At 72.8% G+C, this 55869-nt stretch carries 52 protein-coding genes, 1 tRNA gene and 1 riboswitch (1 of these 54 only partly in view); of the genes, 17 read left to right on the top strand and 36 right to left on the bottom strand.

Going from position 1 to position 55869, the window contains the following annotated elements; genetic code table 11:
- Positions 1-3, bottom strand: the 5' portion of a protein-coding gene (locus ACFC1R_RS07235; protein ID WP_375934108.1) for a type IV toxin-antitoxin system AbiEi family antitoxin domain-containing protein. It extends 1026 nt beyond the left edge of the window; only the first 3 of its 1029 coding nucleotides appear in the window; its start codon is at positions 1-3; the stop codon falls past the left edge of the window.
- A gap of 316 nt (positions 4-319) precedes the next feature.
- On the opposite strand from ACFC1R_RS07235, the gene ACFC1R_RS07230 reads away from it, so the two are divergent.
- Positions 320-895, top strand: a complete 576-nt coding sequence (locus tag ACFC1R_RS07230) for a hypothetical protein (RefSeq protein WP_375934105.1) — start codon at positions 320-322, stop codon at positions 893-895.
- Here ACFC1R_RS07230 and ACFC1R_RS07225 read toward each other — a convergent pair.
- Positions 864-1718, bottom strand: a complete 855-nt coding sequence (locus tag ACFC1R_RS07225; protein ID WP_375934102.1) for a hypothetical protein — start codon at positions 1716-1718, stop codon at positions 864-866. The genes ACFC1R_RS07230 and ACFC1R_RS07225 overlap by 32 nt on opposite strands.
- Positions 1719-1800: 82 nt before the next feature.
- Positions 1801-3009 carry a cation diffusion facilitator family transporter gene (locus ACFC1R_RS07220; protein WP_375934099.1) on the bottom strand — a complete coding sequence of 403 codons (1209 nt, stop codon included), beginning with the start codon at positions 3007-3009 and terminating at the stop codon, positions 1801-1803.
- A gap of 238 nt (positions 3010-3247) precedes the next feature.
- On the opposite strand from ACFC1R_RS07220, the gene ACFC1R_RS07215 reads away from it, so the two are divergent.
- Together ACFC1R_RS07215 and ACFC1R_RS07210 are read left to right on the top strand one after the other, a co-directional pair.
- On the top strand, positions 3248-3754 hold the full coding sequence (locus tag ACFC1R_RS07215) for a hypothetical protein (protein ID WP_375934096.1): 507 nt from the start codon (positions 3248-3250) through the stop codon (positions 3752-3754).
- A 226-nt stretch (positions 3755-3980) separates the two neighbouring features.
- Positions 3981-5054, top strand: coding sequence for a DUF2332 domain-containing protein (locus ACFC1R_RS07210; protein WP_375934093.1), 1074 nt, complete (start codon positions 3981-3983; stop codon positions 5052-5054).
- Between the two features lie 7 nt (positions 5055-5061).
- Here the strand turns inward: ACFC1R_RS07210 and ACFC1R_RS07205 are convergent, their stop codons facing one another.
- From ACFC1R_RS07205 to ACFC1R_RS07195, 3 genes are all read right to left on the bottom strand, one after another.
- Positions 5062-5595 carry a DinB family protein gene (locus tag ACFC1R_RS07205; protein WP_375934090.1) on the bottom strand — a complete coding sequence of 178 codons (534 nt, stop codon included), beginning with the start codon at positions 5593-5595 and terminating at the stop codon, positions 5062-5064.
- Positions 5596-5806: 211 nt separating this feature from the next.
- Positions 5807-6346, bottom strand: a complete 540-nt coding sequence (locus tag ACFC1R_RS07200) for a GNAT family N-acetyltransferase (RefSeq protein WP_375934088.1) — start codon at positions 6344-6346, stop codon at positions 5807-5809.
- A gap of 4 nt (positions 6347-6350) precedes the next feature.
- Positions 6351-7277 (bottom strand): DUF402 domain-containing protein, encoded by a 927-nt coding sequence (locus ACFC1R_RS07195; RefSeq protein WP_375934085.1) that lies wholly within the window; start codon positions 7275-7277, stop codon positions 6351-6353.
- A 72-nt stretch (positions 7278-7349) separates the two neighbouring features.
- Between ACFC1R_RS07195 and ACFC1R_RS07190 the strand changes: the two genes are divergently transcribed.
- The gene (locus ACFC1R_RS07190; protein WP_375934082.1) at positions 7350-7913 is read left to right on the top strand and encodes a GNAT family N-acetyltransferase; all 564 of its coding nucleotides are present in this window, start codon (positions 7350-7352) and stop codon (positions 7911-7913) included.
- A gap of 25 nt (positions 7914-7938) precedes the next feature.
- Here ACFC1R_RS07190 and ACFC1R_RS07185 read toward each other — a convergent pair whose 3' ends face one another.
- The 5 genes from ACFC1R_RS07185 to ACFC1R_RS07165 form a co-directional block, all read right to left on the bottom strand.
- Positions 7939-8181, bottom strand: coding sequence for a hypothetical protein (locus tag ACFC1R_RS07185; protein ID WP_375934079.1), 243 nt, complete (start codon positions 8179-8181; stop codon positions 7939-7941).
- Between the two features lie 86 nt (positions 8182-8267).
- Complete coding sequence (gene mycP / locus ACFC1R_RS07180) at positions 8268-9683, bottom strand: type VII secretion-associated serine protease mycosin (RefSeq protein ID WP_375934076.1); 1416 nt, start codon at positions 9681-9683, stop codon at positions 8268-8270.
- 89 nt (positions 9684-9772) lie between these two features.
- Positions 9773-11143 (bottom strand): WXG100 family type VII secretion target, encoded by a 1371-nt coding sequence (locus tag ACFC1R_RS07175; protein WP_375934073.1) that lies wholly within the window; start codon positions 11141-11143, stop codon positions 9773-9775.
- A 73-nt stretch (positions 11144-11216) separates the two neighbouring features.
- Positions 11217-11651 carry a hypothetical protein gene (locus tag ACFC1R_RS07170; protein ID WP_375934070.1) on the bottom strand — a complete coding sequence of 145 codons (435 nt, stop codon included), beginning with the start codon at positions 11649-11651 and terminating at the stop codon, positions 11217-11219.
- Between the two features lie 326 nt (positions 11652-11977).
- Entirely contained in the window at positions 11978-12685 is a 708-nt protein-coding gene (locus ACFC1R_RS07165; RefSeq protein WP_375934067.1) for an endonuclease V, read from the bottom strand.
- Between the two features lie 243 nt (positions 12686-12928).
- Between ACFC1R_RS07165 and ACFC1R_RS07160 the strand changes: the two genes are divergently transcribed.
- The 4 genes from ACFC1R_RS07160 to ACFC1R_RS07145 all read left to right on the top strand — a co-directional run bounded on the left by ACFC1R_RS07160 (position 12929) and on the right by ACFC1R_RS07145 (position 16025).
- The gene (locus tag ACFC1R_RS07160) at positions 12929-13249 is read left to right on the top strand and encodes a hypothetical protein (RefSeq protein WP_375934064.1); all 321 of its coding nucleotides are present in this window, start codon (positions 12929-12931) and stop codon (positions 13247-13249) included.
- Positions 13249-14964 carry an alpha/beta hydrolase gene (locus ACFC1R_RS07155; protein ID WP_375934061.1) on the top strand — a complete coding sequence of 572 codons (1716 nt, stop codon included), beginning with the start codon at positions 13249-13251 and terminating at the stop codon, positions 14962-14964. The genes ACFC1R_RS07160 and ACFC1R_RS07155 overlap by 1 nt, the downstream gene beginning before the upstream one ends.
- Positions 14965-15086: 122 nt before the next feature.
- Positions 15087-15569 carry a hypothetical protein gene (locus tag ACFC1R_RS07150; RefSeq protein WP_375934058.1) on the top strand — a complete coding sequence of 161 codons (483 nt, stop codon included), beginning with the start codon at positions 15087-15089 and terminating at the stop codon, positions 15567-15569.
- 183 nt (positions 15570-15752) lie between these two features.
- Positions 15753-16025, top strand: a complete 273-nt coding sequence (locus ACFC1R_RS07145; RefSeq protein WP_375934055.1) for a hypothetical protein — start codon at positions 15753-15755, stop codon at positions 16023-16025.
- 95 nt (positions 16026-16120) lie between these two features.
- Here the strand turns inward: ACFC1R_RS07145 and ACFC1R_RS07140 are convergent, their stop codons facing one another.
- Both ACFC1R_RS07140 and ACFC1R_RS07135 read right to left on the bottom strand, forming a co-directional pair.
- Positions 16121-16852, bottom strand: a complete 732-nt coding sequence (locus ACFC1R_RS07140) for an RDD family protein (RefSeq protein WP_375934052.1) — start codon at positions 16850-16852, stop codon at positions 16121-16123.
- Positions 16853-16935: 83 nt separating this feature from the next.
- A complete protein-coding gene (locus ACFC1R_RS07135) occupies positions 16936-18351 on the bottom strand; it encodes an RDD family protein (RefSeq protein ID WP_375934049.1) in 1416 nt (471 codons plus the stop codon).
- A gap of 338 nt (positions 18352-18689) precedes the next feature.
- Between ACFC1R_RS07135 and ACFC1R_RS07130 the strand changes: the two genes are divergently transcribed.
- Positions 18690-19106 carry an SsgA family sporulation/cell division regulator gene (locus tag ACFC1R_RS07130; RefSeq protein WP_375934046.1) on the top strand — a complete coding sequence of 139 codons (417 nt, stop codon included), beginning with the start codon at positions 18690-18692 and terminating at the stop codon, positions 19104-19106.
- 270 nt (positions 19107-19376) lie between these two features.
- Here the strand turns inward: ACFC1R_RS07130 and ACFC1R_RS07125 are convergent, their stop codons facing one another.
- The 4 genes from ACFC1R_RS07125 to ACFC1R_RS07110 all read right to left on the bottom strand — a co-directional run bounded on the left by ACFC1R_RS07125 (position 19377) and on the right by ACFC1R_RS07110 (position 24868).
- Positions 19377-20783, bottom strand: a complete 1407-nt coding sequence (locus ACFC1R_RS07125; protein WP_375934043.1) for a glycosyltransferase 87 family protein — start codon at positions 20781-20783, stop codon at positions 19377-19379.
- Positions 20784-20925: 142 nt separating this feature from the next.
- A complete protein-coding gene (locus ACFC1R_RS07120; protein ID WP_375934040.1) occupies positions 20926-22479 on the bottom strand; it encodes a cellulose binding domain-containing protein in 1554 nt (517 codons plus the stop codon).
- A 206-nt stretch (positions 22480-22685) separates the two neighbouring features.
- A complete protein-coding gene (locus ACFC1R_RS07115) occupies positions 22686-24101 on the bottom strand; it encodes a sensor histidine kinase (protein ID WP_375934392.1) in 1416 nt (471 codons plus the stop codon).
- Positions 24102-24172: 71 nt separating this feature from the next.
- The gene (locus ACFC1R_RS07110; RefSeq protein WP_082119538.1) at positions 24173-24868 is read right to left on the bottom strand and encodes a response regulator transcription factor; all 696 of its coding nucleotides are present in this window, start codon (positions 24866-24868) and stop codon (positions 24173-24175) included.
- Between the two features lie 146 nt (positions 24869-25014).
- On the opposite strand from ACFC1R_RS07110, the gene ACFC1R_RS07105 reads away from it, so the two are divergent.
- On the top strand, positions 25015-25569 hold the full coding sequence (locus ACFC1R_RS07105; RefSeq protein WP_375934036.1) for a hypothetical protein: 555 nt from the start codon (positions 25015-25017) through the stop codon (positions 25567-25569).
- Here ACFC1R_RS07105 and ACFC1R_RS07100 read toward each other — a convergent pair.
- The gene (locus ACFC1R_RS07100; protein ID WP_375934033.1) at positions 25566-26090 is read right to left on the bottom strand and encodes a VOC family protein; all 525 of its coding nucleotides are present in this window, start codon (positions 26088-26090) and stop codon (positions 25566-25568) included. The two genes, ACFC1R_RS07105 and ACFC1R_RS07100, sit on opposite strands and share 4 nt — an antisense overlap.
- Positions 26091-26277: 187 nt before the next feature.
- Between ACFC1R_RS07100 and ACFC1R_RS07095 the strand changes: the two genes are divergently transcribed.
- Complete coding sequence (locus ACFC1R_RS07095) at positions 26278-26760, top strand: Lrp/AsnC family transcriptional regulator (RefSeq protein ID WP_045302766.1); 483 nt, start codon at positions 26278-26280, stop codon at positions 26758-26760.
- An 83-nt stretch (positions 26761-26843) separates the two neighbouring features.
- Here ACFC1R_RS07095 and ACFC1R_RS07090 read toward each other — a convergent pair whose 3' ends face one another.
- The 4 genes from ACFC1R_RS07090 to ACFC1R_RS07075 form a co-directional block, all read right to left on the bottom strand.
- Positions 26844-27650 carry a S16 family serine protease gene (locus ACFC1R_RS07090; protein ID WP_375934030.1) on the bottom strand — a complete coding sequence of 269 codons (807 nt, stop codon included), beginning with the start codon at positions 27648-27650 and terminating at the stop codon, positions 26844-26846.
- A gap of 94 nt (positions 27651-27744) precedes the next feature.
- Entirely contained in the window at positions 27745-28395 is a 651-nt protein-coding gene (locus ACFC1R_RS07085; protein WP_375934027.1) for an IclR family transcriptional regulator, read from the bottom strand.
- A 360-nt stretch (positions 28396-28755) separates the two neighbouring features.
- The gene (locus tag ACFC1R_RS07080; protein WP_375934023.1) at positions 28756-29409 is read right to left on the bottom strand and encodes a response regulator; all 654 of its coding nucleotides are present in this window, start codon (positions 29407-29409) and stop codon (positions 28756-28758) included.
- A gap of 107 nt (positions 29410-29516) precedes the next feature.
- Positions 29517-30416 (bottom strand): sensor histidine kinase, encoded by a 900-nt coding sequence (locus tag ACFC1R_RS07075; RefSeq protein ID WP_375934020.1) that lies wholly within the window; start codon positions 30414-30416, stop codon positions 29517-29519.
- Positions 30417-30602: 186 nt separating this feature from the next.
- Between ACFC1R_RS07075 and ACFC1R_RS07070 the strand changes: the two genes are divergently transcribed.
- Positions 30603-31067: an SsgA family sporulation/cell division regulator gene (locus ACFC1R_RS07070; RefSeq protein ID WP_375934017.1), complete on the top strand. Its 465-nt coding sequence runs from the start codon at positions 30603-30605 to the stop codon at positions 31065-31067.
- An 18-nt stretch (positions 31068-31085) separates the two neighbouring features.
- On the opposite strand, the gene ACFC1R_RS07065 is transcribed toward ACFC1R_RS07070, so the two are convergent.
- A complete protein-coding gene (locus tag ACFC1R_RS07065) occupies positions 31086-32906 on the bottom strand; it encodes a DEAD/DEAH box helicase (RefSeq protein ID WP_375934014.1) in 1821 nt (606 codons plus the stop codon).
- 529 nt (positions 32907-33435) lie between these two features.
- Between ACFC1R_RS07065 and ACFC1R_RS07060 the strand changes: the two genes are divergently transcribed.
- Positions 33436-33900 carry an SsgA family sporulation/cell division regulator gene (locus ACFC1R_RS07060; RefSeq protein ID WP_375934011.1) on the top strand — a complete coding sequence of 155 codons (465 nt, stop codon included), beginning with the start codon at positions 33436-33438 and terminating at the stop codon, positions 33898-33900.
- A gap of 234 nt (positions 33901-34134) precedes the next feature.
- Here ACFC1R_RS07060 and ACFC1R_RS07055 read toward each other — a convergent pair whose 3' ends face one another.
- Together ACFC1R_RS07055 and ACFC1R_RS07050 are read right to left on the bottom strand one after the other, a co-directional pair.
- Positions 34135-34773: a class F sortase gene (locus ACFC1R_RS07055; protein WP_375934009.1), complete on the bottom strand. Its 639-nt coding sequence runs from the start codon at positions 34771-34773 to the stop codon at positions 34135-34137.
- A gap of 184 nt (positions 34774-34957) precedes the next feature.
- Positions 34958-37558 (bottom strand): phosphatidylglycerol lysyltransferase domain-containing protein, encoded by a 2601-nt coding sequence (locus tag ACFC1R_RS07050; RefSeq protein ID WP_375934006.1) that lies wholly within the window; start codon positions 37556-37558, stop codon positions 34958-34960.
- 376 nt (positions 37559-37934) lie between these two features.
- Here ACFC1R_RS07050 and ACFC1R_RS07045 point away from each other — a divergent pair, with 376 nt between their 5' ends.
- Complete coding sequence (locus ACFC1R_RS07045) at positions 37935-39212, top strand: hypothetical protein (protein ID WP_375934389.1); 1278 nt, start codon at positions 37935-37937, stop codon at positions 39210-39212.
- A 76-nt stretch (positions 39213-39288) separates the two neighbouring features.
- On the opposite strand, the gene ACFC1R_RS07040 is transcribed toward ACFC1R_RS07045, so the two are convergent.
- Together ACFC1R_RS07040 and ACFC1R_RS07035 are read right to left on the bottom strand one after the other, a co-directional pair.
- Positions 39289-40734 carry an MFS transporter gene (locus ACFC1R_RS07040; RefSeq protein WP_375934003.1) on the bottom strand — a complete coding sequence of 482 codons (1446 nt, stop codon included), beginning with the start codon at positions 40732-40734 and terminating at the stop codon, positions 39289-39291.
- 97 nt (positions 40735-40831) lie between these two features.
- Positions 40832-41146, bottom strand: a complete 315-nt coding sequence (locus ACFC1R_RS07035; RefSeq protein ID WP_375934001.1) for a DMT family transporter — start codon at positions 41144-41146, stop codon at positions 40832-40834.
- Positions 41147-41203: 57 nt separating this feature from the next.
- A riboswitch (guanidine-III (ykkC-III) riboswitch) is annotated at positions 41204-41270 on the bottom strand.
- A gap of 280 nt (positions 41271-41550) precedes the next feature.
- On the opposite strand from ACFC1R_RS07035, the gene ACFC1R_RS07030 reads away from it, so the two are divergent.
- Positions 41551-41625, top strand: a tRNA-Cys gene (locus tag ACFC1R_RS07030).
- Positions 41626-41777: 152 nt separating this feature from the next.
- Here ACFC1R_RS07030 and ACFC1R_RS07025 read toward each other — a convergent pair.
- The 6 genes from ACFC1R_RS07025 to ACFC1R_RS07000 form a co-directional block, all read right to left on the bottom strand.
- Entirely contained in the window at positions 41778-43418 is a 1641-nt protein-coding gene (locus ACFC1R_RS07025; RefSeq protein ID WP_375933998.1) for a WXG100 family type VII secretion target, read from the bottom strand.
- Positions 43418-43744: a hypothetical protein gene (locus tag ACFC1R_RS07020; protein WP_375933995.1), complete on the bottom strand. Its 327-nt coding sequence runs from the start codon at positions 43742-43744 to the stop codon at positions 43418-43420. Before ACFC1R_RS07020 ends, ACFC1R_RS07025 begins: the two co-directional genes overlap by 1 nt.
- Before the next feature lie 143 nt (positions 43745-43887).
- A complete protein-coding gene (locus ACFC1R_RS07015; RefSeq protein ID WP_375933992.1) occupies positions 43888-45306 on the bottom strand; it encodes a S8 family serine peptidase in 1419 nt (472 codons plus the stop codon).
- Between the two features lie 226 nt (positions 45307-45532).
- Positions 45533-47851: a xanthine dehydrogenase family protein molybdopterin-binding subunit gene (locus ACFC1R_RS07010; protein ID WP_375934386.1), complete on the bottom strand. Its 2319-nt coding sequence runs from the start codon at positions 47849-47851 to the stop codon at positions 45533-45535.
- A 76-nt stretch (positions 47852-47927) separates the two neighbouring features.
- Entirely contained in the window at positions 47928-49370 is a 1443-nt protein-coding gene (locus tag ACFC1R_RS07005) for a 2Fe-2S iron-sulfur cluster-binding protein (RefSeq protein ID WP_375933989.1), read from the bottom strand.
- Positions 49367-50236 carry an FAD binding domain-containing protein gene (locus ACFC1R_RS07000; protein ID WP_375934383.1) on the bottom strand — a complete coding sequence of 290 codons (870 nt, stop codon included), beginning with the start codon at positions 50234-50236 and terminating at the stop codon, positions 49367-49369. The genes ACFC1R_RS07005 and ACFC1R_RS07000 overlap by 4 nt, the downstream gene beginning before the upstream one ends.
- 476 nt (positions 50237-50712) lie before the next feature.
- Between ACFC1R_RS07000 and ACFC1R_RS06995 the strand changes: the two genes are divergently transcribed.
- Positions 50713-51234, top strand: a complete 522-nt coding sequence (locus tag ACFC1R_RS06995) for a DUF6624 domain-containing protein (RefSeq protein ID WP_375933986.1) — start codon at positions 50713-50715, stop codon at positions 51232-51234.
- A 247-nt stretch (positions 51235-51481) separates the two neighbouring features.
- Here ACFC1R_RS06995 and ACFC1R_RS06990 read toward each other — a convergent pair whose 3' ends face one another.
- From ACFC1R_RS06990 to ACFC1R_RS06980, 3 genes are all read right to left on the bottom strand, one after another.
- Positions 51482-53212 carry a beta-N-acetylhexosaminidase gene (locus tag ACFC1R_RS06990; protein ID WP_375933984.1) on the bottom strand — a complete coding sequence of 577 codons (1731 nt, stop codon included), beginning with the start codon at positions 53210-53212 and terminating at the stop codon, positions 51482-51484.
- A 78-nt stretch (positions 53213-53290) separates the two neighbouring features.
- The gene (locus ACFC1R_RS06985; RefSeq protein WP_375933981.1) at positions 53291-53566 is read right to left on the bottom strand and encodes a DUF3039 domain-containing protein; all 276 of its coding nucleotides are present in this window, start codon (positions 53564-53566) and stop codon (positions 53291-53293) included.
- 63 nt (positions 53567-53629) lie between these two features.
- Positions 53630-54199 (bottom strand): YqgE/AlgH family protein, encoded by a 570-nt coding sequence (locus tag ACFC1R_RS06980; RefSeq protein WP_375933978.1) that lies wholly within the window; start codon positions 54197-54199, stop codon positions 53630-53632.
- A gap of 280 nt (positions 54200-54479) precedes the next feature.
- Here ACFC1R_RS06980 and murA point away from each other — a divergent pair, with 280 nt between their 5' ends.
- Positions 54480-55820 carry a UDP-N-acetylglucosamine 1-carboxyvinyltransferase gene (gene murA / locus ACFC1R_RS06975; RefSeq protein WP_375933975.1) on the top strand — a complete coding sequence of 447 codons (1341 nt, stop codon included), beginning with the start codon at positions 54480-54482 and terminating at the stop codon, positions 55818-55820.
- Positions 55821-55869 lie beyond the last annotated feature (49 nt).

Here is a 55869-nt window from a genome sequence, read left to right as displayed (position 1 = left end):
CATGCCGACACCTTCCCCATCAGCTCGGTCGCCGCATTCGCGACCTGACGCACTGTTACTCAACCGTCGCGAAATCGGGACTGCCCTGCACTAAAGTCCCCATACCCTCACTCATTCGGCGTAACGGACGTTCATCCCCTTGCCGCTTTCGACCGCAGTTGGCCTGTGCCATCCGGTTTTCCGCCATCTGCAACGCTCGCTGACGCCTGGTCGATCCACCGTGTTGAGCTGCGGGGTCTGACCGACAGTGACGAATGACATACGGTGAAGCACCACCCCGAGGTCACGACCGACCTTCGGAATTGCCTACCATCACCTCATGCCACGCGATGAGTCCGCCGGCCTGCGTGCCGCCCAACTTCGTCTCGGCCGCCTGCCCGGTTACGTCCGCCAGCCAGACCTGGCCCGCCGCAACGGCGAGGACGGCCGCACGTACAAGAAGGGCTGGGAGGTCCGCTTCACCGCGCGCACCGAGGAGGAGATAGCCGAGATCCGCGACCTGGTGGTGGCGGCGGGCTTCGCCCCCGCCCGGCCCTTCTTCAAAGGGCACCAGCTGATCCAGCCCGTGTACGGCATCGCGGCCGTACAGGCCTACCTCGCGGCGCGCGAGGCGGTCGAGGGCCTGGCCCGCGGTAGAGACGACGGGCCACGCCTCCCCGACCAGTGCCGCGCCGAACCCGCCCAGCGCACCCCGGCCCAACGGGGCCGCACCGAACGCGGCCGCGGTGACCGTGGCCGCGCCGAACGCGAGCACCGCAGCGCGGCCGCTCCGGCCGCCGCGGCTGCGGCCTCGGCGGCGGCAGCGGCGGCGGCACTGCGGGCGCGCCAGGCGGCGGAACCCACCGGGAGAGCGGACGCGCAGGTCAACGGGTCGGCAGCTGGTCGTACGTCTTGAAGGTGTACTCGGCGTCGTAGGTCATCAGGTTGCCGCTCGCCGAGGGCAGACCGAGGCGACGGTTCAGCATGCCGGACAGCGGGCCGCAGTTCTTCGCGGCGGGGACGGCGAACTCGTCGGCGTACGCGGCGAACTTGATCAGCGGCGGGTTCTGGGAGAGCCAGACCGACTTGCCCGAACGCTTCAACTGGAAGTTCACGGGAGCGTCCACGGCGATGCCGCACCCCTTGGGCAGCAGCGGGCCGGCGAGCCGGAACCCCAGGCTGATCTGCCCGGTGTAGAAGTCCGAACGGCCGCCGTAGCGGGGCTCGACGGTCATGCCGAGCAGCGGGGAGCGGTCGCCCGCCACGGTGCCGGTCAGACCGCCCGGCACGGCGGTCGGCACGGTGTGCATGGCGCCCCAGACCTGGGCCGTCGTGCCGTCCGCGAGCGGGCCCTCGGCGTGCGTCATGACGATCGGCGCGAGCTTCACCTGCTTGACACCGCCCATCGTCAGCTCCGGTGCGGCAGCCGACACCTCGCAACGCCAGCGCGCCGGGTCGACGCCGGAGGGGAGCTCGGGGCAGTCGCTGTAGTCGGTGTGCTCGGGGTCGATGAGGGAGCCCTGGGGCGCGGCGGTCGGGGTAGCGGCGGTCGGGAGGGCTGCGGTCGGAGCGGCGGGTGCCGGGGTCGCGGGCGCCGTCTCGGCGTGGGCGAAGCCCGGTGCGTACGCGGCCACCAGCACGGCTGCGGCGGCGGTCCCGGCGAGGGTCGTCCCGACCCGGCGGCCGAAGGAGCGGCGGGAAGCGGCGGAGGTGGGGGTGGGGGTGCTGGTGTTCTCCATGGCCGTCAGCCTGCCGTCCGGCGCACCCCCGCGGCCATCGGTGACGCCCCCGTCCCGCCCCTGAGAGAACCATGATCCATCGTCAGGGTCCCACCCCGAGAGGCGGATGGTCGATGTGCACGGTGGCCGCCAGCAGTCGGGGCACCGCCCTGATCAGCGCCCGCTCGGCCGCCTCCGCCACCTGGTGCCCGGCGACCACCGTCAGCCCGCCGTCCACCACCACCTCGGCCTCCGCCCGCAACGAGTGGCCGATCCAGCGCATCCGCAGCGCCCCGACCCCCTGCACGCCCGCGACCGTACGGAGTTCCCGCTCCGCCGCCTCCACCAGTGCGGGATCGACCGCGTCCATCAGCCGTCGGCCGACCTCGCGCACCGAGGTGCGCAGCACCAGCAGTATCGCGCCGGTGATCAGCAGGCCGACGATCGGGTCGGCCAGGCTCCAGCCGAGCGCGCTGCCCGCCGCGCCGAGCAGTACGGCCAGCGAGGTCAGCCCGTCCGTACGGGCGTGCACACCGTCCGCGACCAGGGCGGCCGAGCCGATCGCCCGCCCGGTGCGGATCCGGTAGCGGGCCACCCACTCGTTGCCCAGGCAGCCGACCAGCGCCGCCCCGGCGACCGCCCACAGGTGGGTGACCGGCTGCGGGTGGAGCAGCCGGTCCACGGCGGTCGCCGCCGCCAGCACCGAGGAGGCCAGCACGGCGAGCACCACGGCCACCCCGGCGAGGTCCTCCGCCCGGCCGTAACCGTAGGTGTACCGGCGGTTGGCGGCCCGGCGGCCCAGCAGGAAGGCCAGCCCGATCGGCACCGCGGTGAGGGCGTCGGCGAGGTTGTGCACGGTGTCGCCGAGCAGGGCGACCGAGCCGGACAGTACGACGATCACCGCCTGCACGGCGGCCGTCAGGCCGAGGACGACCAGCGAGATCCAGAGCGTGCGCAGGCCCCGGGCGGAGGCCTCCAGGGCGCTGTCGATCCGGTCGGCGGCCTCGTGCGAGTGCGGCGTGACCAGGTGCGAGAGGCGGTGGGCCAGGCCCCGCCACGAGCGCTTCCGCCCGGAGCCGTGGACGTGGCCGCCGTGGCCATGGCCGTGGAGGTGATCACTGCCGTGACTGCCGTGACTGCCGTGGCTGCCGCGTTCGTGCTCGTGGGGGTGATCACTGCTGTGACTGCCGTGCTCGTGGGGGTGATCGTGACCGTGCTCGTCGGCATGCCCGCCGGTGTGCGGATCGGCGGGTCGGCGGGTGTGGCTGCGGCCGGTGCCAGGGCCGTGATGGTGGTCCGCGTATGCCTCCATGAGAACTACGGTGGCACACCAACTCCCTTGCAGCCACTACCGTTGTACCTACCCTGACCAGCTGCGACAACCTCGCAGCTGCACCGGTCGAGCACTATGACTGACACATCGTCAAATAGCGGCTCAATCAAGTCCATTCCGAGAATCTGATGAGACTTGTCACTCAAAGCAGCCACTCAAGGGCCTAGAGTGAGCATAGGGTGCTCCCTTGCCGCCGCGACCAGATCGAGAGGCCGATGTGACCGACCGTCATGTCCCGTCCGCCGGCCTGGGCAGCTCGGACAGCAATCCCACGGGCCGCGCCGACTTCCTCGAACTGTCCTCCATGCCACTGGAGTTCACTGCGTTCCGGGAACTGCACCACCCGCGCTACCTGAGCTACGCCCGGGTCTGGTTCCACGAACCGGTACGGTCCGCGGAGATCGTCGAACTCGCCTTCCGCGCCCTGGCCGGCGTCTGGCCCGAGGTCCTGGGCAGTTCCAATCCGGCCGCTGCGGCCTGGCAGATCCTCCGCACCACCGTCTCGGAGCAGATCGAACACCGGGACGGCGCCACCGACCACGTCCTTCCCGGCCAGCAGCGCCTTCCCGAGCAGCGGAGCGCGGCCATGGACGAGGACCTCGCCATCCTGCACTACGTGGTCGGCCTGGCCACCCCCGAGATCGCCGACGTGGTGGGCGCCGACACCGCGAGCATCGCCAGCCAGCTGCGACACGCGCTCCGGCACGAACCGGCCGAGTGGTGAACCTGCTCTCGCGCCCGTCCGTCCGCCCGCCCGCCCGCCACGAGCCGACACCGGGTGCTCCCCACGTGCCACCCGGTGTCCGCTCGTGCCCCCTCGCGCCCCACACCCGCCCTTGCCCCCGCGTCCGCTCCCGTGATCGCAATCACCCGCTGCGCCACTACTCAGCGGCGGCCGTCAGGCGAAGGATGATCTCTGTCCACAGCACGACGAGACAGGAGTCCTTCGTATGCCGGTCGAACATGCCATCGCGATGATCGGACTGCAGGCCGACGCCTGCGAGGAACTGGGTTCACCGCTGTACGCCGCGCTGCTCCGACGGGTCGCCCAGGACGTCCGGGACGGCGGCCCGTGCGCCGACGCCGTCGCCGGGTACGAGGACGCCCCCGGTCCCGACGCGATCGCGCTGCGCCTGCTCGGCGGCGTCCACGCGCTCGTGCTCACCGGCCGGGCCCCGGAGCTCGCCGTGCACTACCCGAGCGTCGGCGGCTCCTTCGCCCCGGAGACGCTCGACCAGGCCTGGGCCGCGTTCCGCACCACCGTGGCGGCCGAACTCCCCCGGATCAGGGAGTGGATGACCCGCCCCCCGCAGACCAACGAGGTCGGCCGCGCCAACCTGCTGATCACCGGCCTGCTCCACACCCTCGCCCAACACCCGCTCCCGGTCAGGCTGTTCGAACTCGGGTCGAGTGCCGGTCTCAACCTCCTGGCCGACCGGTTCCACTACCGGTCCACCGGTTTCGCGTACGGCCCCGAGGACTCGCCCGTCCTGCTCCCGGACGCCTGGCGCGGCGCCCCGCCGGCCTGGCTCGCCGGTCCGCAACCCACCGTCGCCTTCACCGAGCGGCGGGGCTGCGACCTCACCCCGATCGACCCCGTCTCCACCGAGGGCTCGCTGGCCCTGCGCGCGTACCTCTGGGCCGACCAGCCCGCCCGCACCGCCCGCCTCGACGGAGCCCTCCGGCTCGCCGCCGGCACTCCCGCACCGGTCGATCCGGTCGGGGCCGCCGAGTTCCTCGCGGGCGTCGAACCCGCGTCGGGCGCACTGACGGTGGTCTGGCACTCCGTCATGCGTCAGTACGTCCCGGCCGAGGAATGGGCCGGGGTGGAGGCCGAGTTGCAGCGACTGGCCTCGGCGAGCACGGCGGATGCGCCGTTCGCCCACATCGCGTTCGAGCCGCGCCGGGTCGGCGACCGGCACCGGTTCCAGCTCACCGTGCGGACCGGTGCCGACTTCACGGTGGAGCAGGTGCTCGCCGAGGCCATGCCGCACGGGCTCCCCGCCTGGGCGCCCGTGGTGTGATCCAACGTCAGACCACGATCCCGGTGACGTCGTAGAGGTGGTGCACCGGGTCGTGGATCAGGTAGCGCGCGAAGGACTCCACGGTGAAGCGCGCGCCGTCGGTGCGGTCCCCGGTGCGCTGCCACTGCTCACCGGAGACCACCTCGAAGGACGCGGCCAGCTGCTCCGCCGCGTCCGCCAGCTCCACCGCGACGACCGCCGGATCCTGGGAGTCGTACCGCTCGGCGACGGCGGTCCCGTCCTGGTCCCAGTTCGCGAAGAGCGGGCCGTCCTGGGTGAGCATCAGGTTCAGCCGGACGTCGAACAGCCGGAAGACGTCGCGGACGTGGCAGGCGTACTCCAGGTCCGACCAGATCTCCGGGCGCGGGCGGCGGCGCAGCCGCTCCTCGGGGAGCTCGGCGAGCCGGGCCACCCAGGCGGCGGCGTTGACGCGCACCATCGCGGCGACGTCCTCGCGGACGACCGACGGCGTGTCCAGTCCGCAGTCCGCGCAGGGGCGCTGGAGGACCCAGGTCCAGTCCTTGGTGTCAGGAGTGATCATGCGTCCAGGATGGCCCGACCGCCCTCGGCCCCACCAGCGGCCGGACCGCCAGTCGGCGCCAAGATCCTGCCACCGGCTACCGGCTACTGGCTACCGGACCCAGCTTGGCGTTCACGCCTCAGGACCGGCCACCGCGTCGCTGCGTGCGGTGCCTACTTCCGCCGGCCGTCCGGCCCCGGTCAGCCGGCCGCCCGGTCAGCCACCCGTCCGATCAGCCACCCGTCCGGTCGGGTGCCGCCGACTCCCCGGTCGGACCGGACCCCGCCAGCACCCTGGCCATCCAGACCTCCGCGTAGGGGTCGTCCCCGTACGGCTCGGTCGGCCGGTACCCGAGCCGCCCGTACAGGGCGATCGCCTCGACCAGGTCCTTGCGGGTGTTGAGCAGTATCCGCGAGACACCCCTGGCCCGCGCCACCTCCTCCGCCGCACCGACCAGCCGGGCCCCGGCACCGCCGCGCCGGGCCTCCGCCCGGACGAACACCCGGGTCAACTCCCCCGTCCCGCCGCCGAGCCAGCGCACCCCCACACAGCCGACCGGCGTCGCACCGTCCCGCGCCACCAGGAACACCCCGCTCGGCTCGCTGACGTCGACACCGTCCCCCGTCACCTCGACGATCTCTGACTCGGTGGCCGGGCGGTCGTGGTAGCGCCTGATCAACTCCTCGGAGTACGCGCGTCGCAGCAGCAGGGCGTCCGGGTGGCCGACCTCCGTGACGGAGACGGTCCAGCCGAGCGGGGCAGAGATGTCCATGCCCTCATTCTCCGGACACCGACAACTCCTTTTCCTCCGCCGGGCCTTCCCCTCCGTTCGGTCCGGCGCCGTGCCCGTCCCCACTCGTCGCCGGCTCCGGGACACCGATCTGTGCGGGCACTTCCCCCAGCCGGACTGCGGGCCGGACTCCGGGCTGAACGGGCCGGGCTGTGGGCGGGACTCCGGGCTGAACGGGCCGGGCTGCGGGCCGAGCGGGCCGAGCCGTGGCCTGATCAGGCACGGACGGCGTGGGCGGCGCGGGAGGCGTGAGCGGCGCGGGAGGCGTGGGCGGGACAGGAGGCATGAGCGGCGCGGGAGGCAGCGGCGGCCTGCCCCACTCCGCCGACGGCCGGTAGTCGCACCGGCTCCCGTCGAACGGGAACCGGCGTGCCTCGGCCAACCGTGCCACCCGCTCCCCCTCCGCCCGCGCCTCGGCGGCCTGCTCCACCGTCCAGTACGCGGGGTGGCCGGTCTTCGCCGCGAAGGACTCCTCGTCCTTCCACTGCCAGCTGCCGTCCGCCGCGACGGTGAGGTCCAGTTCGAGGTCGGCGACGTCGATGTCGTCGCCCCGGTGCGTACGGCGCTCCAGGTTCACGTACCAGCCCTGGAAGGCGGACCCGGGCTCCGGAGCGAAGTGCCACCACACCGCGCACCCGGCCCCGCTCGGCTCGAAGATCAGCGACCCGTTCTCGTACCACCGCCCCGGCACCAGCCGATAGCCACCGGCCGCCCACTCCGCCGGATCGATGTCCCGGATGTGCCGGCCCTCGGGCAACTCCGCCTCCCACACCGGGGATCCGCCCGCCATCCACAGCCACAGGCCGTCGGCCCCGTGCGCCACCACCCGCACCGGGACCACCGCGAGCAGCTGCCCGCCGAAGGAGAAGTTCCACCGCACGATCCGACCGGCGTCGAAGTACATGAACGGCATGGTGCCACGCTCCGCCGACAACCGCCGGAAGACGGGTTGGCCCGCCGACGGCCCGCCGAGTAGAACTACCGAGTGATCAACGACCACGCCCTGAACGACAAACCCACCGTGATCGGCGAACGAGTACGCCTGGTACCCCTGGGCCCCCAGCACGCGGAACCCTTCTGGCAGGCCACCCTGGACCCGGAGAACCGCCGCCTCACCGGCACCCGCCGGGAGTTCACCCTGGAGTTCGTCCGCGCATGGTGCGCCGACCGCGCCACCCAGCCCCACCGGCTCGACCTCGCCATCGAGGACCGCACCACCGGCGACTACCTCGGCGAACTCGCCCTGATCGACATCGACCACGACAGCGAGTCCGCCGCCTTCCGGATCGCCCTCGGCCCCGGCCTCCCTGGCCGGGGCTACGGCACCGAGGCGGCCCGCCTGCTCCTCGGCTACGCCTTCGAGCAGGTCCGGCTGCACCGCGTCCAGCTGGAGGTCTACTCCTTCAACTCACGTGCGATCAGGGCCTACCAGAAGGCCGGCTTCGCCCTCGAGGGCCGCCTGCGCGACGCCCACATGTGGGAGGGCCGCCGCTACGACGTGCTCTGTATGGCCGCCCTGCGCAGCGAATGGCGGGCACCCGCTCAATGAGCGCGGCCCGCCATCCGGCAATCCGTCAACTGCCGCTGCTGCCAGCACTCTGCTGAACCGCGCAGAGCGCATCGATGTTCTGCTGGCCCAACCGCTCCGACCCTCCGAACAGGTTGGTCATCAGGCCCTTGCAGACTGCGGCCTCCTGCGGCGTCCTGGGCCCGTCGGCAGCCGCCGGCTGCGCCGCCAGCAGCGGTGCCGCCAGCAGCACCGCAGAGCACATCGCGCGGGCGGCGAACTTCTTCAATCTCGACGTCGTGGAGAACATGTCGGCCCTTCGGATAGGCGATGGACGAGCCATCCCTATCCGAAGGGCCGTTCACATCCGTGGACGCTCCGCCATCCGTGAGCGTGTCAGCGGTACGGGTTCTCCGAGGCCGACGGCGGCTGCGGCTGCGGCTGGTAGTACTGCGGCGGCTGCCCACCACCCGCAGCCGGCGGCCCCTGCTGGTACTGCGGATACTGCTGCCCCCCGGCCCCGTACGGCGGCTGCCCACCAGGCGGCACGTAACCCCCGGGCCCACCAGGTCCCCCCGGCCCCCCGGGCCCGCCAGACCCGCGCCCACGGCGCACCAGGAGCAGCACCACACCACCGATCACCAGCAGAGCGACAACCCCGATGGCCGCGTAGACAGCCGTCGAGCCACTGCCGCTGTCCTTCTTCTCGGGAGCGGCCTGCTCCTGCCCGCCGCCCTTGCTCGCCCCGGCCGAGGGCGCTGCGGTCGATGCCGTGTCATCCCCGCCCTGCGACTCGGCTCGCCCGAGCAACGGGTTCTCCTTCGGCCCGTTGTCCACCGCCGGGTTGGGAGCCAACGCCTTCGAGGGCGACGCGATCCCGTACCCATAGCTGTTGTTGGGCACCTTGGAACCGTCGGGCGGCGCGACCGCAGTCTTGATCATCCGATTGATCACCTGGCCGGCCGAGAGATTCGGGTACTTCGAGCGGACGAGCGCGGCGATGGCGGAGACGTACGCGGTGGAGTCAGATGTCCCCGAGGCTTTACCGTAGCTGGTGCTTGACTTGGCCAGCGCTCGATAGATATCGACGCCAGGAGCAGCCAAGGTGACCTCTGGACCACTATCAGAATCCGGCCAAAATTTACCTTGATTGTCGATCGCAGTTACCGCAACAACCCCCGGGAAAGCCGCTGGATATTCAACCGGAGTACCGTGATTCCCCAGGTTTCCGGTGGCCGCAACAAGGACAACATCCTTGGAGATGGCATAGTTGACGGCATCACGGACATCTTTACTCGCGCCAGCCGCACCTCCGATGGAGAGATTGATAACCTTTGCTCCACCATCGGCAGCGTATCGAATAGCTTTGGCTAGACCGCCATGATCATTGCCAACAGTCTCAAGAGTGCCCGTGTCAGTCATCGCAATGCGCACTGGCAGAATTTTCGCCTTGGGAGCCAGGCCGATAATTCCTGCATTATCATCATGGCCGTGCCCGGCAATGAGACTGGACATGCCGGTTCCATGTCCGATGGAATCCTTATGGGCGCCACCGTCGGTCCCCGAGAAATCGGCACCTTCGAGAACTTGTCCACTCAGATCCTGGTGGTCCGCAACTCCACTGTCGATGACAGCGACCACTACACCCTCACCCTGGCTGATGGGCCAGACCTTGGTTGCGGCGGCATAATTTACAATTGCCCACTGTCCGTCACGAATACTATCTGCACTGGCAGGAGCAGCACTTAGACCCCAGAGAAGGGTTCCTGCTGCAAGCGCGGCCACACCGCGCATCGGTCGGCTGGTCGTCAAGCCACTTCACCCCACTCATCGAAGCGGCCGTCCCACAGAACCGATCTGCGGGACGGCCGGTCAGGTCCGACTGCCCTGCTGGCAGGGACTCATTCCACCACGTTCGGGTTGGCCTTCTCCCCCGACATCCAGGTCTCCTCGTCCTCCACCAGGTAGTCGGGGCGCTCCTTACCCTTCTTCTCCTTCTTGCCGCCCTTCCCAGCGGCACCGGGCATTCCCCCATGCGCACCGCCCCCGGTGCCGGACTGCCCAGCCTGCGCACGGCTCCGACCGATGCCCGAGCCGCCCTCGGTAAACGAGCGACGCCCAGCCCCGCCGGATCCGGCCTCACCCACTACACCACCAGGACGCTGCCCCAGCCCCCGGCCCGAACGGCTTCCGCCCCCGACACCGCCCGCTTCGCCTTCGGCACCGCCCATGCCGCCGGCGCCGAACGCACCGCCTCCACGGACTGCACCTCGACTACCACCGGAACCAAGGCCACCTCGGCCCGATGCAAGTCCGCTGCTGGCCGAGCCGCCCTTGGCGCCGCCGGCAAGGCCGCCGCCGCCAACCGCACCCGAGCAGCCTCCGGTACCCGGGAGAGCTCCGGTACCGGTGCTTCCGGAACCGCCTCCGGCAGTGATCGGCCCGCTCCCGACACCTCCCGTTTTGGGGACAGTCACACCGCCGTCAATCCCGGTACCAGGTCCCACGCTTCCAGGATTTTGCGGGCGGGGAGCCGGGCTGGCCGTGCCTCCCCAGACGCCAGGATCGGTTGGCGCGACAGCAACTGCCTTTGGAGAGGGCGCGGCTTGACCGGACCAGGACGCCGGCGATCGACTGCTTGTATGCCCGGTTTCGGTGCTACTGCCAGCACTTGCAAGGCCCATGCCAGCCCCGACAATCAGACCACTGATGGCCTCTGCGCCAGAGGAATCCGGCGGTGGAATCTCCTGCACGTCTTTGTCGTAGTTACCTACCGATGGCGGCTTCAAAGCTGCACTACTTGCCCGGTACTTGACTGCCAGCGTATCCATAACGGCGACAGCCTGCGCCTTCCGCTCATCTGCGATGGGCGTAGTCTTCTCACCCACCAGCGACTTGGCAGCATCGCCGATGGAGTCACCGACCTTGTCCAGGAGGTCAGGCTCCTCGGGCATATCACGCTTAGCCTCGTCGATGGCCTCGGAGATCCCCTGAAGCTGTACCGCAGCATCGTTGGCGTAGGCGGCAACGTTGTTGACGCTGTTCGCCAGCGTGGTCATCTTGCTGTAGAAGGCATTACTGGTGGCACCCTCCCAGGAGTCGGTAGCATCACCCGCGGCGGTGTTGAGAGCAGCACGGATTTGCTTAAGGGTAGTAGCGGCCTTGCGCCAGGGATCACTGGCGGCCATGACCCCGCCAGAGTCCATGGACTGAACCATCTGCCGCAACTCGCCGTGGCTGTATCCGCTGAAGTTCGTGTTCGCGTCACTCATACTCGGACGCCTCCCGTCCCCGTCCTGATCCCCATCGCTGTGCCACTCACGCCCCCCTCAACGACGCACCCGCCTACCACGTCGGGTGCGGTTCACCTGTGCCCGCGGGAGCCTTGGAGACACCCGCCGAGCCGCCCGAGGCTGGAGCAGCCGAACGGGAGCTGTACCCGGCCTGGCTGACATTCGTGGAGACACTGTCAACCGACCAGCCGTCACCGCTCACCCTGAGACTGTGGGCGGTCTCCTGCTCCTGCTCCTCGTAGTTGCTGGCGGTGAGGTCGGCCTTCCGCTGTGCCTCGTCAATCCAATCCTGGAGGAGGTTAAGCACATCACGCAGGCCATTGCGCATCTCCTCGTACTTGGTATGCAGCGCCTGTGCCTCCGCGAAGTTGCCGAACGCCCCAGCGCCCACTCCGCTCTGCCCATGCGTCCGGTTACCGTCCGCGCTCGCCTGGAACTCGCCCAGCAGCCCTCGCACCTGCGTGGCGAAGGCCCGCAGGCTGTCCACCTCTACGCGGTAACCGGCCCCGGCGCCCCCGCTCGAACCGCTCCCCGTGCTCACGACCCCGCACCTCCCCCGTACACCTTCTGCACCTTCAGCAACTCCCGTAGCCCGCCAGGACCACCATCACCGGCACCGGCCGGACAGTCCGTCACGCGCCATGCCGCGGCGCCGACCCTCATGTCTAACACATGCCGGAGACCGTCAGAACGCCACCGGGCAGCCGAGGACCGAGAGCTGCGCCGCCGGCCGGCCCCGGCAGTCGAGGCGCTGTCCACCCCATACCCCAGCAGGGCTGACGGAATGCCACCAACGAATCGTCGGCGAGTCCGTCAACAGCGCTCCACGGCGGCGGCGAGCGCCTGCCGACACAGCGAGTCAGCCTTCCGGGTGGTTTCCGGCAGGCGGTAGGCCGGGGTCAACTCCAGGGTCAGTTCGACGGCTTCGGCCAGGCCGATGCGGTGGCCCACCGAGACGAAGACCGGCTTCACCCCGGGCCGGGTACGGAGCGCCCGGCCCACCTCCTCGCCGTTCCCGGCGTCGTGCAGCGGCGCCCATGCGCCGCGTTCGGGCCCGGGCTGCTCGTAGGTGAAGGTGAACGGGGTCTTGGCGACGCCGATGGTGCGCAGACCGCTCAGGACCCCGAGGTGGCTGGCGAGACCCAGGCGGCGCGGATGCGCGAGACCGTACCCGTCGCAGACGACCAGGTCGGGGGTCCGCCCGAGGCCCGCCAAGGCCGCCAGCACGGTGGGCAGTTCGCGGAAGGCCAGCAGCCCCGGCAGGTACGGGAAGCTGATCCGCCCGACCGCCGTCGACTGCTCCACCACCTCCAGACCGGTGCGGTCGAGCAGGACGGCGGCGGCAGCCACCACGTCCCGCTCGTCGTCGTACGCGACGTCGACGCCGGCCACCAGCGAGACATCGGCGAGCCCGGGCCCGCAGGGCCCGACGTCGACCAACCCTCGCAGGCGTTCCTGCTCGGCAAGCGCCTCGGCCTCGGTACCGGGCCACCCGGCAGGCAGATCAACACTGTTGGGCACGGCTCGGCTCCCCCGACACGACAGACACGACAGACGCGACACATACGGCAGATACGACGGTCACGGCCAGGCCCCCACCGTACCGAAGCACCGTCACACCACCGTGCCCCGACCGGACCACCCCGGAACCACCCCGGAACCAGACACCCAAAGTAGCCAATCATGAGCAGCGGGTAAGGTTGTGGACCAATGACCCAACTGCGGCCCGCCCGACCGAGGACAGGCCGGGAGGGAGGGGGAACGATGACCGACTCCATCAGCGTGGATCCGCACGGCCTGGCGAAGGTCGGCCGGCAGAGCCGGGAGGTCGCGGCCGCCATGCCCACCGAGATCGCCCGGATCCAGGGGCCGTCCGACGAGGCGGCCGCCGCGCTGCGCGGGTGGCGCACCCGGGAGGCACTCACCCGCTGCACCCAGGCCTGGACGGACTGCCTGCGCGCGCTGGCCGCCGAAGTCGACGCCAACGGCGCCAACATGATCGCCACGGCCGACAACTACGCCGCTGCCGACAGCTCGGTGCACAGCAGCATGTCGTACGCGGGCGCCGACGGCGGGGGACGCTGATGGTGGACTTCGCCGCGCTGCACGACGCCCGGCCGGCCGGGCTCGGAGCGGCGGCCGACGCCTACGACGCACTCGGGCGGGCCAACTCGGCCCACCACGAGGCCGTCAGGGACGGCGTCCGCTGGATCGTCCACGGCGGCAACTGGACCGGGTCGGCGGCCGAGGCGGCGACCCGGGCGCTGGAGCGGACCGACGGCCGCCTCGACGGCTCCCACACCGCGATGCAGGGGATGGGGATCCTGCTCCGCGACGCCGCCGAGGCCTTCGAACTGGCCCAGGCCAAACTCCTGGAGGCCGTCGAGGAGGCGACCCGCGCCGGGTTCCCGGTCGGGGCCGACGGTGCGGTCGACTGCCCGCCGCCGGGCGAAGCCGACCGGCACGACCCCGACTACGCCGCGCTCGGCGCCCCTCGGCAGGCCCGGGCGCGGGCGCTGGCGGTCCGCATCGACGGCGCCCTCGCCGAGGCCGACGCCGCCGACCGGCAGGTCGCCTCGCTGCTGGACCGGCTGGCGGAGGGCGCACGCTCCGGCTTCGGCATCAACCGGGACGCGGCCGCCACCCGGCTCGACAGCATCAACGGCCTCGGCCGGAAACTCATCGGCGCCGGATGGCCCGCCGACGACGCCCCGGCCGACCAGGTGCACAGCTGGTGGCAGAGCCTCACCCCGGCCGAGCAGCAGAAGCTGATCGCCGACCACCCCGACCTGCTCGGCAACCGCGACGGCATCCCGAGCGCCGTCCGCGACCAGGCCAACCGCATCGTGCTGCCCCGGCTCCTCGACGCGTACCGGCACAAGCCGCAACCGCTCTCCCCCGCGGACCAGCAGAAGCTCGACGGCTTCGAGGCCATCCGCAAGCGCCTGGCCGGCGAACTCCCCGACGGCGGCGGCCCGGGCAGCGACCCACCGCTGCTGCTGATCGGTCTCGGTGAGCAGGGCCAGGGGCGTGCCGTCCTCAGCTGGGGAGATCCCGACACCGCGCGGCACGTCTCCGCTCTCGTCCCGGGCCTCAACAGCACGCTCGCCGGTGCGGCCGGCGGCGACACCGCGACCGCGCTGCGGATCCGCCAGGCCGCGGGCAGCGAGGCCAGCGCGACCGCCTCGATGATCTGGCTCGGCTACGACGCACCGCTGCTGGACGGTGCCTCCGTCCTCACCAAGGACCGGGCGGTGGACGGAGCAGCCTCGTACGACCGGTTCCTGTCCGGTCTGCGCAGCACCCACCAGGGGGCTCCGGCCCACGTCACGGCGGTCGGGCACAGTTACGGCTCCCTCCTGGTCGGCCAGGCGGCGCAGCGCCCCGGCGGCATCGCGGCCGACGACGTGGTCCTGGTCGGCAGTCCCGGCGTCGGTGCCGACCACGCCTCGCAGCTGAGCGTCGGCGCCGACCACGTCTACGTCGGGTCGGCGATGGCGGACCCGGTGAGCCGCCTGCCCTCGAAGGCGGACGCGGTCGCCACCGGTCTGGGCGCGGGCGTGCTCGGACCGGTCGGCGCCGGGGCCGGGCACCGGGTCGACCCGCGCGGCCTGTGGTTCGGCCAGGACCCGGCCGGAGCGGGGTTCGGCGCCCGCCGGTTCAAGGTCGACGACGGCACACCGACCGACTCCCACGACAACTACTTCGGCAAGAACGGCAAGGGCGGCGATTCGCTGGCCAACATCGGCAGGATCGTCGGCGGCCACCCCGACCAGATCACCCGTGAGGCCGGCCGGTGACGGTCCGCCGGAGCGCCGGGGATCGGCCGGGGCGCACCCGGGCCCCGGCGGTCGCGGCCCTGGCGCTCCTGCTCTGCGGCGCCTTCCCGTTCTGCGGTGGCTGTTCACCCGACCCGCCGCCCGTGGTGAGACTCGACGCCGCCCACGGCCGGCTGGAGAGCCTCTTCGGCGACACCTCGGCCGCCGTACAGCCCGCGGTCCAGTGGAGCGATACGGCGTACATCAGCTTTCCCGGCCTCTCGGGCCTCTGCGGCACCCAGGGGTGCCGCAGGACCGGCCGGGCCGAGCTCCAGGGCACCCGCTGGATCAGGACCCGGGTCTCGGCCGCCCGCCACGCCGTCCTGCTCGACCAGGTGGCCCGGGTCTGGACCGAACACGGCTACCCGGTCGAGCGCCGGGAGCACGAGGTCGTCGCACGGGCCTCCGGCCGCACGGCGCGGCTGTGGTGGATGGACGCCAGCACCGGGTGCGTCAGGCTGGAGACCTCGGTGGCCGATGTCGAGGACACCGGCGGGGCGGACGGGATCGAGACCCACCCGTTCGGGCCGGCCGGCGACGACGGCCGGAGCTGCGCCTCCGTGACGGACCCGTACTGGTCCCGCTGACCCCGCTTCCGCACGGCCGGACCCTCCGTCACCTCGGGCAGCACGGGTCGGACCTGACGTGAGCCCATGCGCCCCTGCGTGCCCCGCATATGCCGAATTAGGCTCTACTTACCGGGCCGAGGTCCGGGGTAGACCTTCTGCACGACCCTCGGAAGCCGAACCTCGCGCGAAGGACTGACCGCCATGCCGCGCCCAACACCTGCCCAGTTCTGCACCGGCACCCTGATCGTCGTCCTCACCACCGTGGCGCTGCTCGCCGTGTCGGGGGCGACGGCGGTGCCGGCGGTCACGGCGCTGGTCGCCCTCGCCGTGGCGCTCGGCGTACTCGCGACGGCGCTGCTGATGGCGGCCGACCGGCGCCGTCGGTCGGCCACCCGCGAGGCCCCCGACCGGCGCCGGTCCGAACCACTGCCGGCCGCACAGCCCACCGCGCCGGAGTACGCCCGCCAGCGCTGACGACCCCGGCGGCCCCGGCCCCCGGACCCGTGCCGGACCGTCCTGGACGGCCGCACGGGGCAAGCGGTCGCACCGGGTCGGGCAGTCGCACGGGGTCAGGCGGTCGAGACGACGACCGTCTTGGCCGCCTTGTCGTGGATGCACTGCCGGTAGGGCTTGTCGAACACCCCGAACAGGCCGTTGATGGGCCACCAGAGCAACCCGCAGCAGACCAGCGCGGGCACGACGAAGACCGCCGCCCGGGTCCACGCGGCCGCGCCGGTCGGGCTGCTCCCGTCGATGAGCATCGCGACCCGTACCTTCATCAGCTTCTTGCCGACGGTCTGGCCGTCGCGGCTCAGCATGATGCCCTCGTAGACCAGGTACATCGCGTACCCGAGCCAGGTCGCGCCGACGTAGCCGTCCTGCTCGCTCAGGTTCGCGAACGGCAGCACGACCAGCGCGGCGATGATCTGGATCCCGATGTAGTCGATCAGCTTGGCGGCGATCCGGTTGGGCCAGCTGCCCAACGGCGGCATCCCGGGCACCGGCCCGGGGCCCGGCGCGGTGCCCGGGCCCTGGCCCGGCGAGTGCGGCTGGCCGTAGCTCGGCGGCGGCGCCCCGTACTGCGCGCCGTAGCTGCCCGGGGTGTCGTACGGGCTGCCCGACGGCCGGGGCGGGGCACCGTACGGGTCCGCGCCGGGGGTGCCCGCGCCGGGCTCCGGCGGAGGAGTGCCGTACGGGTCGGACGGGGCGCCCGGCGTGCCCTCCGCCGGGGGCTGCTGCTTGTCGAAGGAGGGCTTGCCGCCCCCCTCCGGCTCTGGGCCTGCGGGGTCGTGGGTGCTCATGACTCCGAGTAGAACACCGCCATTACTACGATGTTGGGACATTTAGGCCGTTTTGGGATACCAGCCCCTACGGTGACCGCCTCTCAGGAGCGCACCACCCTGGTCCGGGCGGCCCGGTCCTGCCAGCCGCGCCGCGCAGCCGGGTCGAAGAGCGGCGACAGCAGCCCGACCACCGAGAAGACGGAGATCTGCCTGACGATCCATCGGAGCAGCGACCGCCCGAACGCGGGTGGCCCGGCCGGTCCGCCGGCCGGGCGGCCGCCCCGGGCCGGAGCGGCCACCCGGACCACCTTGATCCCCATCAGCCGCTTGCCCAGGGTCTGGCCGGTGCGGGCGGTCGGGAGCACCTCGTACAGCACACCCGCCAGCACCAGCACACCGAGCAGCACCCCTGCCTTGCCGACCACCACCGCGTCCAGCAGCCAGACGTCCACCTCGTGGTGCGTCAGCCGGGCGACGAGTTTGGCGTGGTCCAGCGTGTCCTGCATGTGGGTGACGGCCGAGGAGACCAAGGGGACCCCCGCACCCACCGCGATCATCGCGATCACCATGCTGTCGAAGAGCCGGGCGGCCAGCCGGCGCCCCAGGGCCGCCGGCCGCACCGGGCGGGACGGACGTGATGGACGCGCCGCGCGGGCAGTCGGCTTGCGGACGGCGGCCCCGCGCGGCGTCGGGGACACCGGCTGTGACTTCCGGGCCGGAACGGCTTCCGGTGCCGTCGTCGGCTCCGACACCGATGTCGCTGCCGCTGCCGCTGCCGCGGTGGCCGCAGCCGGGGCGGGAGCGGGAGCCCCGGAGGGGTTCGGCCGTGCGGGAAGGGAACCCCAGGACACCCGGTGCAGTGCGTCCGCCGGCTCCGCCGCCGCGCGAGCCGGCACCACCTCGGACTCGGGCGCGGGCTGCGGCTTGGACGTGGGCCGCCTCGCCGGCTCGGGGGCAGCTGCCGGGCCGGACAGGGGCGCCGGGGCAACTACGGGAGCCGGCGCGGAGACAGGAACCGAAGCAGGATCGGGCGCAGGAGCCGGCACCGCGGCTTCGGCCGCCGAGCGCCTCCGCAGCTCCAGTTCCAGCTCCGCCTCCGGGGCCAGCACGAAGGAGGCCCCGCCGGAGGTCTGGTCGAAGAAGAGCGGTCCGGTCTCGCCGATCGCGGCTTCGGTGGCGGGAGCGGCAGCCGGGCCGGGCGCAGTGGAGGGCATCGGGCCGGGCGCAGGGGCGGGCGTCGGGCCCGCCACCAGGTCGGGTTCCGGAGCGGACGGCGGAACGGACGACTGAACGGAGGGCGGCGGTACGTAGCGGGCGGCGGGCGGCGGGGCCTGGCGGGCGGCGAAGCGCGGAGGCTCCAGGACCTCGCCCTCCCCGGGCGCGGGCCTGCTGGTGCCGGGCACCCACGCCGTCCCACCCCAGTAGCGGACGAAACCCGGAATGGAGGGGTCGGGGTAGTAGCCCGGCGTCGGGTCGACGGCGGTGTCCGCGCCGCCGACGAAGGGCCGGTCCGTCATGTGGTTCTTCTTTCGTTGCAGCGCCGGGGGGACTGCGGAGCAGAGGACTGCGGGGCAGGAGAGGTACGGGCAAGCAGACTGCGGGCGGGAGCACAGCGGAGCAGAGGGTGCCGCTGGGGCATCAGCGCAGCAGCGCAGGGCGGGCTCGGACGAGCCGCCGCAACATGCGGCGGACAGTCGTCAGGCAGTCACAAAGGGTAGTACCTTCGCGCCGCGACGGCGGGCAGTTGGGAAATCCCGGAACATCCGCGAAAAGTGTGTAAGACCTTCCACCCGGCGTGCTCTCTTCCGGTGAAGGGGCTCGGACACGGCCCCGCGGACACGAGAGGAAGCCGGTCATGGACAGGTCCACCACCGTCGTCGAGCAGGAACTCGAACTCAGCCTGGTGCTCTCCCCGGAGCGCAGCATCCCCGTCCCGGCCCGGTTGTCGTACAGCAGCGACGACCCGTTCGCCGTGCACATCACCTTCCACCTGGACAGCGGAACGCCCGTGACCTGGGTGTTCGCCCGTGAGCTGCTGGTCGAGGGCACCTTCAGGGCGTGCGGGCACGGGGACGTCCGGGTCTGGCCGACGAGGTCGGAACGGCGGAGCGTGCTGTGCCTGGCGCTGACCTCCCCGGCGGGGGACGCCCTGCTGGAGGCGCCGCTGCCGACGGTGGCGGCGTGGCTGGAGCGGGCGCACCGACTGGTGCCGCCGGGCGCCGAACTCTCGACGGTCGACCTTGACAACTCGCTCGCCGAGCTGCTCGCGTGATCGGCCGCAACCCCTGTGGGCGCCTGCTGGGGCCTCAGCGTGCCGCGGGGGCCCGCTGACGCCCAGGGCGCTCCTGGAAACACCCTCGGGCACGAGGAACCGCACGGGGAACCGCACGAGGAACCGCACGTGAAACCAACCGCGAGGAACCGACCGCGAGGAACCGACCGCACGGGCAACAGCGCGGGTCCCCACGCACCCGTACGGGGTAGCCCGCGCGGCCCGCGCGCCGGTGGGGAACCAGTCGGCGGCGAACCGGCCGCCGGCGAACTACCTGCCGTCTGCGGACACCCCGGCCGGGCGGCGAGCCGCCGCGCCGCCGGTCCGCTGCAGCGGCACCAGCGGCGCCCCGGCCGCCCGGCGGCGGGACCGCACCCGCAGTGCGGAGACCGCCAGGAAGCCGAGCCCGAGCAGCGGGTACACGTCGGCCGGGATCTGGTGCAGGTACGGCATGAAGCGGTCGCGGTCGCCCTTGTGCGGGACGACCCACATCGCGAAGGAGAGGAAGCCGAACAGCGTCGCCCCGAAGATCCACCGCCAGCGGGCGCGCCGGATCGCGACCGGACGGGAGCGCTCGTGCGCCGCCTCGGCCGCGAGCAGCACCAGCATCGGGACGCACCACACCCAGTGGTGGGTCCAGCTGATCGGCGAGACGAGGACCGCCGTGACGGCGGCCGTGCACACGCCCCAGGCCTCGGAACGGGGCAGCCAGCGCTGGCTGCGGTACGCCCAGGCGGCGATGGCCAGCCCGGTGAGGCCGACCAGGCCGCCGACCAGGGTGGCGGTGCTACCGGGGTCCGCGGTGTGCATCAGTCGGGCGACGGCGCCGCGGATCGACTGGTTGTCGACGATCTCGGTCTTGCCGACCCGGGAGGAGTCGTAGAGGTACTTGGTCCAGAACCCGTACGTGGCGTCGGGCAGGACGAGCGCGCCGATCGCGAAGGTGCCGAGGAAGGTGAGGCCGGCCACGACGGCGGCCCGGATCCGGCCGGTGATCAGCAGGTAGACCGCGAACAGGCCGGGGGTGAGCTTGATGCCGGCGGCGATGCCGATGGCGACACCCTTGCTGCGGCGGCCGTCCGGGCGGGTGAGGTCCCAGAGGATCAGGCAGGCGAGGGCCAGGTTGATCTGGCCGTAGCGCAGGTTGGTGAAGACCGGCTCCAGCCAGACCCCGAGGCCGGTGACCAGGACGATCCCGACCGGTCGCAGCTCGCGGCGCGGCCAGCCGGCCAGCTTGAAGGAGAGGTGGGCGAGCAGCGCGAGCAGGGTCAGGTTGCCGCCGGTGACCGCGACCCGCAGCAGGCCGACGCCGAGGTAGGCGGTCGGCACGAAGAGCATCGCGGCGAACGGCGGGTAGGTCGCGGGCAGGTTCCACTGGGTGACCCGGAGCGCGTACAGGTCCCGCCCGTGGGCGACGGCGGAGCCCTCCGCGCGGTAGACGATCATGTCCACCATCGAGGTGCCGACGAAGTGCCGGACGGTCGCGTAGGCGAGCAGCGAGAACAGGGCCACACCGGTCGCCTTGGCCAGCGGTCGGCGCGGAGCCTCGCGCAGCGCGCGGACGGGGGCGGCGAGGGCGTCGCGGACCGTGCGGGCGCGCGGCGGCTCCGCCGGGGCGGAGCCGTCCCGGCCGGGCTGCCGCCGGGGCGCCTGCTGCTGCTCCTGCACCACTGCCACGTTCCGCTCCGTCCACCGGTCGACCAGCTAGCGACATTACCTGACGGAGTCGGGGGTGCCTCCGGCTCGCGGCGGCACCCCCGGCTCCCGCACGATCGGCGGACGATCGGCGGACAGGTTGAGGACGGATGGCGGAACGGGGTCAGCCGGTGTGGGCGCCGAGGGCCCGGGTGAAGTCCAGCGGCTGCTGGGCGATGCTGCTGCAGCTCGCGTCGGCGTACGACTTCGCGCCGCCCGCGCACTCCTTGTCCCGGGTGCCGGACCACATCGAGAGCCAGGCCAGCTGCTTGCCCGCGGCGAAGTCGGCGAGCTGCCTGGCGTCGGCGACCGTGAAGACCTCGGTGGCGACGTCGTTGACGCCGATCATCGGAGTGACCGCGACCTTCGCCCAGGCGGCGGTGTCGCCGAGGCCGAGCACGCTCTTGACCTGTGCCTGGGTGGCGGTGGCGGCGGCGATCGCGTAGCTGCCCATTCGGCCGTTCGGGTTGGGGGCCGCACCGTCGCCGAAGTCCATCGCCATGATGTTGACGGCGCCGATCGAGACGCCGTTGCCCTTGGCGCCGGCGACCAGGTTGACGCCGTCCTGGGTCAGGCCGCTGGGCAGCGCGGGCAGGGTGAAGGAGACGTCCAGCGGACGGCCCTTGGCGGCGGCCCTCTGCTGGAGCTGCGCGATGGCCTGGGCGCGGCGGGTGTTGGCTGCGGTGTCGGCGAGCGCGCCGCCCTCGATGTCGAAGTCCAGCTTGGTGAGGCCGTACGCGTCCACGGCCTTCTGGTACGCGGCGGTCAGGTCGGCTGTCGAGGAGCAGGCGGTGGCGAGCTCGCTGCCGTTGGCACCGCCGAAGGAGACCCGGACGTCGCCGCCGATCCCGCGCAGCGCGCCGATCTGTGCTGCCACGGCGTCGGCCGACAGGTCGCTGACGCCGCCCCACTTGGGGGTGCAGCCGCCGCCGGAGACGACGAAGGCGAGGTTGAAGTTCTTCACCCCGCCCGCCTTCGCGGTGGCGACCAGGTCGTAGGGCGGGTAGAGCGAGGTGTCCACGTACGGGGCGAAGCGCGCGGCACCGACCGGTGCGCCCGTCGGCGTCGAAGTCGGCGTCGAGGTCGGTGCCGGTGTCGAGGTGGGCATCGAGGTGGGTGTGCCGCTCGGGGTCGGGGTCGGCTTGGCCGAGGTGGTGGGCGCGGTGGCGCTCGGGGTCGGAGGGGGCGAGGTCGGGCGGCCGGAGGGCACGGGGGTCGGTCCGGTGCCCGCCGTGCAGGAGGTGTTGTTGATCAGGCAGTTGCCCGGCTCGGCCTGGGCGGCGCCGGAGCCCTGGACCACGAAGCCCACCTCGACCGTCTTCCCGGGGTCGATCCGCTTGTTCCAGGCCTGCGGCTTGACGGTGATGTGCTGCCCGGCGGCCGTGAAGGCGGCGTTCCAGAGCGAGTCGATCCGCGCGCCGGACGGCAGGTCGAAGCTGAGCGTCCAGTCGTCGATCGCCTTGCCGCCGGGGTTGGTCACCAGGTACTGGCCGGTGTAGCCGCTCTCCCAGGTGCTGCTCCGGCTGTACGCGGCGCCGACCGAGGCCGCGCTCGCGGAGGAGGCGAGCGCCAGCACACCGCCCGCGACGAGGGCGGCGGCGAGCGCGGACGCCCCGACAACCGTGCCCTTCCGGCTCCTCCGATGGCTTCCCGAACGCCGGCTCCGCTGGGACGTCATAGCCCGTGCACCTCCGCAAAACGACCGATCGACCGGAGCTCCCCGGCCCCGACCCCGCCGACGCTAACGGCGTCCCCTCCCCCGATCGGCCCACCTCAGCCAGGCGAACACCTCTGTTAGGGCGCTCTTAAGGAAGTCCGCGCCGACGGGCCGCCCGGTCGTCCGGGGCGGCCGCCCCGGAGGGTGCGGTGACCACCCGGACGGTGTCAGGCGCGCCTGCGGGCGGGGCGGCGGCGCGCCGGGCGGGACGGACTGCCGTCCGGGTGGGTCTGCAGGCGGAGGCGGAGTTCGGCGCCGCCGAGCACGGCCGAGCGGCCGAGGGCCAGGTCGCCGCCGGTCCCCTCGGCGAGTTTGCGGACGATGTCGAGTCCGAGGCCGGTGGAGCCCTCACCGCCCTGCCCCTCGCCCCGGCGGAGGGCGGCGACGGGGTCGGCGAAGCCCGGTCCGGCGTCCCCGACCAGGACGATGACCGCCTTCCCGGTCGCCAGGACGTCCACCGAGAAGGCGGTGCCGACCGAGGTGTGCCGGAAGACGTTGCCGAGCAGCGCGTCCACGGCGGCGGCGAGATCGGTGCGCTGGACGGGTACCGGCGCCGCTCCCTCCGCTCCGGCCAGCTGCCAGCGCCGGCCCTCGTCCTCGGCCAGCGCTGACCAGAAGCCGACCCGTTCGCGGATCACCTCGGCGGCGTCGCAGCCGACCCCGACCGCCGGCACGTCGTCGGGTGTGCGCCGCGCCGAGCGGATGATCTGGTCGACCTCGCGCTCCAGTTGGGCCACCGCGTGCCGGGTGGCGTCGGCGGCGTCGCCCTCGCCGAGTCCGGCGGTGTTGAGGCGGAGCACGGTGAGCGGGGTGCGCAGCCGGTGGGAGAGGTCGGCGGCGAGTTCGCGTTCGGCGGCGAGCAGGTGGACCACCCGGTCGGCCATGGCGTTGAAGGCGTGGGCGGCCTCACGGAGCTCCTCGGGTGCGCCCTCGACCTGCCGTCCCTCGACCGGGACGCGGACCGCGAGGTTTCCACCGCCGAGGGAACGGGCCGCGGCGGCCAGCCGCCGGGCGGAGCCGACGATCCTGGCCCCCATCCGGTCGGCGACCAGGACGGAGATCGCGACCAGGCCGAGGGCGACCAGCGAGAGCACCAGCCAGGCGGTGCCGACGCCCCGGGTGAGGTCGCCGTCGGCGACGTACACCTCGACCACCGCGACCCGGCCGCCCTCCACCGCGACGGCCTGGAGCAGCGCGAAGCCGCCGGGGGCGGGCACGGTGAAGGACCGGGCCGGGGTGCTGCCGGAGGTCCGGGCGGCGGGGTCGGCCCGGCCGGCGGCGGTGGAGACGGAGAGCCGGTCGGCCCGTGCGGTGCCGACCACGACGTCCGTACCGCTCGTGGTGGGCAGGTGGACCGCCACCCGGTCGCGGGCTCCGGCGTCGGTGCTGGCCAGGGCGCGGGCGATGGCGTCCTGGTCGGTGGTGATGGCCAGGGCGGGGGCGAGCGCGGCGGCCTGGCGTTCGGCTGAGGTGAAGGCCCGGTCCCTGGCGGTCTGCTGGACCATCAGGCCGAGCGGGATCAGGAAGGCGAGGGCGACCATGGTGGTGCCGGCGACGGCGGCCTTGATCAGCGCCCAGCGCAGCGAGTGCCCGCTGCGCGGCTCCCGGCCGGCCCCGCCCCGTACGGACCGCCCCCGTGCGTCCGGCCTGCGGGTCATGTGGGGTCCCCTGACGGCGCCTCCAGTCGGACGCCCACGCCGCGCACGGTGTGCAGGTAGCGCGGTTTGGACGCGGTCTCACCGAGCTTGCGGCGCAGCCAGGAGAGGTGGACGTCGATGGTCTGGTCGCCGCCGTACGTCTGGCGCCAGACCTCGGCCAGGATCTCCTTGCGCGGGACCACCACGCCGGGCCGGGCGGCGAGGAAGGCGAGCAGGTCGAACTCGCGGCGGGTGAGGTCCAGCGGCCGCCCGTCCAGCACGGCCTCGCGGCGCTGGGCGTCGACGGCCAGCCCGCCGACCCGCAGGACCTGCGCCACCGGTGCGCTGCCGCCGCCGAACCTGCGCAGCACGGCGGTCATCCGGGCCGTCAGATGCTCGACGGAGAACGGCTTGACGAGGTAGTCGTCGGCGCCGTCGTTGAGCAGCCGGACGATCTCGGCCTCGTCGTCGCGGGCGGTGGAGATGATCACCGGGACGTTGGTGAGTCCCCGGATCATCTTCAGGGCCTCGCCGCCGTCCAGGTCCGGCAGGCCGAGGTCGAGGATCACCAGGTCGCAGCCGACCTGGGCGACCTCGCGGAGTGCCTCCAGCGCGGTGCCGACGCTGCGGACGGCGTGACCCGAATCGGCCAGGTGTCGGATGAGGGCGGAGCGTACGAAGGGGTCGTCCTCGACCACGAGCACTGTTGCCATGGGGCTGCACGGTACGCCATTCGGGTCACGTGGTCTGTACCTCAGGGGCGGGGTACGGCCTTTGGCAGGTTCTCCGTCGCCTTTCGCGGCCCGCCCGTCAGGGGCGCCGGGCCGACGGGGCCCGGGATGCGGCAGGATGTGCCGCGATGCGGAACGGACTGGTACAACTCGCCGCCTGGGTGGCGGCCACCTCGGCGGCGGTGGCGCTGTCCTGGCTCGGTGTGCACGCCGTCCTGGCGGACGCCGCCTTCGAGCAGCCGCGAGCGGTACCGCTGCCGTCGCCCGGCGGACGGGCTCCTGACGCCCCGTCGGCTCCGTCGGCGGAGCCTGCCACCGTCGGGACGGCCGCCTCGGCCGCCTCGGCCCGTCCCGCCGACCCGTCGTCCGGATCGCCGGCACCGACCGCGTCGCCCGCGCCCCGGTCGCCGTCTCCGGGCGCGAGCACGGGCTCGGACACGGGCAGCAGGCCGTCGGCGGACTCCACGGTGCGCAGCTACCTCGTCCCGGGCGGGCGGGTGGCCCTGGGGATGGAGCCGGACCGGGCCGAACTGGTCTCGGCGGCGCCGGAACCGGGTTGGCAGATGCAGGTCTGGCGTCAGGAGGGCTGGCTGCGGGTGGACTTCACCCGGGGCGGCAAGGTCAACTCGGTCTTCGTCACCTGGAACGGCCATCCGCCGGACGTCCAGACGGTGGTGCGTTAGGGGTTCCCGGCGGCGGGCGCACCCCGTGGCGGCAGCACGTCCGCGGGCGGCGGGACGTAGCCGGGCAGGAAGAGGCCCGCGTAGCCGGTGCGTTCGACCAGGATGTGCCGGGCGGGCCCGTCGGTCCCGATCGCGGCGAGCACCACCGTGCCGTAGCGGTCGCTGAGTTCGTACGGCTCGGTGACCGGGGTGGCGCCGCGGTCCACCGCGTAGTCGTAGACCGCGTAGGCGTCGGGCACCTCGATGAACAGGTCGAGGATGGTGTCGCCGTGCGCGGCGACGTGGTCGGCGATGCGCTGGCCGTGGTCGGTGATCGGCTGGACTGCGGAGGTGACGACGAAGCGCGCGCCGCCGGACTGCAGGACGTAGGAGGCGGTCTCCGGGTTTCCGGTCTCGGGCCCCGAGTAGGCGGTGCACCGCATGGCCAGCGCGACGCAGTAGTAGTGGGCCGTCCTGCGGGCGTCACCGACGGCGAGCACGACGGCGTCGGTGCGCCGGGCCGGGACGAAGATGTCGGTCAAGAGCGCCTCCCGGTCCCGGTCCCGGTCCCGTGGCGCGACGTGGGGGCCCGCGCCACGGGCTGTGCAGGGAGCGTGGCCCCCATCACACCGATACGCAACTGTTCCGATTCATCCTGGGCAAGCTGCGCGGCGGCGCCGGAAAATGGCAGTTCCAGCTGGACAGATTGCCCACCGGACGGAGCCCGCCGTGCACTCCCTCAACGACGCCATCGACGCGCTCGACGGAAAGCTGATCAGACTACTCAGCGAGGAGCCGAGAATCGGGGTGCTGGAGTGCTCACGCCGTCTCCAGGTGGCCAGGGGGACCGTCCAGGCGCGGCTCGACCGCCTGCAGGCACGCGGGGTGATCGGCGGTTTCGGGCCGCAGGTGGACCCGGCCGCGCTGGGGTACCCGGTGACGGCCTTCGCCACGCTGGAGATCTCACAGGGCCAGGGAGTCGACGTACGGGCGCACCTGGCCTCGGTGCCCGAGGTACTGGAGCTGCACACCATCACCGGGCAGGGGGACATGCTGGTCCGGATCGTGGCACGCTCCAACGGTGATCTGCAGCGGGTGATCGACCGGGTGGTGGGCTTCGAGGGGATCGTCCGGGCGTCGACGGCGATCGCGCTGGAGAACCCCGTGCCGTACCGGATCCTGCCGCTGGTCGAGCAGGCCGCCCGGGAGTAGGCGGCCCCGCACCACCACGGTGTTGCCGGGTTCGGCGATCGAGCAGGCCGCCCGGGGGCAGGCGCCCCCCTTCGGCCCCGGGCTCAGCAGCTGGGGACCTCACCGCCGGTGTTCAGCGCGTTCAGCGCGGCCACCGCGTCGGACAGCGTCTTGACCGGGACCAGCCGCAGGCCGGCCGGGGTGTTCACCTTGGCGTCCGAGCACTCGGCCGTCGGCACCAGGAAGACCGTGGCGCCGTCCCGGGCGGCGGCCTGCGTCTTCAGCGGCACACCGCCGACCGCGCCGACGTTGCCCTGGTCGTCGATGGTGCCGGTGCCCGCGATCACCTTGCCGCCGGACAGGTCGCCGCCCTTGCCGTCACCGGCCAGCTTGTCGATGATCCCGAGCGCGAGCAGCTGACCTGCGCTCGGTCCGCCGATGTCACCGAGGTCCACCCGGACCTTGACCTTCTCCGGGGACAGGTGCAGGTAGTTCAGCGCCGCGACGGTCGCGCTGTCCTGGGACTGCGACATCTGCTGCTGGGTCACCTGCTCGGCCTTGGCCGGGTTCTTCTGCGGGTAGACCGCCTCGGACGGCAGCACCGCCTCGTCCTGGTTCAGCCAGGAGCCGAGCGCCGTCCGGAGGCTGATCCGCTCGCCGGGGCTGGTCGCCGAGATGGTGACCATCCGCAGCTGGCCGTCGGTCGTCCGGGTCGGCGCGCCGGTGACGGTCAGCACCGGACTGCCCTGGTAGCCGCCGAGGACGTCCGCCGTGGTGCCGGGCGTGGTCCGGGTGAACGGCAGCGGGACGAAGGCCGCCGTCCCCAGCAGCGCACCGACCAGCACGCCGCAGAGGGCGAGGGCGCGGGTCTTCGGGGCGGTCAGGGCTGCGGGCAGCTTCACATCGGGCACACCGGCATCCAAACACACCCGGTCCCGGACGCGTACCCTGCCGTGCGCCCGCCGCTGCCCCTGGACGGGGAGCGCACCGTCCCGGGGGCGCCGCCTAGCGCAGGGCGTCCGCGACCTCGGTCGCCGCCTCGACCACGCGGGGGCCGACCCGTTCGGGTACCAGCCCGTTGAGCATCACCACCCCCACACTGCCCTCGATCCCGCTCAGTCCGAGCAGGGCGGCCGCCGCGCCGCTCGCGCCGGACTGCTCGTCCGCCCGGGTGACGACGAAGCCCTGGTCGGGGCGGCGCTGGCCGGGGAAGGTCCGGGCCTCCAGGATCGCCCGGCCGGCCGCACCCTCGGTCAGCGGGTGGCGCAGCCCGGTCCGGTAGGCGACGTGGAAGTCCGTCCAGCTGGGTTCGACCACGGCCACCGCCAGCGCCTCGTTCCCGTCCACCAGGGTGAGGTGGGCGGTGGCGCCGAGGTCCTCGGCCAGGCTGCGCAGCGCGGGCAGCGCGGCCTCGCGCAGCAGCGGATGGACCCGGTGGGCGAGCCTGAGCACGCCGAGGCCGACTCTGGCCCGGCCGCCGATGTCCCGGCGGACCAGGCCGTGCTGCTCCAGGGTGGCCAGCAGCCGGTAGACCACCGTCCGGTTGACCGCGAGCCGGGCGGCCAGCTCGGTGACGGTCAGGCCGCGTTCGGAGTCGGCCAGGAGTTTGAGGACCCGTACCCCGCGGTCCAGTGTCTGGGACGTCTCGGCGGTCACGCGCACATTCCTTTCTGCGGCGGTGGCCGACGGTCTCCGGGTAGGACGGAGCACCGGGCGGGGCGCCGGGAACGAGGGTGGAGGTGTTGTGCGCAGGAATGGGTGTCCGCGCCTGAGCGGTGCGTCGGCGTCATCGACGAGCGCACGACCGTGCGGTGCGCGCCTCGGGTGGGTGGACCGTCGAGCGGGCGTTGGGCAGACCGTAGTGAAGGAGGACCTGCCGGGGAAGGGTTTGTCCAAAATCCGGGAAGGTTTCCGGGGGTCCCGTGCTCCGATACGGGGCAAAGCCCGGCATTTCCCTACCGCACCGTCGATTGCCAGTTCGATATGTCTCCGATCTCCGGACACTCCCAGGAACTGTCAGCCGACTCGCAGCAGCCCCTCCCGCAGCGCCAGGGCCACCGCGGCCCCCCGGCTCTCGACGCCCAACTTGGCGTAGATGTTGGTGAGATGGCTCTTCGCGGTCGCCTCGCTGATGAACAGCCGGGCCGAGATCTGCCGGTTGGAGAGCCCGTCCACCAGGAGGCGCAGCACCTCGGCCTCCCGCCGGGAGAGCGCGGGGATGCCGCCGCGCATCCGCCGCAGCAGCCGGTCGACCGCCACCGGGCCCAGGACCGACTCGCCGCGCGCCGCCGCCCGGACCGCGGAGACCAGGGCCTCGGCGCCGACGTCCTTGCCGAGGAAACCCATCGCGCCGGCGTCCAGGGCGGCGAAGACCTCCTGGGCGGCGCCGTACGCACTGAAGACCAGGACCACCGGCGCGCCCGGCTGCCCGGCGAGCCGCGTGATCAGTTCCACGCCCTGGAGCGGTCCGGCCCCGAGGTTGAGGTCGAGCAGCACCACGTCGGGGGCGTCCTCGGCCGGCGAGTCCGCCAGTAGCCGCAGTGCCTGGTCCACGCAGTCGGCCTCGCCGACCACCCGCAGGTCGGGCTGGTCCTCCAGCATCACCCGGACCCCGAGCCGCAGCGCCGGGTGGTCGTCGACCACCAGCACGCGGACGACCTCTCCGCCCACCAGTTCGACCCCCGTCCAGGCGCCGCCGCGCCGTGCAGCTCGGCTCGGGGGGATGCGACCGCGTGCACCGTCCTCGCCGGGAGCCCCAGTATGACAGGGGAAGTTGATCATCCGGCAAAAGGTCTGTACCACTGTCGGATCGAGCGCAACCACCGCTGCGGGCGCCGCAGTCCACCCGCACTCCGCGCACCCCGGTCGCGGAACTCCACCATCAGCGTGGTGCCGCCGCCCGGTGCCGAGAGAAGGGTCAGCCGCCCGCCGAGCCGCCCGATCCGCTCCTTCGCCCCGGCCAGCCCGAGGCCGCAGCCCGGCTGCCCGGCGGACGCCAGCCCGGCGCCGTCGTCCCGGACGAGGACCCGCACCCGGTCGGACAGGTGGTGCAGTTCGACGCTGACGGCCCGCGCCCCGGCGTGCTGGACCGCGTTGGCGACCGCCTCCTGCACCAGTCGCAACGCCGCGCTCTCCGCCGGCAGGCCGAACCGCCGGGCGGGGCCGGTGATCCGCAGTTCCAGTTGGGGCGCCCGGAGCCCCGACGCGCAGGACGGGAGGGCCGGACCCAGCTCCAGCAGCCGGCGCACGATGTCCAGGTTGCGCCGGGACAGCGCCACGTACTGGGTCAGCGCCGGGACGAGTCCACCCGCGCCGAGCTGAGAGACCGCCACCCCGGTGGTGAGGTCCTGGGCCTGACCGAGGCTCAGAAGTGCGGTGTCCTGCACCGCCGCCAGTCGCTCCCTGGCCTGTTCCAGCCCCGGCGCTCCGGCCGGCAGGGCGTGCTCGACGGCGCGGACCAGCAAGGTGATCGCGGCCAGCCCCTGGACCACGGTGTCGTGGGCGTCCCGGGCGATCCGTTCGCGCTCCGCCAACCGCCCCCGCTCATGGGCGAGTTCGATCGGATCGGCGCCCTCCGGTGCCGATCCGGCGGCCCTCCGCCGCCGGCTTCGCCGATACCCCGCCAGGACGGCGGCGCCGGCCAGTCCGGGCAGCAGCACACCCGTCAGTCGCCGCACCAGGCCCCCATAGCATCGACTCACTCCGGTGGCCACCGCCGATCCGACGGTTTCCGCCCACCCCAAACGGTGATTTCCATCCCCGACGGTCGACGGATGCGGCCGTTCGACCAAAGAGGGAATCTGGTCGAAGGGCGGCGCCGAACAAACCGGTCAGCCGGAAGACTTCCATCGACGGGGGACGATATGCGTTTTCGCGAGCAACCGGAAGATCTCGGTCCGCTGGAACCGGCGGCCCGGCGGCACCTGCACACCCGGCTCGCGATGGACCTGGAGAGCCCGCTCGGCCCCCGCTTCCCGCTCCAGGTGGAGTTCGACTACCGCGAGGACGACCCCCTGGTCGTCCGGCTCACCTTCCCGGTGCCCGGCGACCACCCGGTGACCTGGGCCGTCTCCCGCGAACTGCTGCTGGACGGCCTCACCGCACCGAGCGGCACCGGCGACGTGCAGGTCCGCCCGGCTCCCGGGGGGCTGGTGGAGCTGCACCTGCACTCGACCGTCGGGTCCGCCCTGCTGCTGGCCACGGCCACCGCCCTGCACGCCGCACTGCTGGGCACCGGACAGCTGGTGCCGTTCGGCGCGGAGGTCAGCGAGGAGCGCCTGCACCGGGGACTGGAGCGGCTGCTCCGGTCCCCGGCCGGCGAGGGCTGAACGCCCCGACCGCTCCGGCTACTTCGCCCACTCCCGGATCTTGGCGATCCTGGACCTGAGCTGATTGACCGTCGCCTGGGCGGTGAGCGGGCCACCGCACTGGCGGCGCAGTTCGTTGTGGATGGTGCCGTGCGGCTGGTTGGTGCGGTGGTGCCAGGCCGCGACCAGCGCGTTCAGCTCCTTGCGCAGCTCCCGCAGCTCCTGATGGGTCACCACCGGGCGCTCCTCGGCGGGGAGTTCGAGCAGGTCGGCCTCCTCGGCGGGCTTGGCCTTGCTGCGCTGGATCTGCCGGTGCTGGCGCTTCTGCAGCAGCATGTGCACCTGGTCGGGCTCCAGCAGGCCGGGGATGCCGAGGTAGTCCTCCTCCTCCTCACTGCCCGGGTGCGCCTGCATGCCGAATTCCATGGCGTTGTAGAGCACCCGGTCGAAGACCGCGTCCGAGCCCAGTGCCTCGTAGCTGAAGTCGTCGCCACCGGCCGTGTCGGGGCCGTCGTTGGCCCGTTCGGCCTCGGCGAGCAGGCGGTCCTCCTCGTCGAAGAGGCCCTCCCCCTCCTTCTTCGGCCGGTCCAGCACGTGGTCGCGCTGGAGCTCCATCTCGTTGGCGAAGCCCAGCAGCATCGGCACGGTCGGCAGGAACACCGAGGCCGTCTCGCCGCGCTTGCGGGCGCGCACGAAGCGGCCGACGGCCTGCGCGAAGAACAGCGGGGTGGAGATCGAGGTGGCGTACACCCCGACGCAGAGCCGGGGCACGTCGACGCCCTCGGAGACCATGCGGACCGCGACCATCCAGCGGGAGTCGCCCGCCGCGTAGTCGGAGATCCGCTTGGAGGCCTCGGCCTCGTCGGAGAGGACCAGGGTCACCTTCTCGCCGCTGATCTCGCGGAGCATCTTGGCGTAGGCGCGGGCCACGTTCTGGTCGGTGGCGATCACCAGGCCGCCCGCGTCCGGGATCGCCTTGCGCACCTCGGTGAGCCGCCGGTCGGCCGCCTGCAGCACGCTGGGGATCCACTCGCCCTGCGGCGCGAGCGCGGTGCGCCACGCCTGGGCGATCAGGTCCTTGGTCATCGGCTCGCCGAGCCGGGCCTCCAGCTCGTCACCGGCCTTGGTGCGCCAGCGCATGTTGCCGCTGTACGAGAGGAAGATCACCGGACGGACCACGTGGTCGGCGAGCGCGTGCCCGTAGCCGTAGGTGTAGTCGGCGACCGACTTGCGGATGCCGTCGCTGCCCGCCTCGTACTGGACGAAGGGGATCGGGTTGGTGTCCGAGCGGAACGGCGTACCGGTCAGCGCGAGTCGGCGGGTGGCGGGCTCGAAGGCCTCGAAACAGGCCTCGCCCCAGGACTTGGAGTCACCGGCGTGGTGGATCTCGTCCATGATCACGAGGGTCTTGCGGGCCTCGGTCCGATTGCGGTGCAGCATCGGGTTGACGCCCACGCCCGCGTACGTGACGACGATGCCGTCGTACTCGCGGGAGAGCGGGCCCGAGGAGTAGGCCGGGTCCAGCTTGATGCCGACCCGGGCCGCGGCCTCGGCCCACTGCTTCTTCAGGTGTTCGGTCGGGGCGACGACGGTGACCTGCTGCACCAGGTGGTTGTGCAGCAGGTACGACGCCAGGGTGAGCGCGAAGGTGGTCTTGCCTGCGCCCGGGGTGGCGACGGCCAGGAAGTCGCGGGGCTGCTTCTCGATGTACGCGTCCAGTGCTCCCTGCTGCCAGGCCCGGAGCTTGCCGGCGGTACCCCAGGGGGCGCGGCCGGGGAAGGCCGGGGACAGGTGGTGCGAGGGAGCTGCGGCTGTCCGGGCGGCACCATGCGGTTCGGCGTCCGAGAACAGCGGGGCCATGGCTGAAGCGGCGGCAGTACTCACGGTCTCCGGAGGGGGGATCGTCGCAGGTCAGGGCCATGTGGGCGGCCCCGTCCCGCAGTTGGTCGGCGAGCGGACAACCCGCCCAGCCTACCGGCACTCCCGACTTTCGACCTCCGGCACCGGGCCGTCACACCCCGCTCACAGCCCCCTCGGCCGACCCCCGGAACCGGCCCGCGAGCACCCCGGCATCGGCCGGGGCGACCGCCGCGACGGCCACCACCGGCTCGTACGCGGCGTCCTGGTCGACCTCCAGCAGATCGCCCCCCGCAGGTCCAGGAAGACGGCCGTGCCCAGCCGGGCGGTGCGCTCGATGCCGGGACGGCAGCCGCCGGACGGAGGGCGGCGACGGCGAACGAACGGTCCGGATGTGACGCGGATCACCGCACCGGTTCCGGAAAGCCGTGTAAGACCGCAGCCCCCTTCCGACTCTCTCTTCGGTGTGCGGGCCGGTCCCAGCCCGTCCCCCCACCGGCCCGCACACGCCCCACGCCACCGGAAGGAACCCATGTCCGCCGCCGTCGAACAGGCCACCCAGGCCCACCTGATCGTCTCCACGCACCACTCGGCCCCGCTCGCGGTGAAGCTGCGCTACCGCCCCGAGGACCCGCTGGCGGTCCGGATGGTCTTCCCCGCCGAGTACGCGCTGGACGGGGCCGAACCGGATCCCGCGGCGCCGGCCACCGGGGACCTGCCGTCGCCGCAGGCGCCGCCCGAGGTCGAGTGGGTCTTCGCCCGCCAGTTGCTCGCAGCCGGCCTCGACCTGCCGTCCGGAGTCGGCGACGTGCACGTCCGGCCCGCCCCGGGGCAGCACACCATGGTGGAACTGCGCGCCCCCGAGGGCATCGCCCTGCTCCGGTTCGACTCCGGCGACCTGCGGCGCTTCCTGTGGCACAGCTACGTCTCCGTCCCGGAGGACGAGGAGCTCCACCACCTGGACCCGGACCGCGCCCTGGCCGAACTCCTCGGCTGAACCGCGGCGGACCCCGGACCCCGACCGGCCCGGCAGCCGCCCGCCGGCACGCCGCCCGCCGCTGCCGCCCGGGGCGCGTGCACTGCCCCGGGCGGCGTCGACTCCCGGCGTGAGCGGCCGCCACCGGAGCCGGCCCGGAGTATTGGTCCAGACCAATAACCATTCTGCGTGATGCTAAGCCGCAGGTCACCCCGCCGATCGGCAGGCCGGGACGTTCGACGGTCCGCCGCCCGGTCAGCGGCCCGGCAGGCTGCGCACCAGATGGGCGAAGACCACCACATTGGCGTCGTAGCCCTTCCCCGTGGTGAAGTCACCGCCGCAGGTGATCAGCCTGAGCTGGGAGTCGGGGGCCGGCCCGTACACCTTCGCGTCCGGGAAGTCGTCCTTGGGATAGACCTCGACGGCGTCCACCATGAAGAAGGCGGTGCCCCGGTCCTGGCCGGTGATCTCGACCTGGTCGCCCCGGCGGAGGGTGCCGAGGTCGTAGAAGACGGCGGGGCCGTCGTGGGTGTCGACGTGCCCGGCCACGACCGCGGTTCCGCGCTGGCCCGGGGTGACGCCGTCGCGGTACCAGCCCGTCAGGTTGCGATCCGTGGGCGGGGGCGGCTGCAGCCGACCGGCGGAGTCCAGGCCGAGGTCGGTGACGGGCGCGTCCACCCTGAGCGAGGGGATCCTGATCCGGGTCGGGACCGCCCGGGGCCGGGGCGGGACGAGCATCGCGGGCGAGGTGGCGCTGCCGAAACCCTGGGAGATGCCGGGCAGCGGCGGGAGGTGGAGCCCGTGGCCACCGTTGATCATCCAGGCGCCGAGCACCAGGGCGGAACCCACCGCCAGCGTCCCCGGCCACGGACTCCTGTCCGGCTGCCCGCCCATCCCTGCTCCTCGCCGTCTCGGTCCGGTCCCCGAGCGGCGCGGGCTCCGGCCGGCCCGCGGCCGATCGTGCGACGCCCGCACCCGGGGTGGCCCGGCCAGTCAACCGCCACGGCCCGCACGGGACATCCGCAACCGGCCGGCCGCGGGGCCGCCGTCCGACCGGCCCCGGGGCCATGAGTGCAGGTCAGCGGCCTGACCTGGCGTCAGTCGAGACGCCCGGACCCCCCTGGGCCGCACGGGTGAGCGACTCCCGCCCCTCGCCCGCCGAACGGCGCAGCCGGGGCCTGGTCAGGAATCCCTCGGCGAGCGCGTTGGCCAGGGCGATGGCCGGCAGCTCGGAGGACTTCTCGTACAGCAGGAAGCGCGGCTCCCAGGCCGGCTGGTACTTGGCGTTCGCGCGGTAGAGCGACTCCAGCTGCCACCAGCGCGAGAGGAAGCGCAGCACGGTACGGGAGAACCGCAGCACCGGCCCCGCGCCGATCCGGGCGCCGTGCTCGAAGACGTACCGGAACATCGCGAAGTTCAGCGAGACCCTGGTGACCGGCAGCTCCCCGGCCGAGGCCCTGGTCAGCAGCTCGGCCACCATGAACTCCACCAGCCCGTTGTCGGACTCCCGGTCACGGCGCATCAGGTCCAGCGAGAGGCCGTGCGCGCCCCACGGGACGAAGCTGAGCAGGGCGCTGGTGCGGTCGTTCTCGTCCCGGCACTCGATCAGCAGGCAGTCCCCGTCGGCCGGGTCGCCGAGCCGGCCGAGCGCCATCGAGAAGCCGCGCTCGGTCCGGCCGTGCCGCCAGGCGTCCGCGAGCCTGGCCAGTGCGGTGAGCTCCTCGGTCGGGACGTCCCGGTGGCGGCGGACCACGGCCCGGTACCCCGCTCTGCCGACGCGCTGGTGGGTCTGCCGGAGCGTCCGCATCGAGCGTCCGGCCAGCGTGAAGCCCTCCACCTCGACCACCGCCTCGTCGCCGAACTCCAGCGCCCGCAGCCCGGCCTCCCGCCGGTAGACGATCCCCGCCTGCTCGCCCGCACCGGTCACCGCGGGCACCCAGGCGTGGTCGCGGACCTCCTCGCGCCAGCGCCCGATCGCCTGCGGCCAGGCCTCCGGATCGCCGACCGGGTCCCCGGAGGCCAGCGCGACCCCGTTGACGACCCGGTAGAGCACCGCCGCCTTGCCCGAGGGCGACCAGCAGACCGACTTGTCGCGGCGCAGTGCGAAGTAGCCGAGCGAGTCCCGGGCGCCGTGCCGTGCCAGCAGGGCGCGCAGCCGCCGCTCGTCCTCGGGCCCCAGGTGCACCCGGCTGCGCGGGGAGCGGAAGAAGACCCGGACGGTGAGCAGCAGCAGCGCCGCGCCGAGGACGTTGACGGTCAGGGCGACCCAGCCGGGCACGTCCAGGTCGGAGTACTCGACGATCCCGGAGAGGGTGACCAGCCGGATCAGGACGTAGACGGCGCTGTCGCCCCAGCCGGGCGCGGCCCCGGCCGAGCCGACCCGGACCAGGGCCGCGCCGATGCCGGTGACGGCTGCCCCGCCGGCCAGCAGGACGCCGAGACCGAGCACGAGGTTGCCCCGTTCACCCCGCACCCGGCAGGCGGGACGGCCGAGCACCAGGGCGACCAGCACGGCGACGGTGAGCGCGAACGAGCCCCAGTTGAAGGGGTGCGAGCGGTCCGCCGGCGCGACGACCAGGGCCAGCGCGCACAGCGCCGTGTACCCGGCGACCACGACGGTCGCGACCAGCCAGGCGGCCCGCTTGCGGCGGCGCAGCATCAGCGCGAGCAGCCCGGCGAACAGCGCAGCGGTGAACCCGGCCGTCATCAGCGCCGGGGTGAAGAACTCGCCGGTGTTGGCCCGGTGCACCCGGTTGCGGAACGGTGCGATCAGCCCGGCGGCCAGGTTGAGCAGGGCGGCGATCCGCAGGTACCACTCCGCGGAGGCGATGCAGCGCCCCCGCCAGGCGGGCGCCGGGCCCGGCCCGTACGGGGCCGCGGGTACCGGCGCGGGCGGTTCGGGCTGCGGGCCGGGGGCGGTGCCCGGCTGCGGGCCGAGGACGACGTCGGGTGCACCGGCCAGCACGTTGTAGAAGGCGACCCTCCCCCGGTCCAGGCGCTGGTGGATCCGGGCGTCCCGGCGCTCGGCGCGCGCCATCCGCTTGGGCCGCGAGCGGTACCGCCAGCGGGCCCACGGGCTGCGCGGCCTGGCCAGCCGGACGGCCCCGACCAGGGCCAGCGGCCAGACCATCACGCCCAGCAGGCCGGTGTAGGTCTTCCCCTTGAACAGGCTGACCACCACCAGGAACAGCACCAGCACGGCCAACGCCGCCTGACTCAGCGTCAGCCGTCCGGTGAAGCCGCCCAGCGGCAGCGCACCGAACAGCAGCAGCCCGATCATCGCCACGGCGATGATCACCGCGTCCACCGACTTGCGGCCCTGCTCGCTCCAGTAGACGTCCTCCAGGTGCAGCACCAGGGCGAACTCGTCCAGCACCAGGCCGCAGCCGATCCCGAAGCCGGTCGCCATCACCTCGCGCAGCACCCCGCCCTCGCCCCGGATCGTGAAGCCGCCGACCCCGCAGACCAGCATCAGCGCCTGGCCGAACACCACGTGGTGGATGTGCAGCCCGCCGGGGGTGACGTTGCCCGGCCACCAGCTGGTGCCGCGCCGGATCATCCGGACGCTGAAGCGGATGAACAGGAAGGAGCCGATCAGCCCGAGCAGCAGCAGGAAGAGCGGCTGGCGACCGGCCTCGACGATCCGTTCCCGGTAAGCGTCGAGTACCGACTGCCACATGACGGGCACACCTCCGGGCCGTACTGAACGCGGCCGCCGCGCTCGGGCGGGCCTGCGGTCCTGCGGGTAACTGTCCTGCGGGCCCGTTCCGGGGGCGGGCGGGGTGCCTGTGCCCCACCGCTGACGCCGTCTCCCCCCGGTCCGAAGGCCGTCGCCGGGCAGCTGCTCCGGGCGGGTGAGCCGACGGCCGCGAACCCGTGGATCACCCTACGCTGCGCCCCGCCTTACCAGGCCGACGGCTCGTCGCATGCGATGCTGTGGGCCGATCCGGCCCGTACCGACGCAGCTCTCGAAGTCTCCCGGACCGCCGAACCCCATGGCCTTCCCCCTCCGCAGGGTTCACCCTGCACGGGCACCCCCAGGACTGGACGTGATCATGGACGCGCTCTCCCGCAGGACCCTGCTGGCCGCCGGCGCCGGCACCGCAGCCACCCTGGCGGCGGGCTGCGCGGGCTCCGGGGGCGGGCATCCGGCGGCTCCGCCCGACCCCGGCTCGGGCCACCGGCCCGGCAGCGCCCCCAAGCCGCCCGCCCCCGCCCCGATCGGGGACGGCTCGACCGCCGACACCGGTCCGCAGCCGCACCAGCCGACGGCCCGGCCGCTCGGACCGGGCGAGCACCCGCCGCAGTTCGTGGTCTTCTCCTGGGACGGCGCGGGCGAACTGGACAACCGGCTGTTCAGCCGCTTCCGGGACCTCGCCAGGGAACACAGCGCGTCGATGACCTTCTTCCTCAGCGGCCTCTACCTGCTCCCCGAGTCCAAGCGCGAGCTGTACCACCCGCCGCAGCACCCGGCCGGCGCCAGCGACATCGACTACCTCAACGACCAGCACATCCACGACACCCTGGAGCAGCTCGGCGCCGCCTGGCTGGAGGGACACGAGATCGGCACCCACTTCAACGGGCACTTCTGCGGCGCCACCGGCGTCGCCAGGTGGTCGCCCGAGGAGTGGGACAGCGAGATCGAGCAGGCGATGGCCTTCGTCATGAACTGGAAGACCAACACCGGCTTCACCGACCTGCCCGCCCTGCCCTTCGACTACCGGAAGGAACTGATCGGCGGCCGCACGCCTTGCCTCGAGGGCCAGCGCGGCCTGCTGCCCACGGCGGCCGAGCGCGGCTGGAAGTACGACAGCAGCGGCCCCGGCGGGCTCCAGGTCTGGCCGCAGAAGTTCGCGGGCGGGGCGCTGTGGGACTTCCCGCTGCAGTCCATCCCCTTCCCCGGGCACACCTTCCACGTGCTGTCGATGGACTACAACATCATGTTCAACCAGTCCGGTGCCAACACCAAGGGCGACTCCGACATGTACCCGGGCTGGCGCACCCAGGCCCGCGACTCCTACCTGGCGGGCTTCGAGCGGGCGTACACCACCAACCGGGCGCCGTTCTACATCGGCAACCACTTCGAGCAGTGGAACGGCGGCATCTACATGGACGCCGTCGAGGACGCCTTCAAGGTGATCGCCGAACGCCCCGACGTACGGCTGGTGTCGTTCCGCCAGCTGGTGCACTGGCTGGAGGCGCAGGACCCGGCGGTGCTGCGCAAGCTGCAGTCGCTCGGCCCCGGCGAGGCGCCGGCCGGGGGCTGGGAGACCCTCCTCGGCATCCCCGACGCGGTCCCTGCCCCTTCTGCCGCCCCGCGTACCGCCGTCTGACTCCTCCCGGCTCCTCCCGAGCCCACGAGCCCTCGTACTCGGGACGGACCTCACGCCCGGAGCCGGGCCTGCGTCCTCAGGAGCGGGGCCGCACCCGGCCCGAGATCAGCGCGCCGAACAGTGCCACACCGGTCATCACCAGGAAGATCACCGCGAACGCCGCCGCCGGTACCGGCGAGTCCTGGGCGGTCGCCAGTGAGCCGCCGCCCAGGCCCGCGAAGAGCACCCCGGACAGGCCGATCAGCAGGACGTTGCCCAGCGCGTCGCTCATCTGGAGCGCGGCCGAGTTGGCCCCGGCGTCCTCGGGGGCGGACAGCTTCATCATCAGTACGCTGACACTCGTCACCGCCAGGCCCATGCCCATCCCGCCCACGGCCCAGGCGACCGAAGCCACCCAGGCCGGTACGGCCGGCTCCAGTACCAGCGTCGTCCCCGCCACCGCCACGGCCGTCAGCACGAAGCCGAGCCGGATCATCGCCTCCCGGTGGCGCTGCAGACCTGGGCGCCCCTGCAGCCAGGAGCCCAGCGCCCAGGAGAGGCCGCCACTGGTCAGTGTCAGACCGGCCATCGTCGGGGAGAGTCCGCGCCGGGTCACCATCATCAGCGGGATGAAGGCCTCCGAGGCGAAGAACGCACCCGCCGCCACCCCGCGCAGCAGGATCACCGTCGGCAGTCCGCGCGCCGCCCGCAGTGTGCCCGCGGGCAGCAGCCGCAGCACGGCCGGGAGCAGCAGTCCCGCACCCGCAAGCCCCGGGAGGACCGCGAGCAGGTCGAGCCGCTGGCCGGCGTACTGCAGCAGGCCCGCGCCGAGTGCGGCCATCGCCGCGAACGCCGCACGCCCGCGGTCGAACTCCGGGCGCGTCGCCGCCGTCTTCCGCTGCTCCCGCTCGCTGCGGTGCAGTGCCGGTCCCATCACCGCCAGCGGCAGCAGGATCAGCACCGGTACGGCCAGGAACACCCAGCGCCAGCCCAGGTGCTGGGTCACCGCGCCCGACACCGCAGGACCGAGGATGGAGGGCAGCACCCAGGCCGCGGAGAACGCCGCGAACACCGACGGGCGCAGCCGCTCGGGAAACGCCCGCCCGACCACCACGTACAGCGCGACGATCACCAGTCCGCCACCCAGCCCCTGGATCGCCCGCCCGGCGACGAACAGCCACATGTCGGCCGCCGTCCCCGCCACCACCAGACCGGCCCCGAACACCACGATCCCGGAGAGCAGCGGCCCCATCGGCCCCTTGCGGTCGCACCACTGCCCGGACACCACCAGCGCGAAGAGCGTGCTGGTGAAGTAGCCGGAGAAGGCGAAGGCGTACAGTCCCAGCCCGTCGAGCTGGCGGGCCGCCACCGGCATCGCGGTGTTCACCGCCGTCGCTTCGAAGGCCAGCAGCAGGACGACCGAGACGATCCCCAGGGTCAGCGCCCGGTACGGGGCGCCGAGGACTCCTCCGGTGTCGGCACCGGTCTGTGTCGTGGTCGCGGCGGACGGGGTCGTGGTGGAGGGGGAGGAGGCCGTGGTCATGCCCATCATGGTAAGTGCCTATTAACTGATTTACTCCTGACCTGCGGTCCCCCGGCCGCTCCCCCATCGGTCCTAGGACCCCGACCGGCCACCGGCGTCAGTGCAGGACCTTCAGCCCCACCACGCCACCGAGAATCAGCACCAGGCAGGTCACCCGAGCCGCGGTCGCCGCATCACCCGCCACCGCCATGCCGTACAGCGCGGTACCGATCGCACCGACACCCACCCACACCGCGTAGCCCGTCCCCAGCGGGATGCTCCGCATCGCGTACGCCAGCCCGCCCATGCTCAGCGCCAGCGCCACCACGAACACCAGGCTCGGCACCGGCCGCGAGAACCCCCTGGACGCCTCCAGCGCCACCGCCCACACGGTCTCCAGCACACCGGCGACGATCAGGACCATCCAGGCCATGACAGGACTCTCCTCCGCAGTAGTGGACGGCCGGGCCCTGCCGGGCCCTGCCGCTGTACTGCGCCGTCTTGTCATACCGGGTACGACGCGCCTCGTCCGGGGCGATCAACTCACCTGGTCCCGACGGTAGCACAGGACGACACGCAGAATTCATATTCGGATATTGACGCATCCCACCGGCTCCCGCATAAGATGAATTCATCGACGCGGCACCCCGATTGAATCGGGGTCGAAACGACAGGAGCAGGCCATGAGCAGGAGGACGGCGATCATCGCGATGCCGCACGCCTGTGCCGCTCCCTGTTGTCACGCCTGTGGCACCTGTAGCGCCTGCACCGCCTTCGGCACCCTCGGCGCCTGAGTACCACCCCGTCCGGCGCGGACCGGCTTCCGCCGCCGCCCACGGCCGTGTGCCCGAGTGGTTTAGGGAACCGCCTGCAAAGCGGTTTACACGGGTTCGATTCCCGTCATGGCCTCCACGACCGAATTGCCGATCGGAGAATTATCACCGATCGGCAATTCGGCATTCCCCGGCGCAGGCGGCAGGATATTCGCGGAAAATCCGCTGCTCCAAAGCCCGTGGGGCGCCCTCCGGCTGGAGAACGCCCCACGGTTTCGGTCCGACAGTCGGCTACTCGATGACCGGCGGGTTGGCCGAGCCTCCGGTACGCCAGGTGTCCTCGTCCTCGACGAGGTAGTCCGGGCGGTTGCCGTTCTTGCCCTTCTTCTTGTTGCCGGCCGCGCCACCGGGAGCCCCGTGGGCCCCGGCCGCACCCTGGGTGCCGTTGGCGCGGGCCTTGCCCAGGCCCGAACCACCCTCGGTGAAGGCCCGACCACCGGCACCGCCGGGACGGGCACCGCCGACCGTACCGCCGCTGCGCCGGACCAGGCCGCTGCCGCCCTTGCCGCCCGCGCCCTTGCCACCCGCACCGGCGCCACCGGCGTGTGCCCCGCCCATGCCGGGCATGCCCGGACGGCCCTGGCCCGCGCCCGCACCACCTGCGGCACCCGCGCCGGACGCGCCGGCACCGCCGACCGCACCACGGCCCGCGCCCGCACCGGTCCCGGCACCCGCACCACCGGTCGAACCGCCACCCGGACGGCTGCCGGTCGGAACGGTCCTACCGCCGCCGGGCAGACCACCACCGGGCCTGCCACCGCCGGGCAGGCCACCACCAGGCAGGCCACCACCAGGCAGACCACCGCCGGGCAGACCACCGGGGTACCCGCCGCCGGGCAGGCCACCACCGGGCACACCGCCGCCGGGCACACCGCCGCCGGGCAGACCACCACCGGGCAGACCACCACCGGGCAGACCACCACCGGGCAGACCACCACCGGGCAGCGGGATGGTACCCGTCCCGGGCATGGGGTGCGTGGGCGGCAGCGAGTCGATCCCGGTGCGGTCCGGCGGAAGGTGCGGGCCGCTCGGGCCGGTCGGCAGATCCGGCGCCCCCGGACCACCCGGGTGCCCCGGCCCCGGCTGCCCGGGAGACGGGGGCGCGGGGATGTGCGGTTGCGGGAACGACGGCCCGCCCGGGTTGTGCCCGCCGGGACCGCCACCCGGGTCCGACCAGCCGGGACCGCCCTGGCCGGGGCCCGGCGGGGTCGGGTTGTGCGGCATCGGCGGCATGGGCTGAGGAGCAACACCGGGCGGAGCGGGGCTGTCGGGCTTCGGCGGGAAGCCGACCCTCTCCTCCCTGCCGCCCCCAATCGGGGTGTCGAGCCACCCGGCCGCCTGGCTGTACTGCGGGCCCAGCTGCTCCATGACGCCGATCGCGTACTGGTGCGAGATCTCGGTCGCCGACAGCTGGTCGTAGTTCTTGTTGACGGCGGCGAAGCGGTCCATGCCGCCGGCCAGGTCGGCCTTGAACTGCGCGTCGGACCGGTCCCCGAGGTCGCTGACGAACTTCAGTCCGCTGTCGAGCGAGCTGGGTACGGTGATCTGCTTCATGCTCGAGGCAGCCTGGTCGAGCGCCGTACCGGCGAAGTTCATCGCGCTGGAGGTGCTGGCGGCGTGGTCCGCCGTGTTCGTCATGCTGGTCTGGATCTCACCGGCCCGCTTGGCGAAACCCTGCGAGGCCGCGCCCTCCCAGTTCTGGGTTGCGTGCTGCACCGCCTGCTGAAGGTCGGTGGCCGCACTGCGAAGCTCCGCCTCCACGCTCTTCCAGTGGTCGCTGACCTCCTTGAGCCGGCCTGCGTTGGAGATCTCGAGCATGTGCTTGAGAGGGACGAGGTCGTACTTGTCGAAGTTCGTCTTGTCCGCAGCCATCAGACTTGCCCTTCCTGCTTCCGCATGGCCGCGACCTGCTGCTCGTCGTCGTTGCGGTAGGCGTCGTTGACCGTCTTGGTCTTGTTCCCGAAGTCGTTGATCAGGGAATCCAGCTGAGCAACCATCCCTGCCAGGAACTGCTGCATCTTGTCGTGTGCCGCATACAGGCCCTGCGCCTCGGCGAAGTCGCCGCCAAAGTCCGAACGGGCAACGACGGTGTTGTACTTGGACTTGTTGGCGGTCTGACCGAGGTTCTGTTGGAGGGCCCGCAGTCGCTTGACCACCGCCTCCAACTCGTCGATGTCGACACGGAATCCGTCGGACATACGGCTCTCTCCCCCTGGAGTGTCGATGCTTCCCCGTCTGGCACTGGCTCCGGCGGGTGGTGATGGTGTCCTAGCTGGCGGACAGCAACTCGATAGCTAGGGCGTTCGATGGTAACGCTTGCCCGAAGTGTGCTGACACACCCTCAGCGCTGCTGGTTCCCGCCCTGCCCGTACGGATTGTCCTGGTACGGCTGCTGGGGCGGGTAACCGGGCGGCGGGACCTGGTTTCCGTACGGCGGCTGAGGCTGGTTCGGGTACGGCGGCTGGGCCTGCTGCGGCCATCCGGACGGAGCGCCGTAGTGCTGAGGAGCGCCGTAGGGCGATGCACCGTACGGCGCCTGACCAGGCTGGCCCTGGCCGGACTTCCGGCGGCGGGACACCACCACGATCACCGCGATCACAGCAACCAGGAGCACCACGCCGAGGGCGGCAGCATAGAGAACGGTGGAGTTCTTGTCGCTCGACGACTTCATGACCGGCGGCTGGGCGATCGATCCAGGACCCGCTGTGCCAGGGGTCTTGTTGTCAGGGGAAGTTGCCCCGGACGTCTGGCTTCCGCTCCCCGAGTCACCATCCCCCGCGGGCTTGGCGAGCGGGCCCTGCGCCGAGCCAGCGGGGATGTCCTGGGTGAGTGCCTCGTATGGGCGGACGATGCCATAACCAAAATGCGGGTCGGGCAGTTTGGCGCCCTGCAGCGACGGCGGAACATAGGCCGACTTCACCAGTCGGTTGGCCACCTGGCCAGCTGTCAGCGTCGGGAACTTGGAGCGGACCAGGGCTGCGGCTGCGGAGACGTAAGCGCTCGCGCCAGAAGTGCCTTGGCCGATGCAGTACTGCCCACCATCGCAGGCTCCAGCACCAACAACATCCACGCCGGGAGCTGCCAGCAGGACTTCCGGGCCGTAATTCGACTTGGCCCAGATCCCGCGATTCTTGTCTGTTGCGCCAACAGCAAGGATGCCGGGGGTCTTGGCCGGGTACTCCACAGGCGTGACGCCGCTGTTACCAGCCGAGGCCACGATCAGCACGTCATGCGCGGCGGCGTAGGCCACGGCATCATCGGTATTAGGGTCCGCGATCGTGCCACCGATTGACATGTTAATGACCTTGGCGCCGTGGTCCACAGCCCATCGGATGTCCTCGGCATCCGCGCTATTGCCACGCGCGTTGCCTTTGTAGATCGATAGAAGCTTGGCGCCCGGGGCTAGCCCGATCACGCCCTCCGTGCCTCCACTGCCGTGGCCGTGGCCCGCAATCATGCTGGCCATGTTGGTTCCGTGGTCATCGGTCGGATGGGTCGCCAGGCCGGTCCCGCTCGGATCGTAGCTATCCACAACCTGACCGGTCAGGTCCTGGTGACTGCCATCCACACCAGAGTCGATGACTGCGACCTTAACGCCGTCACCCTTGCTCACCGACCAGACCTTCTGCAGGTCGAACTCCTGGTTCGCCCACTGCGCGTCGCGGACCTGGTCCGCGTTCGCGACGGGCGTGGCCGTCAGGAGGAGGCCGCCGGCCAGTGCGGTGGCGCCGAGTGCGCGCATGGTCCTGCTGAGCGTCATCTCTTCCCCGTCACCCCGTCAGTAGACAACCGATGTCCGCCTGCGCCGGCGTGAGCACAAGCAGGTGGCCCATCGATCGTATCGCCCGATACGGCGGAGCGGGCAGCCGCCCACGGCTCTGCACGGCTTCTGCACGGCGCAGTTGGCCGACATTGACTATCCGTTGACCCCGGCATCGACCACGGCGCTGACACACCGTCGGAAGCCGCCGCTCGCGCCTTGCCGCTCAGCCGACGATCGCGTCCTCCGGCAGGATCGGCAGCCGTCCGACCGGCAGGCCGGTGGCCGCCCGCACGGCGGCGGCGACGGCGGCGGGGGCGACCACGGCGGGTACGGCGCTGACGGCCTTGGCGCCGAAGGTGGCGACGACGTCGCGTTCCTCCAGCAGGGCGGCGATCCGGATGTCGGGGGTGTCCAGCGCGGTGGGGAGGCGGTAGCCGGTGAGTGAGGCGTTGAGGATGCGGCCGCCGTCGGTGCGCAGGTCCTCCAGCAGGGCCAGGCCGACGCCCTGGGCGACGGCGGCCTCGATCCGGTCCTCGATCTGGCGCGGGTTCAGGGCCCGGCCGACGTCCTGGGCCACCGTCACGTCGACGACCCGTACCGCGCCCAGTTCGATGTCGACGTCGACCACGGCCCGCATGGCGCAGAAGGCGATGGAGACGAAGGCGTCGCCCTGGCCCGACTCGTCCAGCGGCTCGGTGGGGTGCGGGCGGCACTGGGCGGTCGCCCAGAGCTCCTTGCCCTCCAGTGCCTCGGCGACGGGCATCCCCAGGACCCCGTCGTAGGAGGTGATCTTGCCGTCGGCGATCGACAGCAGCTCGACCGACATGCCGAAGTTGGCGGCGATCGGCTGGAGCAGCTGGTGGCGGACCATCAGCGCGGCCCGCTCGACCGCGCCGCCCGAGACCCAGGTGTGGCGTCCGCGTGCGGACGGGCCGGCGACCGACTGGTCGCTGTCGACCGGCGCGATGTACACCTCGGAGACGCCGAGGACCGACTGCACGATCTGCCGCGCCAGGGTGGCGAAGCCCTGGCCGACGTCGACCGCCGCGCAGATCACCGTCGCGTGGTTGCCGCTGACCCGGACGGTGGCGGTGGAGACCTCGTCCTCGCCCTCCGCGCCGAGCATGTGCACCATGCCGACCGCGTAGCCGATGCCGCGCCGTACGGCCGCCGGGTCGCCAGCGCCGCCGGGACCGCCGGGGAGCAGCCAGTCGGCCTCGGGGTCGTCCAGCGGCAGGGCGGGCAGCGGGGAGTCGGTGATCGCGTCGAGCAGGGCGGCGACCGGGGCCGGGCAGGTGACGGCCTGTCCGGTGGGCATCGGGTCGCCGGTGGCCATGGCGTTGCGGCGGCGGATCTCCAGCGGGTCGATGCCCAGCTGTACGGCCAGCTGGTCGAGCTGGGACTCGTACGCGAAGCAGGTCTGCAGCGCGCCCTCGCCGCGCATCCGCCCCGCGGGCGGGTTGTTGGTGCGTACGGCCCAGGCGTCCACGAAGACGTTCGGGCAGACGTAGGGGCCCACCGAGAACGCCGCCGCGGCGGCCAGGGCCTCCGAGGAGACGTCGGCGTACGCGCCGCCGTCCAGCAGGATCTGCGCCTCGACCTTGACCAGCTTGCCCTCGGCGTCCGCGTGGTGGCGGTAGCGCAGCAGGGCGGGATGGCGGCTGGTGTGGGCGTGGAAGGACTCCTCGCGGGTGAGGGTCATCTTCACGGGGCGGCCGGTGCGCAGCGCGAGCAGCGCGAGGGTGACCTGGAAGGAGAGGTCCTCGCGGTCGCTGGTGGCACCGGGGACGCCGGTGACGACCAGTCGGACCCGGTCGGGTTCGAGGCCGAGGCAGGCGGCGGTGCGGTCCCGGTCGCCGTGCGGGTCGGTGGAGGAGAGGTGGAGTTCGACTCCGCCGTCGGGCCGGGGCACGGCCAGTCCGGCCTCGGAGCCGAGCGGGGCCGGGTCCTGCCGGCCGACCTGGTAGAGGCCCTCGACGACGACCTCGCCGACCGCCTCCGGGTCGCCGGTGCGCAGCGGGAGGTGCCGGAAGAGGTTGCCCTCGGGGTGCAGCGGCGGGACGTTGAAGGACTGCTCGGGGTCGGTGACCGCCTCCAGCAGCTCGTACTCGACCAGGATCGAGGCCGCGGCCAGCCGGGCGGTGTCGGGGTGGTCGGCGGCGACGGCGGCGACCGGTTCGCCGTGGTGGCGGACCACGCCGCAGGCGAGGATCGGCCGGTCGGCGACGATCGGCCCGGACGGTGCGCCGTCCGGCGTGCCCTCGGGCCCCGGCGGCAGGTCGGCCGCCGTGACCACGGCGTGGACGCCGGGCAGGGCGAGCGCGGCGGTGGTGTCGATCGCGACGATCCGCGCGTGTGGGTGCGGCGAGCGCAGGACGGCGCCCCAGAGCAGGCCCTCCGCCCACAGGTCGGCGGCGTAGGGGTAGATGCCGAGCGCCTTGGGGAGGGCGTCGGTGCGCAGGGCGGCGCTGCCGAGGCCGAAGGGTTCGGCGTCCTGCGACTCCTCGGGGACCGCCGAGGGGAGGTCGGTCGGCGAGGAGATGTCGGTCGGCGAGCTCACGCACCCACCTCACTGCGCCCGGCGTCGCTCGATGCGCGCCCCGTACTGATTCGCTCGCTCATGCGTGGTCGTCCTCGCGGATGCCGTGGGCGGGGGTGGTGCCGTCGTAGCCCTCGTAGACGGGGGCGCTGTCCGCGAAGGGGGTGCCGTGCGCGGGAGCCGGGACGTACGGGGTGCCGTGGGCGGGGGTGCTCTCGTAGAGCGGGCCGTCGGCCACCACGCCGTGGGCGGGGGCGGCCTCGAAGTGGCTCTGGCCGTACGCCGTGTCGTAGGAGGCGTCGTAGGGGGCCGCGTACGAGGGCTGGGTCTCGTACCCGGGGTCGTACGGCGTGCCGTGCGCCGGGGTGGCGGTGTAGCCGGGGTACTGCTCGTAGATGCCGGTCTGGTGGGCGCCGACGGAGCCGTAGTCGATGCCGACCCCGGTCCCGGCCGTGGTGGGCTCGGTCGGGTACGGGACCTCGGCCTCGACCCAGGCCTCGGAGTCCGCGTAGATCGGCAGCTCCGCGACCTGCACGGGCAGATCGGCCATGGGGTACGCAGGCATGGGCTGGCCGGGCACGGGCTGGGCGAGCCCGGTGTCCGGTACGGCGGCGTGGACGGACCCGGTGTGCGACGCGGCGTCGGCTCCGCCCGGCTCGACCATCGAGGCCACCGAGCCCACCGGGCCCGCCGGAGCCGCCAGGGCCTCGGGGGCCACCGAGCCGGCCGAGGCCACTGCGGCGGCCCCGGCAGCCTGGGCGGACGAGGCACCGGGGACGGCCGACGGCACCGGCGCGGCTGCCTCACCGGCGGCCGCCGCCTCGTCCTCGGCGGTCTCCTCCTCGGCACCGCGCGCCTCGGCGACGGCCTGCACGGCGGCGAGCACGCCCCGGTAGCCGGTGCAGCGGCAGAGGTTGCCGCAGAGTGCCTGGCGGGCCTCGACCTCGCTGGGCCGGTGGTTGCGCTGGAGCAGGTCGTGCACGGCCATGGCCAGGCCGGGGGTGCAGTAGCCGCACTGGACGGCACCCGAGTCGGCGAGTGCCTGCTGGACGTCGCTGGCGGCACCGCCCGCCGAGAGGCCCTCGACCGTGGCGATCTCGCTGTCGGAGGCGAGCGCGGCGGGCACCAGGCAGCCGGCCACCAGCTGACCGTCCACCAGCACCGAGCAGGCGCCGCACTCACCCTGCTCGCAGCCGTCCTTGGCCCCGGCCAGGCCGAGGCGCTCGCGCAGCACGTAGAGCAGGCTCTCGCCGATCCAGGCGTCGGTGACGGGACGTTCGAAGCCGTTCACGCGCAGGGTGTACGAGGCGCAGGGGCGGCCGTCGCCACCGAACTCCACCGGGCCGAGACCGAGCGGATCGGCGCCCACCGGTCCGAGACCGAGCGGGTCGGCGCCCGGCACTCCGGTGCCCAGCGGATCTCCGCCCAGCGGGCCGAGCTCGGCCGGGCCGACGCCCGGGTACTCGGGTCCGACCTGGCCGGATCCGACCGCGCCGGAGTCGATCGGGTCTGTCGTCGTCACTTCAGCGCCCTTCCCAGTGCCCGTCGGGCCAGCACCGATACCGTACGCCGCAGCCGCAGGGCCACCGCGCCCGGCCCCTCGGGACCGCCGTCCAACGCACCGTCGGGGATGCAGGCGCCCGCCACGTACTCGCCGAAGGCGGCCGCCGCCGCCGGGTCGATCAAGGCCGCGCCCTCCTCGCCCCTGGCGTCCCAGTCGATGCAGCCGGCCACCCAGGTCTCCGCCTCCAGCGGGCGCAGCGGTACGGGGGCGACGGCGCCGACCGCGCAGCGCACGGCGCGCCGGGCGGGGTCGAGGACCAGGGCCACGGAGGCGGTGGCGCGGGCGGGACCGCTGCGGCTGGTGGCCTTGAGGAAGACCTGCGGGGCGTGCAGCAGCGGGACGCGCACCCAGGTGAGCAGTTCGCCGGGGCGCAGCGGGTCGAGCCCGGTGAGCAGGTGGCTGATCGGGACCTCGCGGGTGCCACCGGCACGGGCCAGGGTGGCGGTCGCCTCCAGGACCGCGAGGACGGGGAGGGTGTCGCCGGCCGGCGCCGCGGTGGCGATGTTGCCGCCGAGCGTGCCCACGTTGCGGACCTGCGGGGGGCCCGCGGTCCTGGCCGCGTCGGCCAGGGCGGGGATGAGCGCGGCGAAGTCGGGGCGGTCCATCCGGGCGTGGGTCAGACCGGCGCCCAGGACGGCTGTGCCGCCGTCCTCGTAGCGCCAGCCGCGCAGCTCGGTGATCCGGCCGAGGCCGACCAGGGCGGCAGGGCGGAGCCGTCCGGCGTTGACGGCTTCCATCAGGTCGGTGGCCCCGGCCACCGGCACCGCGCCTGGGGTGACTGCCAGCGCCTCCACGGCCTCGTCGAGCGAGGCCGGCAGCATGATCGTCCGGTTCACCTGGATTCCACCGTGCTCCACTTGCTCATCAAACTGCCTGACCTCCCCCGGCCTCCGGACGGGGGACCCTCACCCCGGCCTCCGGACGGGGGTGCCACCGTCCAGCCTCCGGCCGGGGTTTCAGCCCCATCGGCAGTGTGGCCTGGCCCGTAGGGTACGGGCGATCGGTGCGGGTTGGGCAACTCTGGCACACAAAGCGCGGTGATCATTTCCCGGTGGGCACGGGCAAGCAGGCGGATTCCCGGACGAATCCGGCCGGAGCCCGTCGGGATGCCGTCCGAACGGGATCGGTTGGTCACCAGTTCTTGACGCTCCGCCACCCGGGCGAGTTCCCGCCGCCGGCCGTCCGGTGGATCAATTCTCGCCCAGCCGGACGCCCCGTGTCACCGCCCCCAGGGATGATCTTGGTCGCATTCGGCGGACCTAGCGTGGAGGCACCCACTCCCGCCCACCGAGGAGCCGAGATGGCCCAGCAGCACGAACCCGGCACGTTCGCCCGACTCGCCGCCGAACTGACTGCGATGGCCGCGGCGGACCACGCGGCCTCGGCCGGCGCCCACAGCCCCGACCTCGCCGAGCAGCTGACCTGGCGACGGCTGACCGCCCACCACGGCGAGCGGCTGGACGAGATCATGGCGGCGCACGGCTGGCCGACCGCCGAGCTGGTCGGCCCGGAGGCGGCCCGCGCGGCCTGGCTGATCGCCCAGCACGCGGACCGCCGCGCCGACATCCAGCGGCGGGCCCTCGACCTGCTGACGGCGGCCGTCGAGGCGGGCCGGGCGGACGCCCGCGACCTCGCCTTCCTGCACGACCGGACCCTGGTCAACGAGGGCCGCCCGCAGCTCTACGGCACCCAGATCGGCGCGGTGGTGGACGGCGCTCCCGTCCCGTGGCCGTGCGAACAGCCCGACCGGGTGGACGAGCTGCGCGCCGGGGTCGGCATCGAGCCCTTCGCCGTCTACACCGCCGAGCACGCCCCGCACTGACACCCGCCCGGGGACGGGCGAGCAGCCGTCCGGAAGCACGAGGGCCGCACGGTCCGCAATGGCCCGCTCCCGGGGAGCGCCCCGGCAGATCCGCGGGCCGCCACTGCCGGGGCGCAGGCCCACCCGCACGCCCTCCCCCAGTTGGCGCGGCCGCCCCGGCCCCGGGCGCAGGCCCGGGCGCAGACCCCAGCCCCGGGCGCAGGCCCCAGCCCCGGGCGCAGCCCCGTAACCCCGCGGGAGGCGGCCGTCAGAGCGTCGGCACCGGCCCGTCCACCGGTCGGCCGACGACGCCGGGCCGGCGCTGCCAGGGGTGCGGCCCGCCGCTCGGGCGGTACTCGACGCCGAGCGCGTCGAGCCGGGCGTAGTGGGCCGTCATCCGCCGCTCGAAGTCGGCGAGATCCCGCTCGGCGGGGGCGGGCAGCGTGGACCAGGCGACCTCGGCGAAGGCGGCGAGGCGCGGGAAGGCCCGGTAGTCCACGTCGCGGGCGTCGTCCATGAACTCGGTCCACAGGTTCGCCTGAGTGCCGATCACGTGCCGGGCCGCCACCGCGTCCAGCTCCGGCGGCACCGGCTCGAACCGGTAGACGTCGGCCAGGCTGCGCACGTACCCGACCGGGATCGGCTCGTCGTCCCCGGGGGCCTGCCGGTGGTCGAGGTAGACGTGCTGCTCGGGGCACATCACCACGTCGTGTCCGGCCCGTGCGGCGGCCACCCCGCCCGCGTAACCACGCCAGGAGGAGACCGCCGCGCGCGCGGGCCGCCGCGACCGGGACCGCTCGGGGCCGGCTCCGCCGGCCGCCGCTCCCCCGCCGCTCCCGTCCGGCTCCGCCCCGCCCTTCGGGCCGGTGGCGACGGCCAGGCCGCCCTCCAGGATCTCGTCCCAGCCGATCAGGCGGCGGCCGCGGTCGGCCAGCCAGTGGTCGAAGTGCCGGATGAACCAACTCTGCAGCTCGTCCTCGTCGGCCAGCCCGAGCTCCTTGATCCGGGCCTGGGCCGCCGCGCTCTCGCGCCACTGGTCCTTGGGGCACTCGTCGCCGCCGAGGTGGACGAACTCGGACGGGAAGATCTCCAGCAGCTCCTCCAGCACCCCCTCGAAGAACCGCAGGGTCGCGTCGGAGACGTGGAGCACGTGGGGGCTGACCCCCCAGTCGGTCCAGACGCCCAGCGAGGCGGTGTCCACCACGTCGGTGTTGCCGAGTTCTGGGTAGGCGGTGATGGCCGCCTGGGAGTGGCCGGGCAGGTCGATCTCGGGAACGACGGTGATCTGCCGACCGGCGGCGTACGCGACGATCTCGCGCAGGTCGTCCTGGGTGTAGTAGCCGCCGTGCGGCCGGTCGTCCCGCCGTTCGGCCGCCCTGAAGCCGACCATCGAGCGCTCGCGCCAGGAGCCGACCTCGGTCAGCCGGGGGTAGCGCCTGATCTCGACGCGCCAGCCCTGGTCGTCGGTCAGGTGCAGGTGCAGGACGTTGAGCTTGTGGACCGCCATCAGGTCGAGGAAGCGCAGCACGTCCGCCTTGGGCATGAAGTGCCGGGAGACGTCCAGCAGCACCCCGCGCCAGCCGAACCTGGGGGCGTCCTCGATCTCGCAACCCGGCAGCACCCAGCCGGTGCGGCGCAGCGGCGCCCGCCGGTAGGCGTCCGGGCCGAGCAGCTGACGCAGGGTCTGCGCGCCCCAGAACGCCCCGGCCGGCCCGCCTGCGGTGATCACGGCCCGGCGGCCGGCCACGGTCAGCCGGTACGCCTCCGGGGCGAGTGCGGCGTCCTGCCGCAGTTCGATGCCGTCGGCCGCGCCGGCGGTGCCCGGGTGCAGCGGCAGGCCGGTGGCGGCGGTGAGGGCGGCCCTGAGCCAGGATTCGACGTCCGCGAGACCGGATTCGGCGGTCAGCGCGGTGGCGGGGCCGAGGCGGAACTGCTCCGCCGTCCGGGTCCGGACAGCACGCAGCGGGGCAGGGACGAGATCCACAGGGATGTCAGCCATGTGGACCATCCTGCCCCGCGCGGACCCAAGTGGCATAGACCAATGACGGACCCGGCCGATGACCGCGGAGGTCGGGGGTTACTGGTCCCCGTCGTTGCCCTGCGGCTTGTCGATCCCCTCGAAGATCTCCTTGCACATGGGGCAGACCGGGTACTTCTTCGGGTCGCGTCCCGGCACCCAGACCTTGCCGCACAGCGCCACCACGGGAGTGCCGGACAGGGCACTCTCCATGATCTTGTCCTTCTGGACGTAGTGGGCGAAGCGCTCGTGGTCGCCGTCCCCGTTGGACACCTGGGGGACGGGCTCGACCAGGGTGCCGGTGCCGAGGCCGCGCTCGGGCTCAAGAGTGCTCATAGGTGCCTAGTCTATGGGGGCGGCTCGGAACCCGGCCAGCATCCCGTGGGCGGGTGAGTCCGCTCAGTTCAGCGTCGGGTCGTCCGGATAGGTGGCGAGTATGGCCAGCGGGCCGCGCTGACGGCGCAGTACCGAGCGCCAGAGCCGGTCGGGGTCGGGGCAGGAGATGTCGCCGGGCTCGGCCTCGACCAGGTGCCAGGCGCCCTCGGCCACCTCGTTCTCCAGCTGTCCGGGCGACCAGCCCGAGTACCCGGCGAAGACCCGCAGACCGCCCAGCTCCCCGGCCAGCACCTCCGGCGGCGCCTCCAGGTCGACCAGTCCGATCGCCCCGTGCACCCGCCGCCAGCCGAGCGGTTCCGCCTGTCCGGGCTCGCCGGGCACCACGGCGACCGCGAGCGCCGAGTCGAGCGCCACCGGGCCGCCCTGGAAGACCACCGAGGGCCGGCCGGCCAGGTCCGCCCAGCCGTCCAGCACGCTGCCCACCTCGATCGGGGTCGGCCGGTTGAGCACGACGCCGAGCGCGCCCTGCGCGTCGTGGTCGAGCAGCAGCACCACCGAGCGGGCGAAGTTCGGGTCGGTCAGCAGGGGCGTCGCGACAAGGAGGCGGCCGGTGTGCGAGAGGGCCGGTGTCATGCCCACATGATCCCGCAGTCGGGGCTCCGACGGGCGCCCAACACGAAAGCCCGCGGCCGCTGCCGAACACCCGTACGGACCAGCCCGTCCGCCATGCGGCGCCCGCAGAGAGCACGATCACCAATAGGGCGCAAGGGAACCAATCGCCCGGCCATTACCATCTACGTGGTGGTGGCCCCCTGTCTCGATCGAGCCATGGTTGCCGCGCGCCTGCTGCCACCCGTACAGCGCCCCGCAGGCCCCTGCCCCTTCCCCATGGCATCCCGTGATTGCGAGAACGATGACCGACGACGTCCTGCTGGTCCACGGCGGTAACCCGCTGGAGGGCGAGATCCAGATCCGCGGCGCGAAGAACCTGGTGCCCAAGGCCATGGTCGCCGCGCTGCTCGGGCAGGGCCCCAGCCGACTGCGCAACGTCCCCGACATCCGGGACGTCAAGGTCGTGCGCGGGCTGCTCCAGCTGCACGGTGTGACGGTCCGCACGGGCGACGAGGACGGCGAGCTCATCCTCGACCCGTCGCACGTGGAGAGTGCCAACGTCGCGGACATCGACGCGCACGCCGGCTCCTCGCGGATCCCGATCCTGTTCTGCGGCCCGCTGCTGCACCGCCTCGGCCACGCCTTCATCCCCGGCCTCGGCGGCTGCGACATCGGCGGCCGTCCGGTGGACTTCCACTTCGAGGTGCTCCGCCAGTTCGGCGCCACCATCGAGAAGCACCCGCAGGGCACCTACCTGGTCGCCCCGCAGCGACTGCACGGCACCAAGATCGAGCTGCCCTACCCGTCGGTCGGCGCGACCGAGCAGGTGCTGCTGACGGCGGTGCTCGCCGAGGGCGTCACCGAGCTGCGCAACGCCGCCGTCGAGCCGGAGATCGTCGACCTGATCTGCGTGCTGCAGAAGATGGGCGCGATCATCTCGATGGGCACCGACCGCACCATCCTGATCACCGGCGTGGACGAGCTGGGCGGCTACACCCACCGCGCGCTGCCCGACCGCCTCGAGGCGGCCTCCTGGGCCTGTGCCGCGCTGGCCACCAAGGGCGACATCTACGTCCGGGGCGCCCGCCAGCTGGAGATGATGACCTTCCTCAACACCTTCCGCAAGGTCGGTGGCGCCTTCGAGGTGGACGACGAGGGCATCCGGTTCTGGCACCCGGGCGGCGAGCTCAAGGCGATCGCCCTGGAGACCGACGTCCACCCCGGCTTCCAGACCGACTGGCAGCAGCCGCTGGTGGTCGCGCTGACCCAGGCGACCGGGCTCTCCATCGTGCACGAGACGGTGTACGAGTCGCGGCTCGGCTTCACCGGCGCGCTGAACCAGATGGGCGCGCACATCCAGCTCTACCGCGAGTGCTTGGGCGGCACCCCGTGCCGCTTCGGCGCCCGGAACTTCCAGCACTCCGCGGTGGTCTCCGGACCGTCCAAGCTGATCGGCTCCGAGCTGGTCATCCCGGACCTGCGCGGCGGCTTCTCGTACCTGATCGCGGCGCTGGCGGCCGAGGGCACCTCGACCGTGCACGGCATCGACCTGATCAACCGCGGCTACGAGAACTTCATGTCCAAGCTGCGCGAGCTCGGCGCCCACGTCGAGCTGCCGTCCGAGAAGCTCGCCGCGGTCTGACCGCGGGAGCCGTGCCGGGGCCGGACCGGGAGCACCACCGGTCCGGCCC

Origin of the sequence: Kitasatospora sp. NPDC056138 (assembly GCF_042264695.1) — a bacterium.
Classification (GTDB): Bacteria; Actinomycetota; Actinomycetes; order Streptomycetales; family Streptomycetaceae; genus Kitasatospora.
The sequence above is the reverse complement of the archived record's forward strand: the minus strand, read 5'-3'. Positions and strand labels throughout refer to the sequence as shown.

What these genes read in the sequence shown, in the direction of transcription:
- ACFC1R_RS07230 (WP_375934105.1), top strand. Translation starts at nt 320, where the DNA reads ATGCCACGCGATGAGTCCGCCGGCCTGCGTGCCGCCCAACTTCGTCTC.
- ACFC1R_RS07185 (WP_375934079.1), bottom strand. Translation starts at nt 8,181, where the DNA reads ATGTTCTCCACGACGTCGAGATTGAAGAAGTTCGCCGCCCGCGCGATG.
- ACFC1R_RS06995 (WP_375933986.1), top strand. Translation starts at nt 50,713, where the DNA reads ATGGCCCAGCAGCACGAACCCGGCACGTTCGCCCGACTCGCCGCCGAA.
- ACFC1R_RS07120 (WP_375934040.1), bottom strand. Translation starts at nt 22,479, where the DNA reads ATGACGTCCCAGCGGAGCCGGCGTTCGGGAAGCCATCGGAGGAGCCGG.
- ACFC1R_RS07200 (WP_375934088.1), bottom strand. Translation starts at nt 6,346, where the DNA reads ATGGACATCTCTGCCCCGCTCGGCTGGACCGTCTCCGTCACGGAGGTC.
- ACFC1R_RS07045 (WP_375934389.1), top strand. Translation starts at nt 37,935, where the DNA reads ATGGACGCGCTCTCCCGCAGGACCCTGCTGGCCGCCGGCGCCGGCACC.
- ACFC1R_RS07070 (WP_375934017.1), top strand. Translation starts at nt 30,603, where the DNA reads ATGCGTTTTCGCGAGCAACCGGAAGATCTCGGTCCGCTGGAACCGGCG.
- ACFC1R_RS07025 (WP_375933998.1), bottom strand. Translation starts at nt 43,418, where the DNA reads ATGGCTGCGGACAAGACGAACTTCGACAAGTACGACCTCGTCCCTCTC.
- ACFC1R_RS07060 (WP_375934011.1), top strand. Translation starts at nt 33,436, where the DNA reads ATGTCCGCCGCCGTCGAACAGGCCACCCAGGCCCACCTGATCGTCTCC.
- ACFC1R_RS07065 (WP_375934014.1), bottom strand. Translation starts at nt 32,906, where the DNA reads ATGGCCCCGCTGTTCTCGGACGCCGAACCGCATGGTGCCGCCCGGACA.
- ACFC1R_RS07195 (WP_375934085.1), bottom strand. Translation starts at nt 7,277, where the DNA reads ATGCCGTTCATGTACTTCGACGCCGGTCGGATCGTGCGGTGGAACTTC.
- ACFC1R_RS07035 (WP_375934001.1), bottom strand. Translation starts at nt 41,146, where the DNA reads ATGGCCTGGATGGTCCTGATCGTCGCCGGTGTGCTGGAGACCGTGTGG.
- ACFC1R_RS07205 (WP_375934090.1), bottom strand. Translation starts at nt 5,595, where the DNA reads ATGATCACTCCTGACACCAAGGACTGGACCTGGGTCCTCCAGCGCCCC.
- ACFC1R_RS06990 (WP_375933984.1), bottom strand. Translation starts at nt 53,212, where the DNA reads ATGGCTGACATCCCTGTGGATCTCGTCCCTGCCCCGCTGCGTGCTGTC.
- ACFC1R_RS07050 (WP_375934006.1), bottom strand. Translation starts at nt 37,558, where the DNA reads ATGTGGCAGTCGGTACTCGACGCTTACCGGGAACGGATCGTCGAGGCC.
- ACFC1R_RS07020 (WP_375933995.1), bottom strand. Translation starts at nt 43,744, where the DNA reads ATGTCCGACGGATTCCGTGTCGACATCGACGAGTTGGAGGCGGTGGTC.
- ACFC1R_RS06980 (WP_375933978.1), bottom strand. Translation starts at nt 54,199, where the DNA reads ATGACACCGGCCCTCTCGCACACCGGCCGCCTCCTTGTCGCGACGCCC.
- ACFC1R_RS07160 (WP_375934064.1), top strand. Translation starts at nt 12,929, where the DNA reads ATGACCGACTCCATCAGCGTGGATCCGCACGGCCTGGCGAAGGTCGGC.
- ACFC1R_RS07040 (WP_375934003.1), bottom strand. Translation starts at nt 40,734, where the DNA reads ATGACCACGGCCTCCTCCCCCTCCACCACGACCCCGTCCGCCGCGACC.
- ACFC1R_RS07135 (WP_375934049.1), bottom strand. Translation starts at nt 18,351, where the DNA reads ATGACGGACCGGCCCTTCGTCGGCGGCGCGGACACCGCCGTCGACCCG.
- ACFC1R_RS07055 (WP_375934009.1), bottom strand. Translation starts at nt 34,773, where the DNA reads ATGGGCGGGCAGCCGGACAGGAGTCCGTGGCCGGGGACGCTGGCGGTG.
- ACFC1R_RS07145 (WP_375934055.1), top strand. Translation starts at nt 15,753, where the DNA reads ATGCCGCGCCCAACACCTGCCCAGTTCTGCACCGGCACCCTGATCGTC.
- ACFC1R_RS07175 (WP_375934073.1), bottom strand. Translation starts at nt 11,143, where the DNA reads ATGAGTGACGCGAACACGAACTTCAGCGGATACAGCCACGGCGAGTTG.
- murA (WP_375933975.1), top strand. Translation starts at nt 54,480, where the DNA reads ATGACCGACGACGTCCTGCTGGTCCACGGCGGTAACCCGCTGGAGGGC.
- ACFC1R_RS07110 (WP_082119538.1), bottom strand. Translation starts at nt 24,868, where the DNA reads ATGGCAACAGTGCTCGTGGTCGAGGACGACCCCTTCGTACGCTCCGCC.
- ACFC1R_RS07225 (WP_375934102.1), bottom strand. Translation starts at nt 1,718, where the DNA reads ATGGAGAACACCAGCACCCCCACCCCCACCTCCGCCGCTTCCCGCCGC.
- ACFC1R_RS07130 (WP_375934046.1), top strand. Translation starts at nt 18,690, where the DNA reads ATGGACAGGTCCACCACCGTCGTCGAGCAGGAACTCGAACTCAGCCTG.
- ACFC1R_RS06985 (WP_375933981.1), bottom strand. Translation starts at nt 53,566, where the DNA reads ATGAGCACTCTTGAGCCCGAGCGCGGCCTCGGCACCGGCACCCTGGTC.
- ACFC1R_RS07140 (WP_375934052.1), bottom strand. Translation starts at nt 16,852, where the DNA reads ATGAGCACCCACGACCCCGCAGGCCCAGAGCCGGAGGGGGGCGGCAAG.
- ACFC1R_RS07155 (WP_375934061.1), top strand. Translation starts at nt 13,249, where the DNA reads ATGGTGGACTTCGCCGCGCTGCACGACGCCCGGCCGGCCGGGCTCGGA.
- ACFC1R_RS07015 (WP_375933992.1), bottom strand. Translation starts at nt 45,306, where the DNA reads ATGACGCTCAGCAGGACCATGCGCGCACTCGGCGCCACCGCACTGGCC.
- ACFC1R_RS07210 (WP_375934093.1), top strand. Translation starts at nt 3,981, where the DNA reads ATGCCGGTCGAACATGCCATCGCGATGATCGGACTGCAGGCCGACGCC.
- ACFC1R_RS07105 (WP_375934036.1), top strand. Translation starts at nt 25,015, where the DNA reads ATGCGGAACGGACTGGTACAACTCGCCGCCTGGGTGGCGGCCACCTCG.
- ACFC1R_RS07220 (WP_375934099.1), bottom strand. Translation starts at nt 3,009, where the DNA reads ATGGAGGCATACGCGGACCACCATCACGGCCCTGGCACCGGCCGCAGC.